The organism is Sphingomonas aurantiaca, from assembly GCF_003050705.1.
Taxonomy (GTDB): Bacteria; Pseudomonadota; Alphaproteobacteria; order Sphingomonadales; family Sphingomonadaceae; genus Sphingomonas; species Sphingomonas aurantiaca.
Window position 1 is genome coordinate 111,630 of record NZ_QAOG01000001.1, and the last position, 57,671, is coordinate 169,300.

Annotated in this window: 49 protein-coding genes and 1 tRNA gene (2 of these 50 cut by a window edge); 25 read left to right on the forward strand and 25 right to left on the reverse strand. The window is 66.6% G+C overall.

Annotated features, from left to right (window positions below):
- Positions 1 to 238: the 3' end of a helix-turn-helix domain-containing protein gene (locus C8J26_RS00530; RefSeq protein WP_056419433.1), read on the forward strand. Its footprint begins 1,157 nt before the window's first position; 238 of the gene's 1,395 nt are visible here — the last part of the coding sequence; the start codon falls outside the window, past its left edge; its stop codon occupies positions 236 to 238.
- 129 nt (positions 239 to 367) lie between these two features.
- Here the strand turns inward: C8J26_RS00530 and C8J26_RS00535 are convergent, their stop codons facing one another.
- The 5 genes from C8J26_RS00535 to C8J26_RS00555 form a co-directional block, all read right to left on the reverse strand.
- Complete coding sequence (locus C8J26_RS00535; RefSeq protein ID WP_107956985.1) at positions 368 to 769, reverse strand: acyl-CoA thioesterase; 402 nt, start codon at positions 767 to 769, stop codon at positions 368 to 370.
- Positions 770 to 895: 126 nt separating this feature from the next.
- Complete coding sequence (locus C8J26_RS00540) at positions 896 to 2,947, reverse strand: L-dopachrome tautomerase-related protein (protein WP_107956318.1); 2,052 nt, start codon at positions 2,945 to 2,947, stop codon at positions 896 to 898.
- A gap of 87 nt (positions 2,948 to 3,034) precedes the next feature.
- Positions 3,035 to 3,496, reverse strand: a complete 462-nt coding sequence (locus tag C8J26_RS00545; protein WP_107956319.1) for a hypothetical protein — start codon at positions 3,494 to 3,496, stop codon at positions 3,035 to 3,037.
- Positions 3,493 to 4,092, reverse strand: coding sequence for a carboxymuconolactone decarboxylase family protein (locus C8J26_RS00550; RefSeq protein WP_107956320.1), 600 nt, complete (start codon positions 4,090 to 4,092; stop codon positions 3,493 to 3,495). Before C8J26_RS00550 ends, C8J26_RS00545 begins: the two co-directional genes overlap by 4 nt.
- Positions 4,092 to 5,192: a catalase family protein gene (locus C8J26_RS00555; RefSeq protein ID WP_107956321.1), complete on the reverse strand. Its 1,101-nt coding sequence runs from the start codon at positions 5,190 to 5,192 to the stop codon at positions 4,092 to 4,094. The genes C8J26_RS00550 and C8J26_RS00555 overlap by 1 nt, the downstream gene beginning before the upstream one ends.
- Positions 5,193 to 5,457: 265 nt before the next feature.
- Between C8J26_RS00555 and C8J26_RS00560 the strand changes: the two genes are divergently transcribed.
- Complete coding sequence (locus C8J26_RS00560; protein WP_107956322.1) at positions 5,458 to 6,279, forward strand: Crp/Fnr family transcriptional regulator; 822 nt, start codon at positions 5,458 to 5,460, stop codon at positions 6,277 to 6,279.
- Between the two features lie 11 nt (positions 6,280 to 6,290).
- Here the strand turns inward: C8J26_RS00560 and C8J26_RS20310 are convergent, their stop codons facing one another.
- The gene (locus tag C8J26_RS20310; RefSeq protein ID WP_156359738.1) at positions 6,291 to 6,434 is read right to left on the reverse strand and encodes a hypothetical protein; all 144 of its coding nucleotides are present in this window, start codon (positions 6,432 to 6,434) and stop codon (positions 6,291 to 6,293) included.
- 179 nt (positions 6,435 to 6,613) lie between these two features.
- Between C8J26_RS20310 and C8J26_RS00565 the strand changes: the two genes are divergently transcribed.
- Together C8J26_RS00565 and C8J26_RS00570 are read left to right on the forward strand one after the other, a co-directional pair.
- A complete protein-coding gene (locus C8J26_RS00565) occupies positions 6,614 to 6,916 on the forward strand; it encodes a hypothetical protein (protein WP_107956323.1) in 303 nt (100 codons plus the stop codon).
- Positions 6,913 to 7,161 carry a hypothetical protein gene (locus tag C8J26_RS00570; RefSeq protein ID WP_056419414.1) on the forward strand — a complete coding sequence of 83 codons (249 nt, stop codon included), beginning with the start codon at positions 6,913 to 6,915 and terminating at the stop codon, positions 7,159 to 7,161. The genes C8J26_RS00565 and C8J26_RS00570 overlap by 4 nt, the downstream gene beginning before the upstream one ends.
- A gap of 142 nt (positions 7,162 to 7,303) precedes the next feature.
- Here C8J26_RS00570 and C8J26_RS00575 read toward each other — a convergent pair whose 3' ends face one another.
- The 3 genes from C8J26_RS00575 to C8J26_RS00585 all read right to left on the reverse strand — a co-directional run bounded on the left by C8J26_RS00575 (position 7,304) and on the right by C8J26_RS00585 (position 12,029).
- Positions 7,304 to 8,239 (reverse strand): glycerophosphodiester phosphodiesterase family protein, encoded by a 936-nt coding sequence (locus C8J26_RS00575; RefSeq protein ID WP_107956986.1) that lies wholly within the window; start codon positions 8,237 to 8,239, stop codon positions 7,304 to 7,306.
- Between the two features lie 17 nt (positions 8,240 to 8,256).
- Positions 8,257 to 10,773 carry a TonB-dependent receptor gene (locus C8J26_RS00580; RefSeq protein ID WP_107956324.1) on the reverse strand — a complete coding sequence of 839 codons (2,517 nt, stop codon included), beginning with the start codon at positions 10,771 to 10,773 and terminating at the stop codon, positions 8,257 to 8,259.
- 113 nt (positions 10,774 to 10,886) lie between these two features.
- Positions 10,887 to 12,029, reverse strand: a complete 1,143-nt coding sequence (locus tag C8J26_RS00585) for an ROK family protein (RefSeq protein ID WP_244185095.1) — start codon at positions 12,027 to 12,029, stop codon at positions 10,887 to 10,889.
- Between the two features lie 109 nt (positions 12,030 to 12,138).
- Here C8J26_RS00585 and C8J26_RS00590 point away from each other — a divergent pair, with 109 nt between their 5' ends.
- Complete coding sequence (locus tag C8J26_RS00590; protein WP_208631304.1) at positions 12,139 to 13,392, forward strand: MFS transporter; 1,254 nt, start codon at positions 12,139 to 12,141, stop codon at positions 13,390 to 13,392.
- A gap of 152 nt (positions 13,393 to 13,544) precedes the next feature.
- Here C8J26_RS00590 and C8J26_RS00595 read toward each other — a convergent pair whose 3' ends face one another.
- The 4 genes from C8J26_RS00595 to C8J26_RS00610 are packed head-to-tail and all read right to left on the reverse strand — an operon-like array spanning position 13,545 to position 22,001.
- On the reverse strand, positions 13,545 to 15,749 hold the full coding sequence (locus C8J26_RS00595) for a WD40/YVTN/BNR-like repeat-containing protein (RefSeq protein ID WP_244185096.1): 2,205 nt from the start codon (positions 15,747 to 15,749) through the stop codon (positions 13,545 to 13,547).
- Between the two features lie 28 nt (positions 15,750 to 15,777).
- Positions 15,778 to 17,310 (reverse strand): tryptophan halogenase family protein, encoded by a 1,533-nt coding sequence (locus tag C8J26_RS00600; RefSeq protein WP_107956327.1) that lies wholly within the window; start codon positions 17,308 to 17,310, stop codon positions 15,778 to 15,780.
- A complete protein-coding gene (locus C8J26_RS00605) occupies positions 17,307 to 18,857 on the reverse strand; it encodes a tryptophan halogenase family protein (RefSeq protein WP_107956328.1) in 1,551 nt (516 codons plus the stop codon). The genes C8J26_RS00600 and C8J26_RS00605 overlap by 4 nt, the downstream gene beginning before the upstream one ends.
- A gap of 54 nt (positions 18,858 to 18,911) precedes the next feature.
- A complete protein-coding gene (locus tag C8J26_RS00610) occupies positions 18,912 to 22,001 on the reverse strand; it encodes a TonB-dependent receptor (protein WP_167398753.1) in 3,090 nt (1,029 codons plus the stop codon).
- A 368-nt stretch (positions 22,002 to 22,369) separates the two neighbouring features.
- Between C8J26_RS00610 and C8J26_RS20315 the strand changes: the two genes are divergently transcribed.
- Both C8J26_RS20315 and C8J26_RS20755 read left to right on the forward strand, forming a co-directional pair.
- Entirely contained in the window at positions 22,370 to 22,843 is a 474-nt protein-coding gene (locus C8J26_RS20315) for a hypothetical protein (RefSeq protein WP_167398749.1), read from the forward strand.
- A gap of 430 nt (positions 22,844 to 23,273) precedes the next feature.
- Entirely contained in the window at positions 23,274 to 23,990 is a 717-nt protein-coding gene (locus C8J26_RS20755) for a site-specific integrase (RefSeq protein WP_244185097.1), read from the forward strand.
- An 80-nt stretch (positions 23,991 to 24,070) separates the two neighbouring features.
- Here C8J26_RS20755 and C8J26_RS00625 read toward each other — a convergent pair whose 3' ends face one another.
- From C8J26_RS00625 to C8J26_RS00635, 3 genes are all read right to left on the reverse strand, one after another.
- Positions 24,071 to 24,382 carry a hypothetical protein gene (locus C8J26_RS00625; RefSeq protein ID WP_107956331.1) on the reverse strand — a complete coding sequence of 104 codons (312 nt, stop codon included), beginning with the start codon at positions 24,380 to 24,382 and terminating at the stop codon, positions 24,071 to 24,073.
- A 163-nt stretch (positions 24,383 to 24,545) separates the two neighbouring features.
- Positions 24,546 to 24,956 (reverse strand): hypothetical protein, encoded by a 411-nt coding sequence (locus tag C8J26_RS00630; RefSeq protein WP_107956332.1) that lies wholly within the window; start codon positions 24,954 to 24,956, stop codon positions 24,546 to 24,548.
- A 644-nt stretch (positions 24,957 to 25,600) separates the two neighbouring features.
- Positions 25,601 to 25,676 (reverse strand) — tRNA-Thr (locus tag C8J26_RS00635).
- Between the two features lie 134 nt (positions 25,677 to 25,810).
- On the opposite strand from C8J26_RS00635, the gene C8J26_RS00640 reads away from it, so the two are divergent.
- Entirely contained in the window at positions 25,811 to 26,977 is a 1,167-nt protein-coding gene (locus tag C8J26_RS00640; RefSeq protein WP_107956333.1) for a PAS domain-containing protein, read from the forward strand.
- A gap of 76 nt (positions 26,978 to 27,053) precedes the next feature.
- Entirely contained in the window at positions 27,054 to 31,670 is a 4,617-nt protein-coding gene (locus tag C8J26_RS00645; protein WP_107956334.1) for an NAD-glutamate dehydrogenase, read from the forward strand.
- A 162-nt stretch (positions 31,671 to 31,832) separates the two neighbouring features.
- Here C8J26_RS00645 and C8J26_RS00650 read toward each other — a convergent pair whose 3' ends face one another.
- The 8 genes from C8J26_RS00650 to C8J26_RS00685 all read right to left on the reverse strand — a co-directional run bounded on the left by C8J26_RS00650 (position 31,833) and on the right by C8J26_RS00685 (position 40,843).
- Positions 31,833 to 32,948 carry a PepSY-associated TM helix domain-containing protein gene (locus tag C8J26_RS00650; RefSeq protein WP_107956335.1) on the reverse strand — a complete coding sequence of 372 codons (1,116 nt, stop codon included), beginning with the start codon at positions 32,946 to 32,948 and terminating at the stop codon, positions 31,833 to 31,835.
- Positions 32,949 to 33,021: 73 nt separating this feature from the next.
- Positions 33,022 to 33,705, reverse strand: a complete 684-nt coding sequence (locus C8J26_RS00655; protein ID WP_107956336.1) for a Fe2+-dependent dioxygenase — start codon at positions 33,703 to 33,705, stop codon at positions 33,022 to 33,024.
- Complete coding sequence (locus C8J26_RS00660) at positions 33,699 to 34,445, reverse strand: tetratricopeptide repeat protein (protein ID WP_107956988.1); 747 nt, start codon at positions 34,443 to 34,445, stop codon at positions 33,699 to 33,701. The genes C8J26_RS00655 and C8J26_RS00660 overlap by 7 nt, the downstream gene beginning before the upstream one ends.
- A gap of 5 nt (positions 34,446 to 34,450) precedes the next feature.
- A complete protein-coding gene (locus C8J26_RS00665; RefSeq protein ID WP_107956337.1) occupies positions 34,451 to 36,901 on the reverse strand; it encodes a TonB-dependent receptor in 2,451 nt (816 codons plus the stop codon).
- Positions 36,902 to 36,975: 74 nt separating this feature from the next.
- On the reverse strand, positions 36,976 to 37,218 hold the full coding sequence (locus C8J26_RS00670; RefSeq protein ID WP_244185098.1) for a ribbon-helix-helix domain-containing protein: 243 nt from the start codon (positions 37,216 to 37,218) through the stop codon (positions 36,976 to 36,978).
- A gap of 7 nt (positions 37,219 to 37,225) precedes the next feature.
- The gene (cobT, locus tag C8J26_RS00675; RefSeq protein WP_107956339.1) at positions 37,226 to 39,049 is read right to left on the reverse strand and encodes a cobaltochelatase subunit CobT; all 1,824 of its coding nucleotides are present in this window, start codon (positions 39,047 to 39,049) and stop codon (positions 37,226 to 37,228) included.
- Positions 39,050 to 39,053: 4 nt separating this feature from the next.
- On the reverse strand, positions 39,054 to 40,058 hold the full coding sequence (cobS, locus tag C8J26_RS00680) for a cobaltochelatase subunit CobS (protein ID WP_055874633.1): 1,005 nt from the start codon (positions 40,056 to 40,058) through the stop codon (positions 39,054 to 39,056).
- Between the two features lie 260 nt (positions 40,059 to 40,318).
- A complete protein-coding gene (locus tag C8J26_RS00685; RefSeq protein ID WP_107956340.1) occupies positions 40,319 to 40,843 on the reverse strand; it encodes a J domain-containing protein in 525 nt (174 codons plus the stop codon).
- Between the two features lie 122 nt (positions 40,844 to 40,965).
- Between C8J26_RS00685 and C8J26_RS00690 the strand changes: the two genes are divergently transcribed.
- The 6 genes from C8J26_RS00690 (at position 40,966) to C8J26_RS00715 (ending at position 45,075) form a co-directional block, all read left to right on the forward strand.
- A complete protein-coding gene (locus C8J26_RS00690; RefSeq protein ID WP_107956341.1) occupies positions 40,966 to 41,253 on the forward strand; it encodes a BolA family protein in 288 nt (95 codons plus the stop codon).
- Positions 41,253 to 41,960 (forward strand): glutathione S-transferase, encoded by a 708-nt coding sequence (locus tag C8J26_RS00695; protein WP_107956342.1) that lies wholly within the window; start codon positions 41,253 to 41,255, stop codon positions 41,958 to 41,960. The genes C8J26_RS00690 and C8J26_RS00695 overlap by 1 nt, the downstream gene beginning before the upstream one ends.
- A 202-nt stretch (positions 41,961 to 42,162) precedes the next feature.
- Positions 42,163 to 42,546: an NUDIX hydrolase gene (locus tag C8J26_RS00700; RefSeq protein WP_416366555.1), complete on the forward strand. Its 384-nt coding sequence runs from the start codon at positions 42,163 to 42,165 to the stop codon at positions 42,544 to 42,546.
- Between the two features lie 5 nt (positions 42,547 to 42,551).
- Complete coding sequence (locus C8J26_RS00705; RefSeq protein WP_107956344.1) at positions 42,552 to 43,451, forward strand: pirin family protein; 900 nt, start codon at positions 42,552 to 42,554, stop codon at positions 43,449 to 43,451.
- Positions 43,452 to 43,593: 142 nt separating this feature from the next.
- The gene (locus tag C8J26_RS00710) at positions 43,594 to 44,469 is read left to right on the forward strand and encodes an alpha/beta fold hydrolase (RefSeq protein ID WP_107956989.1); all 876 of its coding nucleotides are present in this window, start codon (positions 43,594 to 43,596) and stop codon (positions 44,467 to 44,469) included.
- A 126-nt stretch (positions 44,470 to 44,595) separates the two neighbouring features.
- Entirely contained in the window at positions 44,596 to 45,075 is a 480-nt protein-coding gene (locus C8J26_RS00715; RefSeq protein ID WP_107956345.1) for an RcnB family protein, read from the forward strand.
- A gap of 36 nt (positions 45,076 to 45,111) precedes the next feature.
- Here the strand turns inward: C8J26_RS00715 and C8J26_RS00720 are convergent, their stop codons facing one another.
- Complete coding sequence (locus C8J26_RS00720) at positions 45,112 to 46,212, reverse strand: DUF2332 domain-containing protein (RefSeq protein ID WP_107956990.1); 1,101 nt, start codon at positions 46,210 to 46,212, stop codon at positions 45,112 to 45,114.
- A 46-nt stretch (positions 46,213 to 46,258) separates the two neighbouring features.
- Here C8J26_RS00720 and hisG point away from each other — a divergent pair, with 46 nt between their 5' ends.
- From hisG to C8J26_RS00770, 10 genes are all read left to right on the forward strand, one after another.
- Positions 46,259 to 46,927 carry an ATP phosphoribosyltransferase gene (gene hisG / locus C8J26_RS00725; protein WP_207223200.1) on the forward strand — a complete coding sequence of 223 codons (669 nt, stop codon included), beginning with the start codon at positions 46,259 to 46,261 and terminating at the stop codon, positions 46,925 to 46,927.
- A 130-nt stretch (positions 46,928 to 47,057) separates the two neighbouring features.
- On the forward strand, positions 47,058 to 48,353 hold the full coding sequence (hisD, locus tag C8J26_RS00730; protein WP_107956346.1) for a histidinol dehydrogenase: 1,296 nt from the start codon (positions 47,058 to 47,060) through the stop codon (positions 48,351 to 48,353).
- A 221-nt stretch (positions 48,354 to 48,574) separates the two neighbouring features.
- Positions 48,575 to 49,030 carry a transcription antitermination factor NusB gene (gene nusB, locus C8J26_RS00735; protein WP_107956347.1) on the forward strand — a complete coding sequence of 152 codons (456 nt, stop codon included), beginning with the start codon at positions 48,575 to 48,577 and terminating at the stop codon, positions 49,028 to 49,030.
- Positions 49,031 to 49,144: 114 nt separating this feature from the next.
- The gene (thiL, locus tag C8J26_RS00740; protein WP_107956348.1) at positions 49,145 to 50,038 is read left to right on the forward strand and encodes a thiamine-phosphate kinase; all 894 of its coding nucleotides are present in this window, start codon (positions 49,145 to 49,147) and stop codon (positions 50,036 to 50,038) included.
- 91 nt (positions 50,039 to 50,129) lie between these two features.
- Positions 50,130 to 52,286: a sodium-translocating pyrophosphatase gene (locus tag C8J26_RS00745; protein ID WP_107956349.1), complete on the forward strand. Its 2,157-nt coding sequence runs from the start codon at positions 50,130 to 50,132 to the stop codon at positions 52,284 to 52,286.
- 206 nt (positions 52,287 to 52,492) lie between these two features.
- Positions 52,493 to 54,457 carry an alpha/beta hydrolase family protein gene (locus tag C8J26_RS00750; protein WP_107956350.1) on the forward strand — a complete coding sequence of 655 codons (1,965 nt, stop codon included), beginning with the start codon at positions 52,493 to 52,495 and terminating at the stop codon, positions 54,455 to 54,457.
- 116 nt (positions 54,458 to 54,573) lie between these two features.
- Positions 54,574 to 56,049, forward strand: a complete 1,476-nt coding sequence (locus tag C8J26_RS00755) for a DNA-methyltransferase (RefSeq protein WP_107956351.1) — start codon at positions 54,574 to 54,576, stop codon at positions 56,047 to 56,049.
- Between the two features lie 214 nt (positions 56,050 to 56,263).
- Complete coding sequence (gene infA / locus C8J26_RS00760) at positions 56,264 to 56,482, forward strand: translation initiation factor IF-1 (RefSeq protein ID WP_031441079.1); 219 nt, start codon at positions 56,264 to 56,266, stop codon at positions 56,480 to 56,482.
- Positions 56,483 to 56,560: 78 nt separating this feature from the next.
- Positions 56,561 to 57,127 carry a Maf family protein gene (locus C8J26_RS00765; RefSeq protein WP_107956352.1) on the forward strand — a complete coding sequence of 189 codons (567 nt, stop codon included), beginning with the start codon at positions 56,561 to 56,563 and terminating at the stop codon, positions 57,125 to 57,127.
- Positions 57,120 to 57,671, forward strand: the 5' portion of a protein-coding gene (locus C8J26_RS00770; protein ID WP_107956353.1) for a ribonuclease. The gene runs 408 nt beyond the window's last position; 552 of the gene's 960 nt are visible here — the first part of the coding sequence; the start codon lies at positions 57,120 to 57,122; its stop codon lies off the right edge, out of view. The genes C8J26_RS00765 and C8J26_RS00770 overlap by 8 nt, the downstream gene beginning before the upstream one ends.

Consider the following 57,671-nt stretch of genomic DNA (forward strand, 5'->3'; position numbering starts at 1 on the left):
CGAGACCTACACGCGGCCGGCGCGGCGCTATGCGGTGGCGCTGGGCTGCGAGGAGGCGAATGCGTCGGAGTTCATCTATGCGGATGCGCTGGGGACCGGGGGAATCGCGACGCCGATCGGGTCTTCGTGCCGCATCTGCCTGCGCACCGACTGCGACCAGCGCGCGTTTCCGCCAGCCGCGAGCGAAATCCGCGTCGATCCGGATCGGCGCGGCGCGGTGCCCTATGAGGTGGTGTGACGCGCTACACCAACGCACCACCCCGGCGGAGGCCGGGGCCCAATTGGGGGACGGCAATAACAAGGGACTGCGCGCCCTTACTGCCACCTCACCAATTGGACCCCGGCCTTCGCCGGGGGGGTGGCAGCCTCAGTCCTTCGGGAAGAACCGCTCGACCACGTTGCTCGCGAGTCGCGAGGGCCGCAGCGTTTCCGCATCGAGGCAACACCAGCTCGACTTCACCTCGGCCAGCACGTCCTCGCCGCGCTTGATGATCGTCTCGTAGAACGCGCGCGCGCCCTGTACCTTTTCAAGCAGCACCGTCGCGATGACGTCGTCGTTCAGGAAGGCCGGCTTGCGGTATGTGATCTCGTGCTTGAGCGCGACCCACAGGTGTCCGGCGACCGCATCGGCGGGCGCGAGCCGCTGCCAATGGTCGATCACCGCCGCCTGCACCCACTTCAGATAGTTCGCGTTGTTGACGTGACCCATGAAGTCGATGTCAGCCGGCTCGATGCCGATGGCGTAGTTATGGGGAATGGCTGTTGTCACGCGCGATATATAACATGCGAACATGAACATAGCGATGACGGGCGAGGCAGGCTGCCAATATTAAATATGCGTGTTGGCAGCCGCCCCGCCGGGCATCGACCGGGCGGAAACATCCCGGTCAGCCGATCAACGCTTGGCCGGTGCGAACGAGAACAGCTCGGTGCGCAGCGAGGCGGGTGCGCCCGGCTTGAACCAGCTGGTGTCCTGGATGTGGCTGGCGGTCACGTAGATGCGACCGTCGGGGCCTTCGGCGAAGGTGTCGGGCCAGCGCAGGCGAGGATCGGTGAGCACCGGCTCGACATGATCGCCGACGAGCCGCGTGATACCGTTGTCGGTCGGTGACGTGATGTAGAGCACGCCCGCCTTGCTCATCCACAGGCCGTCGGCGACGTGAGTCTGCGCCACCGTCTTCACGCCCGCGGCGCGATCCTGCTCGCTGACGCCGTCGCGGAGCAGCGCGGTGTCGATCGAGTAGAGCGTCTTGCCGGTCAGCGCCTGGTAATACAGCGTCTTGCCGTCGTTGGAGATCGCGATGCCGTCGGCGGCGAAGGCGGGCTGGCGGTTGTCGGGGCGAACGAGCGGCTTGCCGTCGGTCATCACCTTCACGGCCTTGTCGATCTGCGTCGATCCATGCCCGTCGAGCGCGCGGAAGCCCTTGCCGGTTTCCAGGTCGATCACGATGATCGCGCCGCGCGTACCGGAATCGGTGATGTACCCGGTCTTGCCATCGGGCGAGAAGCGGATGTCGTTGAGGTAGGTGCCCTGCAACGCGACGTCGAGCGGCACCTTGATGACCTTCGTCACGCGGTTCGTCGCGAGGTCGACTTTCACAAGCTTGGGTGCGCCTTCGAGGATCTTTTCGTTACCCGGTGCGCCAGGATCGAGGATCCAGAGATTGCCGTGGCCGTCGGGCACGATCGACTGGACGCAGACGAAATAGTCGTCGACCGGCAATTCGCTCGCCCGCGCGTTGCGCCAGCTGTTCCACTTGGCATCCGGATAGGCCTTGAGCGACCCGTCCTTCATCACTTCGGCGACCGAGATCGGCGCGTCGTCGGTCCAGCGCGGGAAATTGACGAAGCGGCGGCCGTCGGCGGTGACTGCGACGCCCGTCGCCTGGTGATCGAACTGCGCGACCTGAGTCAGCGGCGTGGCGCCACGCGGCTGGGCACCACGAGGCTGGGCCTGCGCGACGCCGATCGCGGCGGCGGCGATGACGGCGATGGCGGCGGCGCCCGCGAGGAAGGGCTTGGTCTTTGACATTAACAGGCTCCGGTCGATGGTGTCGGACAGGTCGGCAGGATTGCCGGTGAAAAGCTGGATGAGATGGCGCGCGACCGCGTTCGGGTTCTCGCGCTGCGGGAAATGACCCACGCCGGCGAGTTCGATGAACGCAAAAGGTCCCGCGAACTTGCCGGGCACGGCCTTGCTCGCGGACGGCGGGTTCACGCCGTCGACCGAGCCCTGGATGTAGATCGCGGGCAACGACAGCGTGGCGGTCGCCTTGACCTTGTCCTCCAACCACTGGCTGCGCGGATCGGGCTCCGCCTCGTCCCAGCGCGCACGGTAGCTGTGCAGCGTGACGTCGACCCAGTCGGGGTTGTCGAACGCGCGCGCGACGCGCTGGAACGTCGCTTCGTCGAACCAGCCCGGCGGCGCCCAATTCTCCCAATGGATATGCGCAAACCCGGTGCGATCGTCGCGGACCGCCTGCGCACCGCGCGCAGTCGCCATGAACCAGTGATACCATTGCCGCTGCGCCTGCGCGAACGGCGGAGTCGGCATGCCCCCCAGGCGCGGCGGGGTGGCGAGCATCGCCAGCCGCTCGACCCGGTCGGGCCATCCGACCGCGAGCGCCTCGGCAGTGTTCGAGCCCCAGTCATGCCCCGCGATCATGAAGCGATCGATGTGGAGCGCATCCATCAGCGCGATCATGTCCATCGCCAGCACCGCGCTGTTGCCGGTGCGTGGGGTATCTGCGTCAATGAATCGGGTCTCGCCGAAGCCACGGAGCGTCGGCACGAGGGTCCGCAGTCCCGCGGCATGGAGCGCCGGCAGGACCGAGTCCCAGGTCGAGGCATCGTCGGGCCAGCCATGGATCAGCAGCACGGGCTGCCCATCGCGCGGCCCCGTGTCGGTATAGGCGACGGCCAGCGTATCGGTGGTGATGATCGGCATGTCAGCGCTCCCAAACAGGCGTAGGTGCATAGGGTTCCGGCATGACGGGCACTGCACCGTCCGGCTGCGCGACGCGCCGCATCGCGCTCATGCGCGCGCCGCCAGCCTGGCGCCCGCAGCGGTCGCCAGACCGAAGCCGACATGGTTGAGCGTATGCATGCCGATCGTCCCGGCATCCGCCTTCCATTCGGGCGGCTTCACGCCGAGCAACGGCCCCGTCAGCCAGTGCATCGCCGTGTAAAAGGCCAGGCCGAACCCGATACCCGAGACCAGCACGTCGCTGTCCTCGTCAGTCGCGGCGGCATAGACGAGCGCCGCGCCTGCCGAGAGCAGCAAATGGCCGCCCTGGACGATCGCCTGTTCGCCGGGTGCCGCGAGCCGGTCGGCGGGCGGTGTCGCCATGCCGAGCTTGCGCGCGCTCGTGCGTTCCAGATCGACCAGCTCCGACGGCGTGCCGCTGGTCTTCTCCCCCCGCATCAGCAGCACGGTGATCGCCAGCCCGGCGACGATCCCGCCCGCCACCGCGCCGGTGGTGCGCCGGGCGCTCATGCCGCCTCTCCCCGATCGTCAGGAAGACTTTCCTCCCGACCGGGTACCGACATGTCATAGGCATTGAGCAGCACCGACACGAGGCAATAGCCGCCGACGAGGTAGATCAGCTCGGCGGTACGGTCTTCGCCGAACGCGTCGACCGCGCGTCGATAGGTCGTCGCGGGCAGTTGCCGACCGCCCGCCAGCGTGACCGCGACGTCATAGGCTGCGGCCTCCTCCTCGGTCAGGTCGGCGGGACGCTGCCCCGCCGCGATCGTCGCGACCTTCGCGTCGCTGAGGCCAACGGCCGCCCCTACCCGCTCATGCGCGTAAAGTTCGTAGCGCGAGTTGAACGCCGCCCCCGTGGCGAGGATCGCGACCTCGTGCGCCGGCTTGGGCAAGCTGGCATTGTCGATCAGCGCCTTGGTATAGATCCAGGCGGCGCGGCCAAAGGCCGGGAAGCGCAACATCGGCGCGAACGGACCGATCAGCGCGCCATCGTCGCGCCGCGAGACGAAACCCTTGAGATGCTCGGCGATATACGCGCCCATCTCGTCGTGCAGCGGACGAAGCTCGGCGGGCATCTCTCCGGGTGGAAATGGTGCGACGCGCATCAGATGCGCTCCGATCCGGCGTCCTGCGCGGACGGCTCGTGATAGGGGCAGCCGTTGGTGCGTGCGCGGAAGTCCGCCGAATGGCGATACGTGTCCTTGCGGGCGCGGTTGATGTTGCCGAGCGGGCGATGCGCGGCGATCCCGGTCCACACGCTGAAGCGGCTTTCCTCATTGATGCGACGGACATGATCGTCGCTCCAGCTGTCCTGCGCCGGGGCGCGAACGGTGCCGACGCGGATGAACGGCGCCGCCTGCTCGTCCCATTGCACGGTCGAATCCTCGACCGGCTGCGCCTCCAGATCACGGCACAGCTGGACGCGGAATTCCCATTCGAGATTCATGCCTCGGACCTCGTCGCGGACGTCCTCGCGGATCGCGTTCTCGCGACCGTCGACGTCGATCTCCTTGCCGGTGAGCACTGTCATGCCCGGCGCGACCGGTGCCAGGCTGAACTTGGCGATATGATCGCCGTACCGGAACGCGGTCGCACTGTAATAGGTATCGCCGAGCGGCTCCGAATTGGGCGCGCCGCCGAGCGAATTGAGCGCCGTCGGCGGTTCGGCACCGACCGCCTCGAACGCGTGGCGGACACCGCGCAACACGGCCGACGCGACGGTCTTGGTGCCCTCGATCCGGTCGGTCGTCCTGGCGAGAAGCTTCAGGTTGCCGAGGAACTTTGCCGAGGTCTTGGCCTGGAATACCGGGCCGTTGACCATGATGAAATCCTGCGCATTGCCCTCAGAGCCCGGCAGACGCTCGCCTTCGACATCGAACACCTTCATCGCCAGGCCGCGCGGCAGGCTGATGACGTCGGGCAGGATGTCGCCCGCGTTGGTGGACAGGCGGATCAGCACCTTGTGCGCGCCGGGCGTCGCAAACAGCCCCTGTGCCAGCTCGGCGGGCAGGCCCGCATCGATCGTCAACTCGCCTTCGAGCAGCCCGTGCGACTTGGCATGGACCGAGCGAACCGCATGACCGTAATCCTCGGCCGTGCGCTCGAGAATGACATCGAACGCCTCGTTTAGTTCGACGACGGTATCCTGCTCGTCGGGCTGCACCTGCTCGACGTCGGGGCTGTAGCGGATCGGTTCGTTGGCCATGTGTTTGCCTTTCCAGTGATCGTCATGAGGTCGGCGGGTGCGCGAGGTGCAGGCGAACGCGGCCCTAACCCGCGCAACCGCCAGCGCCCTGGAGTCCCGCGCGCGATATGACCGCGTGCCCGTCGAGCGCCTGTTCGAGGGAAACGGTCATGGGGACTCCTCTAGTCTCACAGGCAGCAACCCCGATCTTGATACAATGGTTGCGGTACGGAACCGGACAGAGCCCTGATCCCTTTGAGGTCCAGACCTTTTTCAGGAAACGACGATGACGTGGAAGATGTTCGGAACAGCCGAGCCCGATGTCCTGACCGAGCAGTTTCGACAGTGCGATACGAAGAACCTGTTGCTGCGGAGCCTGAGCGCGCAGGACTTCGCGCTGCTGGCCCCGCATTTGACCCGCGTGCCGTTTTCGATCGGCGATCCGCTGTCGCATGCGGGCGATGCGATCGACAGCCTGTGCTTTCCCGAAGAGGGCATCGCCGGCGTGCTCGATGCGCTCGACGGCGATCATCGCTACGCCGTCGGACTGATCGGGGCGGAAGGCTTTGTCGGCTGGCCGCTCCTCCTCGGCAATAGCCGCTCGCCCTACGACGTGGTGATGCGTGCCGAGCGCGGCGAGGCGCTGCGCATCGCGGCGGAGCATTTCGTCGCCGCCGTCGAACAGAGCGTGACGCTGCGCCTGTCGCTGTTGCGGTTCGTCAACGTCTTCATGATCCAGATGGGACGGACGATCGTCTCGTCGCTCGCGCATTCGATCGAGCGGCGCATGGCGCGCTGGATCCTGCTCTACCATGACCGGGTCCGCGACGACGATATCTGCATGACGCACGAGGAATTCAGCCTGATGCTCGGCGTCCGTCGCAGCAGCGTCACCGATGCGCTCCACCGGCTCGAGGAGGAACGGGCGATCCGCGCGGGTCGCGGCCGCATTACCGTGCGTGACCGTGCCAAGCTGATGCGGCTCGCCGCGGACACCTATGGCCATGCCGAGGCGGAATATCGCCGCCTGCTGGGGGATGATCGCGGCCTGTCGCTACGGCCAGCGAGTCACGGTCAGGACGTGGCCGTGGCGACGTCTTTGGGCTAAGCGTCGCCCGGTCAGACCTCTGGCCGGGCCATTGCCTCGAGCGCTTCGGAGATCAGCGCGGCGACCACGATCCAGCCGAGCGCCTCGGCTTCGGCCAGCGCATCTTCGAGATGTTCGCACAGCCGTTGTTCGGGTTTCAGCGCGCGTTGCGGCATACACCATTCCCATCCGGAGGACCTCGGCCTCGAAAGCCTTTGCTCTGGCACGAATGTTTATGGTCCGCCCCCGAATGCGTCAATTGCGGCGGACCGGTCCTGCGTGACGCCGCGCGCATGGCACCGCGGACGGTCTCGCGTGTTGATGCTCCACGCCACCCCGGCTGGGAGAAACCAAGATGAAATTGATCGGAAAATTCGATACGCGGCGCGAAGCCGAGATGACCGTCGAGCGGCTGGTCCAGCAATTCGACATCGACCGGTCCAAGGTCGTCGTCGCACCCGATGGCGCCGCAAACTCGGCGGGTATGGAGGAAGCGGGCTCCGACAACGCTGCAGGCGCGCCGAGCCCCGAGCCGCGCGACGATGCCGAGCTGAACGGCAAGGTCGTGGTGACCGTCGACGTCGCCGACGATGCCACCGCCGATGAGGTTCGTGCCGCGTTCGCCGAGTTCGACGCGTCGGAGCAGGCAGCAAAGTGACGACGCCGGATACCCCGACGCCGGATACCGCGACACTGGCCCGCCAGCGCGAAATCGCGACCGAGCATCTGCTGTTCAAGCTGATGGAATATGTCGAGGACCGTCACAGCGGCCTGCTCGATTTCATGGAGAACAGCCTCGATCACCTCGGCGATCCGGCAACCGACGCGACCAAGGATGACGACGCGGTTCGCCTGGTCGCCCGGAAGATGATCGCGGGGGCGCGCAAGCAGGGCGTGCGCTGACCAACCGCACCGCCGCCACGCTTGAGATCCGGCGAAGGCCAGGAGATCAAGCGGGCGGCGATTTGAAGAGTCCGAACCGAGCGACTGGTCCAGAAGACGCCGCCGGCTGCCTGCGCAACATAGGCGGAAGCCTTGCGTGACGTTATTTCCTTGCCGTATCCCGCATCGTCACCATCGCCTCGGGCTCGTCCGTCAGCAGCATCGATGCGCCTTCCCTGACCAGTTTGCCCCATACCGCATCGGGGAGTCGCAACGCATCCTTGTCGCTGCCCGCGCCGAGTACGAAACTGCCGTCGAGCATGTTCACCCACAGCCGCACACCCAGAGCGCGCGCGCGCGCCGCAATCGCCGGGAGCGCCGCCTCGGGCAGATGGTACGGCAGTTCGATCCCGACCGGCTTGGTGCGCCCCCCCATCTGCGCCCCGATGATGTCGGGGATGGTCGCGCCGCTGTCGTCGCCCTCCATCGGGATGACGAGGAACGGCACCTCGTCATACGGCGCCATCGCTGCGATCGGCGGCGAGCCGATGCCGACCCGCGTCTTGAGCGTGACGCGGTCCTGCGCCCCCGCCGCGCGCACCGCCGCGATCACCTGCGGGTAGATCGCATCCTTGACGTCGAGGTTGAGCGTGATGCGTCCCTTGGCGAGCGCGAGGATTTCGTCGAGCGTCAGCACCTGCTCCGCCGTCACCGGGGCGTCGCGACCGCCCTCATTCTGGCGGAGCCGCAGCGCCTTGATCTGCGCGAGCGTCAGATCGGCGACCTTGCCGGTGCCGGTGGTGGTGCGGTCGACGGTTTCGTCATGCACCATGACGAGATAGCCGTCCTTGGTCTCGCGGACATCGGTCTCCATCATGTCGACCCCGATCGCAACGCAATGCTCCAGCGCCGACACCCCGTTTTCGGGCGCGGCACCGAACCCATGGCGTGGCGCAGGCTCGTGGCAGCCGCGATGCGCGATGACGACGAGTCGGCCTTGCGGGTTGCGGATGTTCGCCATGATGCCGTCGGTCGTGGTGGCGCTCGCGGTGCCGGTGGCGAGCAACAGCCCGCCGACCGCGCAGGGCAGGACTTTCATGAGCATGTCCATCACGCTCACCACTTGAGCCCGAGCGAGAAGCGGACGTTGCGGCCCCATAGCGGGCGCCCGAAGATCGCGTCGGGCACCCCCTGCCCGGTCAGCGTATCGCCAGCGGTATTGCCTTCGGTCAGCCCATGCGCGTTGGTGATGTTGTCGCCCGCGACCTGGAAGCTCCACGGACCGCGATCGACCATCAGCCCTGCGCTGAAATAGCCGTAGCCGGGCAGCGCGGTCGTGTTGGTCACGTCGACGAAACGCTTTCCGACATAATCGTAGCGACCATAGACGCTCACCCGATTACCGCCCGCGTTGAAATCGAGGCTCGGGCGGATGTTGCCGTACACCTTGGGCTGGCGAACGATCTGCTTGCCAGCGACCGCCCCGGCGTTCGCCCCGGTGCTGCTGGTGAAGTTGATGTATTTGGGGTCCTGCACCGTCAGCGCCCCCGACAGCGACAAGGGGCCGCGGATCCGGAGCTGGCCGTCCGCCTCCATGCCCTTGTCCTCCGCCGAGCCGACGAAGTTGACGACCTGGTCGCTTCGCCCGGTGGTCGGGTTGAAGGTGGTGAAGCTCGCGTTGAGCGGATCGAACTTGGTGTAGAAGCCGGTGACGTACAGATAGGACCGCCCCGACACCGCCTTGACCCCGGCTTCGTACAGCTTGGCCTTCGACGCGGTGAACGACGATCCCGCGATCGCCACCGACGACGCATAGGCCGGAACTTCGAGCTGCGACGCGCGCGCGTAGACGCCGAAGCTGCGGCTCAGATCGTAATTCGCGCCGACGGTCCAGTTCGTCGCCTTGGGCTTGAGCTTGGTGTTGACGATCGCGCCAGTGAAGCCGCGCGTGCTGTTGTCCGCGAGCGTCGTCGCGCTGCCGAGGTTATAGGCCGCGGTGGTCTGCGAGAAGCCAGTATAGCTGTAATATTCCTGGCGCAAACCGAGGTCGATCCGCAGCTTGTCGGTCACGTCCCAGGTGTCGGTGCCGTAGACCGCGACCATCTGCGCATCATATTTGCCGCCGACCAGCGAGGACGCGTCGTTGAGCGCGCCATTGTCGGTGACATAGCCCCGCACCGCGCCCTGCGCGTCATAGGCGATGAGATCGAGCGTCTTGGGCTGCGACGCGACTTGGACCAGATAGTTCTGATAGACGCCAAAGACGGTGCTGCCCCAGTCCGCGCCATAGACGCCGACGCGGATGTCGTGCGTGCCGATCGGCGTCTCGAACTTGCGCGTGACGCTCAGATCGCCTTGGCCCGAATAGAATTTCGCCTCGGTCGAGCGATATTGGGCGCTCAGCACCAGGCCGGACTGGCTCGCCGGGTCATAGACGGTCGCGCCGTTCGTCCCCGCGATCGCGTAGCCGAGCCGTGCGACATTGCCGAACGCCGACTGCGCCGCCGACCGGAAGCCATTGGCGAAGGTCGTCGCATCCTGCGGGTTGGACGTCGTGTAGAGCGCGTCGAGGGTGGAGCGGCCCGAGGTATAGCCTGCCTTGGCGGAGACGTGCCACGGCCCGTAATCGCCCTCGTAATCGAGCTGCGCATTGCCCATCCGCATGTGACGGCCGTCGGCGAGATCACCGCTCCGGTTCTGGATGACGCCTGCGCCATTGCGGTACGCGATGTTGACCGAGCGCAGCGCGGGCGTGCTCAACGTGCCCGTCAGCGAATTGAGGAACGGGTTGAGGCTGACCGACGGGTTGCGCGGGTCCGCGGTCGGCAGCGACAGATAGAAGCCGTTGCGGTCGTTCACATATTCGCCCGACAGCTTGATCGAGCCGTTGGAGAAATCGTGCTTCAGATTGCCGCGGATCTGCCCGCCACGATCGAACGGAAAGCCCGCGTCGCGGTAGCCGTCGTTTTGGCGGATGAACCCGCCGATCGCATAATAGGTGTCATGCTTGAGCGGCCCGGACTGGTACGCGTCGAGGCGGTACAGCCCGGACGTGCCGAGCGTGAGCTTGGCCTCGCCGTGCGGCGTGTCGGTGCCGGTGCGCGTGATGACGTTGGCGATCGCCGCCGCCCCGCTCGCATAGATCGGCGCGGGGCCGCCGCGGACGACCTCGACGCGCTGCGTCATCAGGTCGTTGCGGTTCATCCCGTCGCCCGCGTTGAAGAAATAGCCGTCGAGATCGTGGAACAGCGGCAGGCCGTCCTGCTGGAAATACAGATAGCCGCGATCGGTCGGGATGCCGCGGACGCGCGTTATGTTCTGCACCTCCCCGCCGGTCGATTCGACCTGGACGCCGGGGATCGCGCTGAGCAGCTGCGCCATGCTCTGCGGCGCGAGCTTCTTGATGTCGTCGCTCGACAGCGTGTTGACGGCGTAGGAAACGTCGAAGCGGCGTTGCGCGCGCGCCGAGCCCGTCACGACGATGTCGCTCGGGACGGCCTCGGGCTCGGCGGCGGGGGCAGCGGCCTGCGGTACAGCGCTCGCCACCGGCGCGGGCTGCTGCGCGACGGCCGGGGTGGCAAGCGCGGCGAAGGCCCACAGGCCGGTGCTGCTCAGGAAACGATTCTTATGCATGTTGATACCCCCCAAAGGTCACGATGGGGCGCGCTATGATCAGCGGTCATGACAGTTTTAATTACTTTCACGTAATTAAATAATCGCTACCAGAATTGTATGGATGACGCCGTTCAGCCCCCGTTACTGGGTGCGGTCACCGCATGGATCGGTGCGAGCGCGGCACCGATCACCACCGCGGAACTGCCGATCGGCGACGCGTGAACCTTGGGAATTTCCCCGCGATAGTCCGCGTCGCGCGCCGCTACGAGATGATCGATCCGTACTGCCAGCCGCTCCAGTATCGCCAGCGGCAGCGCACCCGAAATGACGACCGCGCCGGGGTCGAGCCAGACCGTGCCGGTGATGACCGCATATTCGAGCTGGCGGGCGACGCGTTCGATCCAGTCGGCGATCAGCGGGGCTTGCCGCACCTGCAACGCGTCGATCTCCGACAGCGACTCGATCGCTTCGCCGGCAGCCTGCAACAGATGCAGCAGGTCGATTCCCGACGGTCGCGGCTGGCCGGTCGGGAACAGCCGCCCGACTTCGCCCGCATTGCCATGCTCGCCCGCGAACAGATCGCGCTCGGCGATCAGCCCCGCGCCAATGCCATGCCCGAGGAACAGCACCAGCACCGAGCGATACCGCCCGATGATATCCTTCTGGTAGAATTCGGCGAGCGCGGCGGCGGTCGCGTCATTCTCGATCCACACCGCCATGCCGAGCACGTCGCCGAGCATTTCGGCAAGCGGGACGTCGCTCCAGCCGGACAGCCGGTCGACGACCTGACGATGGTTGCGATCGCCACGGATCCTGTAACCCGGAACCGCCACGCCCACCCCGAGGAACCGCCCGCGCATGAAGCCATGGTCGGCGGCCAGCGCACGCAGCCGCGCATCGAGCGTCCGCGCGAAAACCAGCGGATCGGGGCTGTCGAACCGAAGCGAATCGCGGATCAACGGCTTGCCCGAGAAATCGACCAGCACCAGTTCGAGCCAGCCCGGATGGACCGTCGCGCCGACCGCCCATCCGCCATGCCCCGAAATCGCGAGCGGCACCATCGGCCGCCCCCGTGTCGCCGCACCCTGCGAATCCTGCTCCTCGACCACCCCGAGCGCGATCATCTGCTGCGTCATCCGCGTCATCGAGGCGCCGTTCATGCCGAGCGTCTCGGCGAGCTGGATCCGAGGGCTCGGTCGACCGATGCGGAGCTGCCAGAGGATGCGCTTCTGCTGCTCGGTCAATAGGATCTGCGGGCGATGTCGGTTCATCATCGCGACCGTATATATTTGCAGCATGTCAAGAAAATGAAAGGCGACACCGCTACCCGCTCGCACGATGGCCGCTCCCCTGCCCACCCCTGCGCCTATTCGCGATGAGTCCGTGCCGCGGCGCGGGATCAACCTCGGCTATGCGGCGGGCAACCTTGGCAAGAGCGTCGTCTGGACGACGTTCGAGAGCTTCCTGCTGTTCTATCTCGTCACCGCCGCGCATCTCCCGCCGTTATGGGCGGGGGCGCTGCTGTCGGGGATGATGTTCTGGGACGCGTGCGCCGATGTCGTGGTCGGGCATCTCGTCGACCGCTATGCCCGGCCCGATCTGCTCGGCCGGCTGATCCAGATCGGCGCGCCGCTGTGCGGGCTCGCCTTCTGGGCGATCTTCGCGATCCCGGCGCGATCGCATCCGCTGCTCGTCGTTGCGGCGGTCGCGGCCTGCCGGATCGGCTACACCTTGTGCGACATCGGGCACAACACGCTGCTCGTCCGGGTCGCGACCAACGCGCGGAATGCATCGATGGTGTCGGGGCTCCGCCTCGTCTTCAGCGCGATCGGGGCCGGGCTGGTGGGCCTTGCCTCCTCCTACCTGCTGGCGGTGCCACGCGCCGCAGAGCGGCCTGCGGCGTTCGGGCTGTGTGCGCTTGGCGGCGGCCTCCTGTATCTCGCGACCTTGACCCTCGCCCGGCACGTGACCAGCACGCTGCCAGTTGCGGCAGTCGCTCCCGTGCGTGCGAGTTCCGCTGCTCTGCTCACCCGACTGTGGCGCAACCACGCCTATCGCCGCGTGCTGATGCTCGTTGCGATCCAGTCGAGCCTGATCCCGATCTTCAGTCGCGCGCTGCCATTCTTCGGCACGGTGGTGCATGGCGATGCGGCCTGGGCGGGACCCGCCTTGTCGACGATGACGCTGGCGCAGGCGCTGTCGCTGCCCGGCTGGATCCTGCTGTCGCAGCGCTGCTCGTCACAGACCGTCCTGCGGCTGGCCTATGGGTTCATGGTTGCGGGTGTCGCGTTGCTGGGCTGGCAGCTCGACAAGGGCGCGGGTTTGGCGCCGCTCATCGTCATCGGCATCGCGAACGCCGGTGCCAACATGGCGATCTGGGCACTTCTCGCGCGCAGCATCCGTGCCGGCAAGGATGAAGGCGGCGGGTCCGAAGCGCTGCCGATCGGCCTGTTTCTCGCGACGCTCAAGGGCGCGGCCGGCGTCGGCGGCGCGATCCTCTCGATCGCGGTCGCGTTGCAGGATGGTGCATGCACCGCGTGCCTCGGCGGTATTTCCCCCATCGTGGTCGCCGCGCTGGCGTTACCGGTGCTGGGCTGCGTGTCGTGCCTGCTCCTGCTGCGCCGCACACCGGCCTGAATTCGGCCTCTCCAGCCGCCCCCAATTTCGGACGCGCAGAGCGAGGTTCCCTGTTCCCGACTTCCACCGTTCGTTCATCGAAACATATCGCCAACGAACGTGGCAAGGCCAGCAGCGGGGCACGGCTCGGAATGGATGGCGAAGTAACAAACTCACCGCGCCTTTGCGGGATCGCCATAGAACGCGCCGCGTCCATCCGTGCCGAGATAGACGCGACCTTCGCGCCGGGGATCGCCTGAGACGACGCGGTAGCGCCCGCCCCACCGATGCGAGTCGTCGTCGATACGCACCCAAGACCGCCCCGCGTCCATCGAGCGCCACACCCCCCTGACGCCGCCGAGCGTCCCGACCGCAAACACGCCGTTTCGGCCCAGACCGAAGAGTTCGACTTTGAGCCGGTCCGTGGCCGATACGAAGCTAATGCCGCCGTCGGAACTGCGAAACAGCTGCGTGCCTGCCTGCAGCCACAGGGTTCCCGTACGGTCGGGGGCCGAAAGGAGTGAACTTTGCGCCTCGCGGCCCTGCCTGCCTAGCGGGGCGAGATCCGCAGGTAGGCCATGGCTAGCCAGCGGTGCGAAGCTGACCCCGGCGTCTCGGGATACCAACAGCTTCCCGCGGCCAACATCCACGGCATAGAAGATCCGCGGATCGCGCTTGTCGGCCACAGCGCGGGTCTTGCCCGGCAAGCCGCGAACCGCCGACCAGAGACGTCCGCCATCACGCGAAACTTGTGCGACCGGGGTCGCCACGATCATCGTCGCGCCGTCCGCCGATACACTGATCGGCCAATCCCCATTCAGGTCTTCACGCCTGGCCGGGTTGCCCATCGGTGGCAAAACAATCTCTGTCCATGTGCGACCGCCATCGTCGGACCGGCCCATGGACGCTTGCCGGGGCCGGTCGAGATACAAGCTGCCGCTGCGCACGATCACGTTCGGCGCCAGGCCTGCGTAATCGATGCTGTTCGTATTCGACATATAGGGATTGACGAAGGTTGGCCGTGGCGAGCGGTCGAGATCGTCATGGACGAAGCCGGCGAGATCGCCAAAACCGGAGAGCAACGGCGCGCCACCGGTCGGCGATGCGAGCGTGATCACCGCGGTCTGCTCGATACCCTCGGTCCAGGGGACCCAATCCACCCCTCCCGTGGCGCGCAAGGCCCGGGATGCATAGACCGTGGCGCCCGTCGTGTAGGCAACATGCGTCGGATCGAAGGGGTCGATGGCCAGCCCGGAGATCCAGTGCCCGAAATCGGCACCCTTGCCTTCATGCAGTAGAAACGGCGTCTTCGACACGTCGCGGCGGCTGCGCGTACCGACATCGTTCCATGTGCGGCCATCATCGCGACTCAGCCAGAGCGAGTCGCCATGGCGATAGCGATCGACCGTCGAGACCGCCACGGTACCAGGAGCCATCGGCGATACCGCGACGCCGAGAAACGCACCCTCCGCGCCGGTTTGGCGCCACGTTCGCGGCGTAACGTCGCGGCCACGTCCACCGGGATCGTAGCGCCACACTGCCCCCGTCGCGATGCCGCTCGGGCCGAGCCCGCTGGCATAGCCGACCCACAATACGCCGCGTGAATCGATCACGCCCTTGGCGGCCAGCAGCGCCGGGCCCGCAACCGCGCCCCATGTCTCGCCCTCGTCGTCCGAGCGGTAGAGATGCACCGCGCCCGGATCCGCGATGCCCGCCCATATCCGCCGGGACGGCTTACCCGCGCCTCCGCTCATGGGGTCGATCGCGACGAACGCCACGCCGCCATGCGTCCGGCGCCACGCCGGTCGGCCGAGTCCGGCAACGGGGAAGGCGGTCACCTTGCTCCACGTCGCGCCGGCATCGTCGCTGCGCCACAGCCCGTCGTGGCGCGAGCCGAAGAACAGCCGACGCGTCTGGTTGGGGTCGATCGCCAGCCGCTCGCCGAACCCGCGACCATCCTCGTTCCCGCCCATCGCGAACGGGACCGGCGTGACCCGCCAGACCCGTCCGCGATCCGCCGATCGCAGGATCGCCGCGGGCTGGCCGGCGTTCATCCCCGCGGCCATGTAGACGATATCGGGATCGCGTGGATCGGGCGCGATGCTTTCGATCCCCATATAGCTCGGCGTTGCATTGCCGTCCTGCAGCGGCAGCCAGCGGCGCGCCGTGTCGTCCCAGCGATACGCACCGCCCATGTCGGTCCGCAGATAGGCGAGCCCGCGTTCCGCCGGACTGAACACGATGTTGGGAGCATATCCGCCTGCCCCCACCTTCACGTTGGTCCAGTGGTACGGAACCACCTCGGGCGGCCGCGCCGAACCATGGGTGGTGAGCGCCATCAGCAGCGTCGCGATGATTGGCCGCCAGAATCGCGTCATGCGCGTCATTGGTTGCGCGTCATCGGGATTACGCGGACCGCCGCGACGGTGCCGCGCAGTGCTGGGCGATAAAATCCTCGTGCATTGGCATCGCCGCCGCAGTCTTGTCGATCATGTCACGGATATGCGCCATGAACCGCGCGGTTTCGGACGGCGGCAGGCCCGCCGTGAGCGGATCGAACGAGTCCGGGCGAACGCCCTGGCCGAGCAGCACCGCAACCCAGCTGTCGGGCGTGAACAGCTCGCCCTGTTCGCGGAACACCCTCGCCCGCCCCGACCACAAGCCGAGTTTGGCGAGCAGTGACTCCGGCACCGTCATCGTCCGGCAATGGTCCCAGAACGGCGAATCCGAGCGCTCGGTGGCATGGTAGTGCAGGATGATGAAATCGCGCACCTGCTCGTATTCGCGGAGCATGACGCGGTTATACTCGTCGCGTTCGGCACTGCCGAACCCGCGATCGGGGAATAGGCTCATCAGGCGCGTGATCCCCGACTGGATCAGGTGGATGCTGGTGGATTCGAGCGGTTCGAGGAAACCGCCGGAAAGCCCGATCGCCACGCAGTTCCGGTCCCACAGGCGTTCACGCCGCCCCGCCTCGAAGCGCAACTGGCGGGGCTCGCCCTGCGCCGCGCCATCGAGCCCCGCCAGAAGCGCCTGCTTCGCATCGTCGTCGTCGATGTGCGCGCTGGAATAGACATAGCCGTTACCGACGCGGTGCTGGAGCGGAATGCGCCAGCGCCACCCCGCCGTATCCGCGGTCGCCCGCGTATAGGGCGTCAGCGGCCCCTGTCGCGCACTCGGCACCGCCCAGGCGCGGTCGCAGGGGAGCCATTGCTTCCAGCTCGTGAACGAAACATCCAGCGTTTCACCCAGCAGCAGCGACCGGAAACCACTGCAGTCGACGAACAATTCGCCCTCGATCCGGCGATCGCCTTCGAGCCGCACCGCCTCGATAAAACCGGTTTCGGCGTCCCGGTCCACCGCGACCACGCGTCCCTCGACGCGGACCACGCCATCCTGCTCCGCCATGTCGCGCAAGAACCGCGCGTACAGCGCTGCGTCGAAATGGAAAGCATAGGACAAGGTCGACAGGACCGACTGGGGGTTGGCGCTTGGCCGGGTGAACCGCCCGCGCCGCGCCGCCACGGAGGATAGGCAATAGTCGCCGATCGGGCCAGGATCGGGGGTGCCCGAGGCGGCCTGCCGAAGCCAGAGCTGGTGAAAGGAAACGCCGTCGATATCGCGGCCATGCGTGCCGAACGGGTGCAGATAGGCCTCGCCCAGCCGCCGCCAGTCGCGAAACTCGATCCCAAGCTTGAACGTCGCGCCGGTCGCGCGGACGAACGCATCCTCGTCGATCCCGAGCATGCGGTTATAGTCGAGCAGCGACGGGATCGTCGCCTCGCCGACGCCGACGGTGCCGATCTCCTCGGACTCGACCAGCGTGACCGAAACGCCACCGGCGACAAGCCGGGACAGCGCCGCCGCGGCCATCCAGCCGGCGGTGCCGCCACCGACGATAACGACCTTGGTGATTTGCCCGGGCCGCGTGTCCGTCACGCCGCCGCCCGTCCACCGAAGCTGTGAGACTGGGCGTAGGCGACCAGATCGCGGTTCGACGGGAGATTGGCGATCGCATAGCGCGCCTGGCGTTGTACCTCCGCGAACGCCCGGCGTGCGTCGTCGCCATAGCGAAGCACCCCGGCTTTGGCGCTCAGGTCGGTCTTCCAGCCCATGCCGTACAGGACGTACTGCCAGCTCGCTTCGGTGAAGATGTCGATCTGCCCGTCGATATCGAGCTCGTTAGGCGGCCGGAACCGCCATCGATCGAGCATTTCCAACAGGCTGTCCGGCACGGACGCGTCGGCGACGTTGTCACGCCAGAACGCCGTGTCGCGCCGTTCCGAGATGCAATAATGCAGCTTGATGAAATCGAGCGCGCGTTCGTAGCGGCGCAGCATGTTTGCGTTGAACTGACGCGCGGACGTCTCGTAATCGCCGCCCCACGGAAAGAGGTTGGCGATCATGCCCGCCGACACCTCGGCAAACGCGATGCCGGTCGCTTCGAGAGGCTCGAAGAAGCCGCTCGACAGCCCGACTGCGACGCAGTTCTTGTACCAGTTCACCTCGCGGTAGCCGGCTTCGAACTTGAAGTGGCGTACGTCGGCCTTCTCGCCCGCCGCGCCCAGATAGCCACGCAACACGCGCTCGGCGGCTTCATCGTCGCTATGGTCGGACGAATAGACATGGCCGATGCCACGTCGGCGATCGAGACCAATGTCCCAGATCCACCCCGCCTCCTGCGCGGTCGAAATCGTATAGGACGCGATCGGTTCGTCGGGCCGTGCATAAGGCAATTGCGCGGCGATCGCGCGGTTGCAGAACAGCACGTCGCGGCAGGAGCGGAACGGGATCCGCATGGCCTTGCCGATGAGTTCGGCGCGAAAGCCCGTGCAGTCGATGTAGAGATCCGCGTCGAGCATCCCGTTGCGCTCGGTACGCACGCCGCCGATCGCACCGTCGGCGTCGAGCAGCACCTCGTTCACGGTATCGGTCAGATGCCGGACGCCATTCTTCACCGCCTGCTCGCGCAGCAATCCGGCAAGCGCCACCGCATCGAAATGGAACGCGTAATTCAGCGGCCCGACATAATCGGGGTTCGATGCCAATTTCGGCGCACGATGCCGGTCGGCCGCCTTTTTCTGCGGGTTGGAAACTTCGTCCCAATTCTCCGTGCCGCCGTGCCCCAGCAGCCAATAGGGCAGCAGGTCGAGGCCGTCGCTCGAGTCCGCGACCTGGAACGGATGCGAATAATGATCGGTTGGGCCCTGCCCTGGCGCGTGCCGCCAATGCACGAACTTGGCGCCCTGCTTGAATGTCGCGCCACACCGGCGGATCAGATCGGCCTCGTCGATCCCGATCGTCGCCAGCGTCCGCCGTATCGTCGGGAATGTCCCCTCGCCGACACCGAGAATCCCGATGTCACGCGACTCGACGAGCGTGATAGCCACGCCCGCCGGGAGGTCGGCGCCCAGCCGCTTGGCGAGATAGCCCGCGGTCAGCCACCCGGCGGTGCCGCCGCCCACGATCAGGATCCGCTTGGTCATCGCTGCCTCGCTCTGCCGCTCGCCGGCATGGTGTCGGCGAGCGGTGCATCATCGTCAGAAGGCCAGGTTGATGCCAGTGCTGATCCGACGATCGGCCTGGAACCAGCTGCGCCCGACCAGCTTGCCGCCGGGATAGCCGCCCATCAGCGTACGCTGCGTCGACGCGGTCAGGTTGGTCCCCTGCACGCCGAACGAAAGATAATCGGTCACCTTGAAGCGGACGCCCGCATCGATCGACCCGTAGTTGCCGCCATAGATAGGCAGCGCGATCTGGGTCGACGTGTCGAGCCCGCCATCCTGATTGCTGACGACGCCCGGCGCGCTGTAATAGGTATACGTGCCGTTCGTGCCGTTGCTGTTCGTCGACAGCAGATATTGCGAGCGCCACGAATAGGCGATCCGCAACGAGATCGGATTGCGCTCATAGAGCAGCGTTGCGTTCAGATTGTGCTTCGACAGCCCCACGAGTGGCGCGTCGTTCCTGGCGGCACCGGTGATGTCGCGGTAGACGTCGCCCGGATTGCTGCTCTTGATGAAGGTGTAATTGCCCTCGAAGCCGATCCCGGCCAGCGCGCCGGGCAGCATGTCGAGGAAGAAGCGGCCGCCGACCTCGACGCCCTTGACGGTCGCCGCCTTGGTGGAGTTGCTGTAGTCGGTCGCCGATGCAGACACGTTCTCGGTCGTCCCGTCGGTATACTGTACCGTCACCTGCCGCGTCGTCAGCGCGTAGATCGGCAGGTTGGTCAGCCGCTTGTAGAACGGGGCAATGTGGAACGACGTGCCCGCGCGCCCGTAATATTCGAGCGAAATGTCGACGTTGTTCGACAGCGTCGGCTTGAGCAACGGATTGCCCGTGTCGGCGGTGAAGTTGTTGAACGTCCCGATCCCGCCCGGAGTCTGGCTGGGTGTCGTCGCCACGCCGATCGAACCCGACGCGCGCAGCGCGTTGAAGGACGGCAAGTCCATCGTGATGTTATAGCCGCCGCGCACCTTGATCCTGTCGGTCGGCGAATATTCGAGGTTGATCGACGGCAGGACACGCGTGAAGTCCGCCTTGCCACCGCGCGCGAGGAAGGTGTTCGCAAGAGTCTGCTGAACGCCATTGCTGCGGATGAAGACGGTCCCGCCATTCTGCTGGATGAAGCCGCTGCCCTCGTTCTCGATGTGCACGACGCGAACGCCGATGTTACCCGAGATGCCGCGCGCGTTCTCTTGGGGACCGAAGCGTACCAGCGCATAGCCCGCGATATTCTTGGTGCTGTTCTCGACCTGGTCGCCCGGCAGGACGAACCCGACAGGCCGGATCCCGGACAGACCACCATAGCCGGTGACCGGCAGTGGGCCGGCGGCCGAGCAGTTGGATTCGATACCAGTACAGAAGCCGGCAGGCGGCGACTGCACCAGGCCGGTGCGGTTGGCGTTGAACCGGTCCGCCAGACTTTCCGACGCGAACATCAGGTTGCCAGGCAGCGTCGTGTCGCCGCGGAAGAAGTCCTTGAACGCGTGGCTGGCGACGTCGCCCGGCGCCGCATTGGCGTAGGTCAGCTGCGGGTCGCCGTTCCAGCCACGGCCGAGCGCGGTCCAGTTATACCCGTTCGCCAGATCGCGCTCGGTCCGCTTGGCGTAGCGGCCGCCAACCTTGACCGACCGGAAGAAGCTGTCGTCGAACGTGTACTCGGCATCGAGCTGCCCTGCGTCCAGCCGCCCCTTGTTCCGCTCGTTGTGCGGCATCGACGCGGTCCAGAAATAATTCGCCGGGTCCGCAAAGGATGCCTGCGTCGCCGGGCTGACGCTGATCTGCGGCAGGTCGCCGGTCAGATCCATGCCGAAGCTCTGGCCGAAACCGACATCGCGGAAGATATCGAGGCGATCATAGATTTGCCGCGAATCGACGCGCTGCAGCGAGCCCTTCAGCGACAGGTGGCTGTCCTGGGGTGCCCAGGCGAACGACAGCGAGTAATCGCGCGTCCGCGTGTTGCTCTCGACGAACCCCTTGTTACCGCTGCTGTTGACCGACCCGCCCGTCGGGGCGAACGTGCCGGTGTCGCGGTTGAAGAGCGCGTTCGTCTTCGTCAGCAAACCATTGCTGTCGAAACTGCTGCTTGCCGGATCGACCGCCAGAGTCTGCGAATCGAGCTGCGTACCGTAATCGCTCGACTGGCTCTTGTAGCGCGACTGGAAGAAGCTGCCGGTGAAGGTCAGGCTGTCCGACGGGGCCCATTGCGCCGCGCCGTAGATGCCGTAGCGTTTGTACTGGAACGCCTCGTCGCCATACGCGAAACCGCTGGGCACGTAGCGCTCGTTGCCGTCGCTGAGCTTGGTCTTGAAATAGGGGCTGACGCGGATGAACTGCGACAGCGAGCTGAACTGGCTGAACGCGACGTCGCCAAGCAGGCCGATCCGGCCGATCGGGGTGTCGAACGAGTCGGTGACCAGCACCGATCCCGACGGATCGGCCTTGTTCGCCATGTCGCCCAGCGCGAGTTCGCCGGTACCCGCGACGTGGAACTTGCCGTTGAAGTCGAATGGCAGCTTGGTGCGCAGATCGATCTGGCCGCCGGTGCCGCCCTCGATCAGGTCCGCCGTCGACGCCTTGTAGACGTCGACCGCCGACATCAGTTCGGGCGTCACGTCGCTCCACAGGATCGCGCGACCATTGTTAGCGCTAAAGATCTCGCGGCCATTGAGACGCGAGGCCACACCGGTCAGGCCGCGTACCTGCACGCCGGACCCCTGGACCGAATAATGATCGGGATCGCCGAGTGCGGCAAAGCGGACGATCGACACGCCCGAGACGCGCTGCAGAACTTCGGTGATCGAGTTGTCCGGCAGCTTGCCAGCGTCGTCGGCAACGACGGAGTCGACGATGGTCTCGCTGCGACGCTTGCGCTCGTCCGCGGCTTCGAGCGCGGCGCGACGACCCGTGACGACGATATCACCGTCCGCCTGGTCTGCTGCCGAGTCCCCGACACCCTGCCCCGGTGCCGCGGCCTGGGTCGTGTCAGGCGATATGGCCTGCGTCTCGGCTTGCGCCCAGGCAGTTCCGCTAATGCCGGCTGCGAGCAGCGCCGCCACGGACACACCGGCGCGCATTGCAGCAAAGCTATTCCGGCGCCGATCCGAATCGGTAACAAACGCGCTCATTAGATCCTCCCCCATTTCCGCGACCTCATTTTGGAGGTTGCACCCCTGACGACGCACCTTATCAAGACGGCGCTTGCTGCCTTGTTAGCGATATCAGTTTTATCGGACAATTGAATTTTTCGTCATTTCGTTGATGCGGGTTGATTGGCCCTACCGACATGCATCTGACCGTTGCCAAGTTGTTCATCGACCTGCCGCCCCTGCCCTCCTGTTCAATGAAACCCGGAGGAACTCTGCCTGCCATTGCGGACATCCCGCTTCTGGCGCTGTTCCACTTCGCGGACCGGATCACAGTGGCCGTGGACGGAACGCCCGGCTGCTGCCGGCCGAGTTGGGTGGCCTAGTCTGGGTTCCCCACCCGTTCTGCCGTGTCGCAAGCCGGCGGCGATCCCGAGCCCTGCTCCGAACCGCAGGAACGCTTCGGCCTGATCGGCAACGATGCGAAGGTAGTCGCGATGCTCGCCCGGTCGAGCGCGCTGCGCAGGTGCGAGAGATCGTCGGCGAACGAGGGAGGACGACACGCTCGGCCAACTCGTCCCACCGCCACGATCAGCGACCTGTTCCCGATCGCGGCGGTCCGGATGACGAGGTTCGATACCGCGGCCGGATTGTTCGGCAAGGGCAGGCTGGCCGACGAACTCTGCATCACGGTCCCCACGCTGAACTTCAACATCAACAGGGACCGCGGCGAGTCCGACCCGAACATTCCAGACGTTGCTGCCGCACGCAGGTCCCGCGGCGAGCAGCTTCCCGCCCACGCCCGCAAGCTGCGCGAGGCGAAGTTGCTGCAGTTTGCCAAGCGTGAGGCCAATCGCTCGCCCAAGCCAACGCGTCCCTGCTGACCGACGCGATCGCCGACTATCAGATCGCAGGGGGGGGGCAACACGCGCGCCTCCGCCAACACGATTGCGAGCCGCCTTGCCCACGTCGTTGAATTTCTCGATGCAGAGGGGGCCTTCGGTGTCGAAGGGCGGTTTGGCCATGCCAGGACGTGCGCGATGGCATGCGCGCCGGTGTTCGTTCACGCGTTCCGAACCCGATCACAGCAGCACCCTATCGAATGGCGAAACGGTAAAAGCCAGGGCACCGTTTCACGCGCCCGCTCGCCAGCAGCGACCGAGGCCTTGATCGCACAACTCATCGCGCCACTGAATCACGCGGCCAATGCCAAGCCGCCTCGCTCGGACAAACGACCAATCTACAAACCCCTCCCCGCCCGCCAGGTGCAGCGCAAGCGACGCACCCGGATCCGGGATCGCAGAACTGGCACAGATGCTTGCCTATGCAGCCGAGCCGGGTCGCCAGCGCGGATCGCTGCACGCATTCTTGATCGCGTCGATCTGCACGCTCGCGCGCCCTGGCGCTGTTGTAGACATCAACGTCGCGCCCGATCGGGAGCAGTGGTGGCCGGGCGCCCCGACGATCGACCTGAACCCCCAGGGAAGAACGCAGAACAAGAAGCACCGTGCACTCGTGCCCGTTCTGCCAACGCTCGATCGCTGGCTGCGCGCTGAATACGCGACGTTCATGAATCTGGAACCGGCCGCCCGCCCGGGCCGCGGCTGGCTCGTCAATTATCACGGGCGCCCGGTGCAAGATGTCGACCGGGCTTGGGACACCATGCTCACGACGCTCGAAATGCCGAAGGGCCGCGAGTGGCGGTCCTATCTCCTGCAACACAGCCTCGCGACGCTCGCTCGGAACCGCGGCGCCACGAAATGGGATCTCGAAGGCTTCATGGGCCACAGCGACGGCAGCCAGACCGAAGTCTACGCGATCGGCGAATTTCCCAGCATCGTCACTGCACTAACCGGCATTCTGGCCGACCTTGAGAAGCTCGCCCCCGGTGCAATGCACCGAAGTCGCACCAAACAGGAAAACGCAGCAGCGCAGATCGGAGTGACAAAATGTAAGTTAAACCAAGAATTTGTCGCTTATAAAAATGGTGCCCTACAATGGACAAAGCTGAGCAATCAGATCATTGGATGATTTCGGTCAGTCGTCAGTGTTATAAGGGTAGACGCTATGTTATGGGTCCTCGAGATTCCTGCGAATCCAACTACCGCCGTTCAGCCCGTCGCGTCGCGCAACGCTTCCAATGTAGCCAGCTTGACCGGGTCGTCAGCCGCAAGAGCATCTTCAAGATAGTAGCCATAAGATATGTTGCGCACCACTTCTTGCGCCTCGCCACTATATTCCTCGGCTATGATGGGAAACGCGTTCACGAGCTCACGGAGAAATCCTTTGTCCATTTCTTGAAGATGGCTAGCCAAGGCTTCCATCATCTTCACGGCGGTGTCAGGGTTAAGTTCCTCGTCGCCGGTCAGTTCGAGGAACACGGCATACTCCGCGATAATTTCTGCAACCTGCATAGCGATCATGGCTTCAGAACCTTTACGTGGATGTTCGTGATGCTCATCTGCTTGAGCAGTTTCAGTGCCTTGGTTTTCTCGACAGGCGTAGGGACCTCCCACGTCCCGATCAGACGGTGTTGTGCTAATACCTCAGACTGCCGCAAAATCTGGGCCCGCGAACGAGGCCTGTTTACGACAGCCCATTTCGGTCGACCATATAATCGCCCTGAATGCCGTCAAACTTCACCGGCCGCTTAGAACCGTTGGGCATCGTCCGCATCAACGTTGGCGCCTGACCGGCGCGCGCGCCGGGCGCCGAATCGTTATAGGGTTTCCAAGGCTTTTTTAACTTGGTCGTCTCCTTGACCCAGCCAATTTGCGGCGGGTCAAAGGTTATACGCGGCCTCGCGATAGCAAGTCGGCGCAATGCGGCAGCCTTGGAGAGCGCCGCCCCCGGCGCTACCGCCAGTGCGACGTTCCCAGCAACCTTTCCTGTAGCGCGACCGATGTCCCGCGCCGAGGCGTTGGCAACGGCGCTTACCGCGCGGGAGGCCTGGATATGGGCCGGGGTATCCTCAGCAGTGATTGCGGTGTCGATCATGGCCGCGATGCCACGGCCGGCGCTGCGAACAGTCGTTACCGGGTTTGTTGTTAGCGCAACATGGACTCCCGTCACGGTTCCTTCCCCAACATCATACAGTCCCTGACCGACGCCACCAACAAATTCGGCGACGGGGTTCGGCTGACCACCGGGCCGCGCTCCCGGGATCCGCGTGGACTGCACCTTGGCCGACCTGCGTTCTACCGATTTCGGGTCGTCGCCCGTGAGCGGTCGGGCGCGGGGCGCTTCAGCCTTTGGCGGTTTTGCGGTCCGCGACGTATGATTATCCCCGAGGCTTGGAGCGCGACCGCTCCCAGAACGCACACGATCGTTTCTGGCGCTCGTCGTATCGGTTTGGGTCGATCCATCATGGCGCCCCGCGCCTGCAAATGTAAACCGGCCGTCCGCCGGATCATGCCATGGGTTGAATTTGAGTTCGAGACGGTCAGGACCTAGCGCCGATGGCACCATGCCCGTCCGTAGCCACCGTGAAAATGCGGTTCGCTTACTGGTGCCTGATGCCTGGACCATGCCACCCCCCGCCTATTGCTGCGGTGAGAACATCTGAGCAACATTATCCTGCAGGTCCAGCGCAACGCGAGCAAATCTTAAAATCCGCCCCGCTCGTCCGCGCTTCTGTAGTATGGTGCCGCTTACAGGACTCGAACCTGTGACCCCCGCATTACGAATGCGATGCTCTACCAGCTGAGCTAAAGCGGCCCGACGACGGAAACATCCTGTCGAGGGGGCGGCAATTAACAGCGGTTTTGCGGGCTGACAAGCGGTTTGCGAATTTACCCGGTGTTTACCAAGCGTCGTGCACAACCGGCGCGACGGTACGGGGATCCTTGGGCATGACGATGGCACGCAGCGGAGATGGCGGACACGCCGCGGGGGCAGACAGTCTCGCGCTCGCCGGCGCCCGGCACGCGCTCCACGCGGACGGTGTGCCGCATGAGACGCTCGGCGCGGATTCGACCGATGCGGGCGTCAACGACGTGATGTTCGATCTCGGCGGCGACGAGCGCCGGATGCATGTGCGCGCCTATAATCACTGGGTGTCGCTGCTGGACGGGCGCCCCTATCCCTCGATCGCGAACCTCGAACCCGAGACGATCACCGATTTCGGGCCGCACAGCGTGCTGCTCGATTTCAGCCACGGCATGGGCGATCCGAAGATCGCCTATCTGGGCCGTGCGCTGCGCGAGGAATGCGGGCTGGAGGGGCCGATCGCGACGATCGCCGACGTACCGAGCCGCTCGCTGCTGTCGCGACTGACCGACCATTATCTGCAGATCATCGCCAACCGCGCGCCGATCGGCTTCGAGGCGGAATTCGTCAGCAGCCGGGGGCGCACGACGCTGTACCGCGGGATCCTGATGCCGTTCGCATCGGGCGGCACCACGATCGACTTCATCTATGGCGTGATCAACTGGAAGGAGCTGGCGGACGCCGACATGCAGGCGACGCTGGTGGCCGAGCTCGACGCCGCCGTCCGCGCGACGCCGCAGCCTTCGGGCGCGATCGCGCAGGTCTGGGCCGATGGTCCGAGCAGCGGTTTCGAAAGCGCCGCGCCGCCGGTGCAGGAGCTGGTGCTCGACTCCCCCCTGCCCTCCCAAATGCTGCCGTCGGACGCGCTGCCGACCGGGCCGCTCGGCGAGCAGCTGGCGATGGCCCGCGAAAGCGCGGCGCACCTGCGTGCCGCCGAAGCGCGCAGCCGCGCCGCGCTCGATCGGGCATTGAGCCGGGCGCATGACCTCTGCGTCGCGGCCATGTGCGAGCGCGATGACTATGCCGCGATGCTCGCCGCCGCGTGCCTGCCGCAGGAGACGGTCACGCCGTTGCAGATCGTCACGCTGGTCTTCGGTCACACGATCGACGCCGCGCGGCTCGCGACGTTCGCCGAGGTGTTGTCGCATGCGCAGCGTCACCAGGTGCCCGTCGGTGGCTTGCCGAGCTTTCTGCAGAGCTATGACGGCGACCTGAGCGCGATTGCAGTGGCCGAACGCGCCGCGGCTTAGGTGCGCTGCAGCATATCCCTTCGCACCTGCCACAAGCCTTGAGATAGGCGAACGGCGAGCGCATAGGCCCCAATCTATGGCGAACCAATCGTTGAAGACGCTCACCGAAACCCTTGCGGGCCGGTTGACCGAACGGGCCCTTCCGGGCGAACTGAAAGACTTCGGTCCGAGCGAGGTCGCGCAAGCTGCGGCGTTCGTTGCGGCGACCGCGGCGCACCGCAGCGACGGTGCGCCTGCGATCGCGATCGAGCCGATCAGCGCGGACGATACGCGGCGGCGTATGCGCCTCGCGATCATCAACGACGACATGCCGTTCCTGGTCGATTCGATCGCTGCGGCGATCGGCGTGCAGGACATTGCGGTCGATCGGATCATCCATCCCGTCGTCCGGACGACACGCGCGCCCGACGGCACGCTGCACGCGATCGACGCCGACGGCCATGGTGCCGGCCGCCCCGAATCGATGATCTATCTGGAGATGGAGCGCGCCGATGCGCGTGACCGTCGCGGACTGATCGAGGATCTGACCGCGGTACTCGCCGATGTCCGCGCGGCGGTAACCGACTGGCGCGCGATGCAGGCCGCGCTCGACGACGACATCGCGATGCTCCCCGAGGGCGAGGGTGCGGCGCTGTTGCAGTGGTTCCTGAACGGGCACCTGACGCTGCTCGGGCACCAGATCTGGCATCGTGACGGCAGTGGTCGCGCGGCGCTGGGCATTGCGCGCAACGAACACCGCGTTCCGATCCTCGCGGCCGCGTCGCGCGCGCTGGCGATCGAGTGGTTCGAGGCGGGTAATGATTCGCCGCTGTTGCTCAAGTCGAACCTGATCTCGACCGTGCACCGCGCGGTGCCGCTCGACCTCGTGGTCGTGCCGGTCATGGAGGGCACGACGGTCGCAGGTCTGTCGATCTACAGCGGATTGTGGACCAGCGCCGCGCTGGCCGCGATGCCGCGCGACGTGCCGGTGCTGCGCACGCGGCTGGCGGCGATGAAGGCGAAGTTCGGCTTCGACCCGCGCGGTCATGCCGGCAAGGCGCTGACGCATGCGTTCACGGCGCTGCCGCACGATCTGGTGATCGCATTCGCCCCTGCCGCGCTCGAGGATCTGGCGCTGACCGCGATGAGTCTGGCGGATCGGCCGCGGCCGGCGCTCGTGCTGGTCGAATCCCCGCTGGGTCGTCACCTGTTCGGGTTCGTCTGGCTGCCGCGCGACGACGTCACCACCAGCCGGCGCGTCGCAATCGGCGACATGCTCGCGGAGGCGGCGAATGCCAGCATCCTGAACTGGTCGATCGCGCTGGAGGACGGCGAGGTCGCGATGATTCGCTACACGCTCGATCTGCGCGGCGACGGGCGGATGCCCGAGGTCGCACCGCTGGCGCTGCGGTTGCAGCGGATGGTGCGCGGCTGGGTGTCGGACGTCGAGGCCGCGCTGGTCGAGACGTTGCCGCCGCCGCGTGCGGCGCGCCTGGCGCTCAAATGGGCCGCCGCATTCCCGCAAAACTATCGCAACCTCAGCACGCCCGCCGAGGCCGCCGAGGATATCCAGCGTATCGCCGCACTGACCGATACCGATGGACGCGGCGTGCGCCTCGTCCCGGGTGAGGCCGGCGCCGATCCGCAGCTCAAGATCTACAAGCTGGGCGGCGCGCTGCCGCTGTCCGACGCCGTGCCGGTGCTGGAGAATTTCGGTTTCCGCGTGATCGGCGAGCTGCCGACACGGTTGCGCGACGACAGCATTCCGTTCGTGCATGATTTCGTGCTCGAGGCGAATGCCGCTGCGCAGCAAAGCGATGCCAGCATCCTCGAGGGCGCGATCGCTGCGGTACTGGAGGGCGCGGCCGAGAACGACGCGTTCAACCGGCTGATCGTCGAACTCGGCATGCGCCCCGACGCCATCGTGCTGTTCCGCGCGTGGTTCCGCTATCTGCGCCAGGCAGGGCTTCCCTACGGGCTGACCACCGTCGTCGATGCACTCCGCCGTGCACCCAAGGTCGCGGCGGCGCTGATCGCGCGCTTCACGGCGGTCCATCATCCGGATCATCCGGGCAACGCGATCGAGGCGGACCAGGCGATCGAGACCGGGCTCGACGCGGTGTCGGCGATCGACGACGACCGCATCCTGCGCGCCTATCGCAACCTGATCGCAGCGACGCTACGCACGAACGCGTTTGCACCCGCCGCGGCGGAAGCGCTCGCGTTCAAGCTCGACAGCCATCTGATCCCGGGCCTTCCCGCGCCCGTGCCTTGGCGTGAGGTGTGGGTCTATTCGCCGCGGGTCGAGGGAATCCATCTGCGTGCCGGCCCGGTCGCGCGCGGCGGCCTGCGCTGGTCCGATCGTCGCGACGATTTCCGTACCGAGATCCTCGGGCTGATGAAGGCGCAGCGCGTCAAGAACGCGGTCATCGTGCCGACCGGCGCGAAGGGCGGCTTCTATCCGAAACAGCTCCCCGCCCCGTCGAACCGCGACGCGTGGCTGGCCGAGGGGACCGAGAGCTACCGGATCTTCATCCGCACCTTGCTGTCGATCACCGACAACATCGTCGAGGGCAAGGTCGTGCACCCGGACGGCGTGACGATCCTCGACGGCGAGGACCCGTATTTCGTCGTCGCGGCGGACAAGGGCACCGCGACGTTCAGCGACGTGGCCAACGCGCTCGCACTTGAACGCGGCTATTGGCTGGGCGACGCGTTCGCGAGCGGCGGCTCGGTCGGCTACGACCACAAGGCGATGGGCATCACCGCCAAGGGCGCGTGGCTCAGCGTCCAGCGCCACTTCGCCGAGCGTGGTCTCGACGTGCAGAGCGAGAGCATCACCGTCGTCGGCTGCGGCGACATGTCGGGCGACGTGTTCGGCAACGGCATGCTGCTGTCGAAGACGCTGAAGGTCATCGCGGCGTTCGATCACCGCCACATCTTCCTCGATCCCGATCCCGATCCGGCCGCAAGCTGGACCGAGCGCAACCGCATGTTCGCGCTGCCGCGGTCGAGCTGGGCGGATTACGACGCCACGCTGATCTCGAAGGGCGGCGGCGTCTTGGCGCGCACCGACAAGAGCGTGAAGCTGTCGAAGCAGGTGCAGGCCGCGCTCGGCATAACGGCGAGCGAGATGGAGCCGGGCGCGCTGATCTCCGCGATCCTGAAGGCGCCCGCCGACCTGCTCTGGTTCGGCGGCATCGGCACCTATGTGAAGGCCTCGTCGGAAGCCAATGTCGCGGTCGGCGATCCGGCCAATGACCGGTTGCGCGTCAATGCCGAGGATCTGCGCGTCATCGCGATCGGCGAGGGCGCGAACCTGGGCGTCACGCAGGCCGCGCGTATCGCGTTTTCGGCGCGCGGTGGGCGGATCAACACCGACTTCATCGACAATTCGGCGGGCGTCGACTGCTCGGATAACGAGGTCAACATCAAGATCGCGCTCAACCGCGAGATGATCGAGGGCCGCCTTGCTTATGAGGATCGCAACACGCTGCTCGCCAGCATGACCGACGACGTCGCGCACCTCGTGCTGGAGGACAATCGCCTCCAGACGCTGGCGCTGTCGATCGCCGAGGCGGACGGCGCGGTGGCGATGCCGAGCTATGTCCGCGTGATCGAGATCTTCGAAGGCGCCGGGCGGCTCGACCGGGCGGTCGAGGGGCTCGCATCGAACGACATCCTGCTGCGGCGCGGCCAGGACGGACTGGGGCTCACGCGGCCCGAGCTCGCCGTGCTGCTGGCGACCGCCAAGCTCACCTTGCAGGATGCGATCGAGCATAGCGGTATCGCGGTGGACGACGCGCTGAAGCCCGATCTTCACGCCGCCTTCCCCGCCGCGATGCGCGAGCGGTTCGAAACGGCAATCGACGAGCACCGGCTGCGGCCCGAGATCGTCGCGACCAAGCTCGCCAACCGGATCGTCAACCGATTGGGCATACTCTACCCGTTCGAACTGGCGGAAGAGGAAGGCGCGGCGATGGGCGATATCGCGGCGATGTTCGTCGTTGCCGAGCGCCTGTTCGACCTGCCGACGCTATGGGCGGAGATCGAGACCGCGGTGATGCCCGAGGCGGCGCGCATCGCGCTGTTCGACGAGGTGGCCGTCGCAACGCGCTCGCAGATCGCCGATCTGTTGCGCGTGTCGGCGCCGGGCACCGCGCCGGGCGAGGTGATGGCGCGGCTCGCCAAGGGGATCACGCAGCTCGATCGCCAGACCGCGGCGTTGCTGCTCGAAGAGGCCAATGCGCAGAGCAGCCGGATCGCCGGACAGCTCGAGGCCGTCGGCGCACCGGGCGACCTGGTGCGCAAGGTCGTGCGGCTGTTCGAGATGGATGGCGCCATCGGGCTCGCCGATCTCGGCGAGCAGATGACGCTCGACGAGGCGGTTCTCACCCGCGCGTTCACGCATCTCGGGCAGGCGCTGGGGCTCGACTGGGCGCAGGCGAATGCCGCGCGGATCAGCCCGACCGATCCGTGGGAGCGGCTCCTGATCGCGGGCCTCGCGCGCGATTTCCAGCAGCTGCGGCTGGAGTTCCTCGCACGACGCGGCGCGCAGGATCCTCAGGGGGCCGTCGACGCATGGCTGACGGCCAACGCAACGCGCGTGGCACAGTTCAAGGCGGTCATCGACCGCGCGCGTCATGCCGCCGTGCCGAATGCGGCGATGCTGGCGCAGATCGCCGGCCAGGCCCGGGTCCTGCTGGGCCGGTAACCCCTGAACCCCTCTCCCCTGCGGGGAGAGGGAGGGGCCCGCACGCGCTTGCGTGTGGGAGGGTGAGGGGCATGAGGCGCGGGACGCGAATCCCACACCCCCTCACCCTCCCGTCGCCTACGGCTCCTCCTTCCCTCTCCCCGGCGGGGAGAGGGACATGCGTTACGCCCGCACCGCGCGCTTCGCCGCCAGCTCCGCCTTCCACCCCCGCGCACGCCACCACATGATCACACCGGTCACCGCCAGCACCGCGGGCAGGATCCCCCCGAGGAAGATGATCACCTGCCACAGCGCACCCATGTCGGTGCCGTCGTGGATCCGTCGCATCCACCGCGCCACGCCCGTCTGCGGCCGTGCGGGGGCGGCCGTCGCGCCGCCGGTGTCGTCGGCGATCTTCACCCCGACCGGCGTGTCGCCCCGCACGAACGTGACGGTCCAGTCGGCGCTGAGATCGGTCGGCCACGTCACGCTGCGAAGCGGCGCACCGCCGGCGAGCGAGCGCGCCTTGCCGATCGCCACGGCAAGCGGCTGCCCGGGCTTTGCGAGCGGCTTCGCGCGCATCATCGCGCCGCGATCGGGACCCCCGCGCGGCCGCGACGCCTCGCCGGTGATCTTGCCGAAGAATTGTGGGAACGAGATCCACGCGCCGGTCAGCGACAGCACGAACAACGGCAGCGCGATCCAGAAGCCGAACAGATGATGCAGGTTCGTATCGGCGTTGCGATGGCGCCTATACCGCAGCCCGCGCGTCCATTTGCCGATCGTCGGCCACCACAGCCACAGCCCGGTGAAGCACGATATCATCATCGCCACGCCGATCCAGCCGACGATCGACCGCCCGACGCCGGGCAGCTGGAGGCTGCCGTGCAGCACGTGGAGGAACCGCACGAGCCCGCCGCTCGACGCCGACACCTCCAGCACGCGCGCGGTCGGCGGGTCGAGATACACCATCGTCCGCTGCGGCGGCCCCGGCCGCTTGGGCGCGCTCCCCGCAGCGGCAGCGGCGACCACGACCGGCCCGCCATCCTCGGGCATGGTCAGCTGTGCGATCCGCTCGCCATGCTTCAACCGGGTCATTGCTGCTGCGACATAGACATCGGGCTCCAGCACGGTCGTGCCCGACACCGCATAGCGGGTCGGATCGACGATCCGGTCGAGCGCATCATGCCACACCAAAGCCGCGCCGCTGAGCGACAGCGGAATGATCAGGATCGCCAAGATCAGCCCGATCCACTTATGGACCTGGAACCACGCCCTGCGCATCGCCAGCTTATTCATCGATTATTCCCCCGTTCGTGGAGCGTGGCATGGCGGGCCTACGCAAGTCCATCCATCCCCTATCCCTGCGCGCTCAGACATCGGCCCAGCGGCGCAGCAGATTATGATACACGCCGGTCAGCCGCACGGTCGCCGGATCGCCCTGCCCCTGTGCCGCCGCGACCGCCTGTACGCCTTGGTCGAGATCGAACAGAATGCCGCGCACACCATCGTCGCGCACCATCGACTGCAGCCAGAAAAACGACGCGACGCGCACGCCGCTCGTCACCGGCGCGACGCGGTGCAGGCTGGACGCGGGATAGAGCACCATGTGCCCCGCGGGCAGCTTGACCGATTGCGGCCCGAACCGATCCTCGACCACCAGCTCGCCGCCGTCATAGCTGTCGGGATCGGCGAGGAAGAGCGTCGCGGACAGATCGCTGCGGATGCGGAAATCGGAGCCGCGCTTGATCCGGACCGCATTGTCGACGTGCAACCCGAAATCCTGCCCGCCGGCATAGCGGTTGAACAGCGGCGGAAAGACCTTCAGCGGCAGCGCGGCGGCGACGAACAGCGCCGACTGGCCGAGCGCATCGAGGATCATGCCGCCCGCCTCCCGTGCGGCCGCGCTGTCCTCCGGCAATTGTTCGTTGCGCTTGGCCAGCGCGCTTTGCGGGCCCGAGGTCGCGTTGCCGTCTATCCAGTCGGCCGCGTCGATCAGCGCGCGGATCCGGGCGACGCCGGCGGGATCGAGCACGTCGGGGATCGCGATCAGCACGACGCCCCCTCCCGTAACGCCGCGACGCCGCGCGTGCGCAATGCCGGGATCGCGCTGGACGTGAGCCACGCCTCGGCCTTGGCGAGAAACGCCGCATTCCCGCGCTGCCCCGCCTGTTGCAGCCACCCCAATGCCATCTCGATCTCCCCCGCAGCACCAAGCATCCGCGCGTGATTGAAACAGCCGCGGAAATCGCCGCCCTCCGCCGCCCGGGCGTAACAGTCCGCCGCGCGGTCCAGATCGCGATCGCACGCCCACCCGTCTTCGGCAAAGCTCCCGACGAAGTTGAGCGCCTTCGCACTCGCGAGCCCCGAGTCCATCGCCACTACCTTCTCCAGCCATGCCCGCGCCGACTGCTTGTCCTCGGCGACGCCCTCACCCAGCGCGAGCAAGGTCGCGTAATTGTACATTGCCCAATCCAGCCCGCGCTCCGCCGCGATCCGGTAGCATTGGGCCGCTCGCGTCTTGTCGACCCGCGTACCCCAGCCAAGATCGTAGCAGCGCCCGACCATGTTGAGCGCCATCACGTGATGTTGGGCAGCCGCCTTCGTAAACCAGCCGAGTGCGCCGACCGGATCGGCGGCGACGCCGATGCCGTCGAGCAGCATCTGCCCATAGACCGCCTGCGCCTCCGCGATGCCCGCGTCCGCTGCCTCGCGCACGAACGCCGCGCGCTCCGCCGGAGTCCCGGAGAGGCGCGCGGCGATGGCGTCGGGCGTGAGCGTATCGATCGCCGTCATCCCCATCAGAAGCGCAAGTTCACCGTACCGAAGACCGTCCGGCCCGCCGCAATCGACGCATAGTGGTTGGTGAAGGTCTGCGTGAAATAGGTCTTGTTCGTCAGATTCTGTGCGTTGACGCTGAGGTCGATAGTGTCGGTCAGCTTGTAGCTCGCGCGTGCATCGAACCGCCAGTAATCGGGGATGCTGCGCGTCAGAGTTTTGGTCGCCGCATTGACCGAGACGACGCCCGCCGCGGTCTGCGTCGCGGTCCGGTTGTCGGCATAGCCGCCGATCTGCTCGTCCATGTACAGCGCCGTACCGCCGATTTGGAGCCGCTTGGTCACGTCGATATTGGTCGTCGCGGTGAAGCTGTTCCTTGCGGTTTGCGGCACCTGCTTGCCGGTGTTGACCGACACGACGCCGATGGTCCGGGCGGGCTGGATGACGGTCGTCACGCCGTTCGCGGTCGTGGAGATCGCGGGCGCGGTCAGCGTCGTGAAGCCGCCGTCGATGATCTTCGGATCGAGATGCGTGAACCCGCCGAACACGGTCCAGCCGGGCAGGATCGTCCCGCTGACGTTGAACTCGACACCGCGGATCCGCGTCTCGCCGATGAACGACGCGGTGTTGGTGTCGTCGAGCACGCGCGCGTTGGAAATGTCGGTCTGGAACACCGCCGCGCCGAGCTGGAGCTTTTCGCCGAACAGGCTCGCCTTGGCCCCCACCTCGTACGACTTGGTCTTTTGCGGCTTCAGCAGGCTGAGCGTCGCGACCGTGATCGAATTATCCTCGCGGCCTTCGCCGAGCAGGCTGTTGGGCGGCGTCGCGGCGGTCGCATAGCTCGCATACAGGCTGGTCTCCGACGTCGGCTTGAAGACGAGGCCGGCCTGCCAGTTGAACAGATTGTCGACGCGATTGACCTTGGTCTGCGTCGCACCCGGCAGCGTAATGGTGGATTCGAACCGGTCGTACCGCGCGCCGAGGTTCAGGATCAGCGCGGGCATCAGCGTGATCGAATCGAACGCGTAGACCGCCTTGGTGTTCGCGTCGTTCTGCGTCTCGGTCGCGGGCGTGCCCTTCACGATCGGGGTCGCCGTCGTCGACGTGTCGCTCGTATAGTTGACCCACGGCGCATACGGGTTCGGATCGAACAGGCTGACGCAATAGGAGCGCGCGATCGTCGCGGTGTTGCAGCGTGGCGAGATCGTCGATCCATTGGCCGACACGAACGTGCCGCGCCGGGTCTTCTCCCACGAAATCTCGGTACCCAGCGAGAAGCTGTGCTCGATCCCGCCCGTCGCGAACTTGCCGTAGAGATCGGTCTGGTCGACGATGCTCTCGCTATAGCCGTAGCGCGTGTTCCCGCGCGTCCAGACATAGCCGCTGCCATAGACGTTGCCCTGGCTGTCGTCGGGCAGCGTGAAGATATAGCTTTGGTCGCTGTGCGTGTAGCGCGCGGTGTTGCGCAGCGTGATGCCGCCGAAATCATGCTCGACGCGGATCGTCGCCTGGTTGGTGGTCGCATCGCGGAAATCGCGCGCCGCCAGCCCGTAGAAGTTTTTCCGCGAGACGTAGCCGGTCTGGCCGCCCGCCGTCGTGACGGTGCCGAGCGCGGGCTGCGTCGTGACGTTGCCCGTGCCGGGATGGTTGGCGATCGTGTAGAGATACGGGATGCCGCTGTCGGGCAATTCCGAGCTCTCCATGTGATAGAAGCTCGCGGTCAGCCGCGTCGGCGTGCCGAGCCCGACCGCGAACGACGGCGCGATCCCCCAGCGCTTCTGCCAGATCGCATCGCGGCCTGCGACGTCCTGATCGTGCCACATGCCCTCGATACGAAGGGCGGCGGTGTCCGAAACCTTCAGGTTCACGTCGCCGGTGACGCGCTTATAGTCCGCCTCGCCGTAGCTGGCGCTGAGCGATCCGAAGGTATCGAGCTGCGGCAGGCGCGGCAGGACGTTGATCGTGCCGCCTGCGGAGCCGCGCCCGCCGAGCGTCGAATCCGAGCCTCGAACGATCTGGACCGAGTCGACCGCGAACACTTCGCGCGTCTGCGCGGCGAGGTCGCGGACGCCGTCGACATAGATGCTACCCTGGCTGTCGAACCCGCGGATGAACGGGCGATCGCCGATCGGATTGCCGCCCTCCGCCGCGCCGAATGTGATGCCGGGCACCGTGCGCAGCGCGTCGGCGAGGCTGTTCGAGCCGGTCTGCTCGATCACTTCCTTGGGCAGTACGATCACTGACCGCGGCGTGTTGACCAGCGGCGCGACCTGCTTCGGGCCTTCGTCGTGAATGCGCTGGCCGTTGACGAGGATTTCCTCGCGCTGCTGTGCATCGGTCACCGGCGCCGCCGCCTTGTCGGCATCCGCCGCATAGGCCGGCGCGGTCGCGAAGGCCCCGACGCAGGACAGAGCAAGGAACGCGGGCACGGAGGACGAACGCGGCAACGATGCGCGCGGCGACAATAGCGACATGGACAAACCCCTTTGTTCGTGAGGGGCTCGCTATTGAGAGTCGTTCGCACTGTCAACGCTAATGCGAGTAGTTCTCAACGGAAATTAATGAAGAGCCATGTTCTCAATGCGCTAGCAAGATTGGGCGGATCGTCCGCAACAATGCGGATCGCGTCGATCTCAGCGACAAGCGCCGACAGCGGCAGCGCGAGACGCGCGGCCGCCGCTTCGAGCGCCTGCCAGAAGACGGGTTCGAGGCTGATTGACGTCTGGTGGCCGGCGATGGTGATCGAGCGTTTGACGGGGCCGTGGAAGCCGCCGACTGGCGCTTCGATCACCGGTCGATCACTCGGTGTCGAACAGCGACGCGAGCTGTTCGATGATCGTGCCGCCAAGCTGCTCGACATCCATGATCGTCACCGCGCGCGCGTAATAGCGGGTGACGTCGTGGCCGATGCCGATCGCGACGAGCTCGACCGGCGACTTGCTCTCGATCCAGCCGATCACCTGGCGCAGATGCCGTTCGAGATACGAACCCGAGTTCACCGACAACGTAGAATCGTCAACCGGCGCGCCGTCGCTAATCACCATCAGGATGCGACGTTCCTCGGGCCGCGCGACGAGCCGCGCGTGTGCCCACATCAAAGCTTCGCCGTCGATATTCTCCTTCAGCAACCCCTCGCGCATCATCAGCCCGAGCGAGTTGCGCGCACGCCGCCACGGCTCGTCGGCGCGCTTGTAGACGATGTGGCGAATGTCGTTGAGCCGACCCGGCTGCGGCGGACGCCCGGCGGCGAGCCACGTCTCGCGGCTCTGCCCGCCCTTCCACGCACGCGTCGTAAAGCCGAGGATCTCGGTCTTCACGCCGCAGCGCTCGAGCGTGCGCGCGAGGATATCCGCGCTGATCGCCGCGATCGAGATGGGTCGGCCACGCATCGATCCCGAATTGTCGATCAGCAGCGTGACCACGGTGTCGCGAAAATCGGTTTCGCGCTCCGCCTTGTAGCTGAGCGACAGCGTCGGGTTGACGATCACGCGCGCGAGGCGCGCCGCGTCGAGGATGCCCTCCTCCTGATCGAAATCCCATGATCGCGACTGCTGCGCCATCAGGCGGCGCTGCAAGCGGTTGGCGAGCTTCGACACGGTCGATTGCAGATGCACGAGCTGCTGGTCGAGATAGCCGCGAAGCCGCGCGAGTTCGTCCGCATCGCACAACTCGGTCGCGGCAATCACCTCGTCGAACTGCGTCGTCCACGGCTTATAGTCGAACGCGCCGCCCATGTCCGCGAACGGACGGTTCGGGCGGACGGGCTGCATCCCCTCCTCGCCGTCATCGCCAGGCTCGCCGTCGATGTCGTCCATCGACTCGTCGCTCTGCTCCTGCCCGTCGCTTTCCTCGTTCTGCTGCTCGGCCTGTTCGCCGCGCGCCTCGATTTCGCCCTGACCGTCCTCGCCCTGGTCGTCGCCTTCGTCGCCCTCGTCCTGCTGCTGCTCGTCAGTGCCCTCGTCCTCGGAGCCGCCTTCGTCGCTTTCCTCGGGGACCTGATCGCCTTCGACAAGTTCCAGCTCCTGCAGCATCTTCCGCGCAAGCCCCTGAAACGCCTTCTGGTCGTCGAGCGCGTACGCGAGCGCGTCGAGATCGGTCTTGCTCTCGATCCACTCACGCACCAGCGCGAGCCCGGGCGCGGCGATCGCGGGCGATTCCTGCCCGGTCAGCCGCTCGCGCACCATCAGGCCGAGCGCGGTCGACAGCGGCACCTCGTCGCGATTGCGCGCGCGCGTGATCGGGTCGGCGCGCAGCCGAACGTCGAGCGCGCGATCAAGATTGTCCGCGATCCCCGCATAGCCGCGCGACCCGAGCGCCTCGATCCGCGCGGTCTCGACCGAATCGAAAACCGCGCGTGCGACCGCCTCCGCCGGCGCGGCACGGTTGTGCAGCGCGATGTCGTGCAGCTTCAGCCGCAGCGCGAAGCCGTCGGCGAACCCACGCGCCTCCGCCACCTGCTCGGCCGGCAAGGCACGTGCCGGCATCGGCACCTTGATGTGCTTGCCGCTCTGCGTCGGCGCGTCCGCGGTGAAGGCGAGTTCGACCTCGGGCTCCTCCGCGATCGCGCGTGCCGTACCGGCCAGAACCGCCTTGAAGCGATCGAGAGGCGTTTCGTTGGCCAAAAGCTTACGCCTTACCCACCACGCTTTCGGGAAGGTCCTTGCCGAACACGCGCTGGTAATATTCCGCCACCAGCGGCCGCTCGGCCTCGTCGCACTTGTTGAGGAACGACAGACGGAACGCAAAGCCGACATCGCCGAAGATCAGCGCGTTCTGCGCCCAGGTGATGACAGTACGCGGGCTCATCACGGTCGAGATGTCGCCATTGACGAAGCCCTTGCGGGTCATGTCGGCGACGCGGACCATGTTCTCGACGACCTTTTTGCCGTCGGGCTTGTCATATTCGCCCGACTTGGCGAGCACGATCTGTGCCTCGACCTTGGCGGGCAGGTAGTTGAGCGTGACGACGATGTTCCAGCGGTCCATCTGGCCCTGGTTGATCTGCTGCGTGCCATGATACAGCCCGCTGGTGTCGCCGAGGCCGACCGTGTTGGCGGTCGCGAACAGGCGGAACCACGGGTTCGGGCGAATCACGCGGTTCTGGTCGAGGAGCGTCAGCTTGCCCTCGGTCTCCAGCACGCGCTGGATCACGAACATCACGTCGGGGCGCCCTGCGTCATATTCGTCGAACACCAACGCGGTCGGAGTCTGGAGCGCCCAGGGCAGCAGGCCTTCGCGGAACTCGGTGATCTGCTGGCCGTCCTTCAGGACGATCGCGTCGCGGCCGATCAGATCGATACGGCTAATATGCGCGTCGAGGTTGATGCGGATGCACGGCCATTTCAGGCGCGCCGCGACCTGCTCGATGTGCGTCGACTTGCCGGTGCCGTGATAGCCCTGGACCATCACGCGACGGTTGTGCGCGAAGCCGGCCAGAACGGCGAGCGTGGTGTCCGCATCGAAGACGTACGCCGGATCAAGATCGGGGACGCGCTCGTCTGCTTCGGAGAAGGCGGGCACTTCCATGTCGGAATCGATCCCGAACATCTCGCGCACCTTCACCATGCGGTCGGGGGCGTCGAGGATCGTGGTCTCGCGGCTGTCGGGCTGGGTATTCGGGATATCGGTCATGTTGGCCTCGTGTTCCCGGTAGCTCTAGGCCAAGCGCGGGCTGTTACTCAACCGCCGCTGTACGATTGGTCGGGCGATTGACCGGATGAGTTAGACGAACCGCTCGCCAGCGAAGCGGTTCCGGCAAGCGGATCGTGAAATATCGATCAGAGTAAGTATGGATCACATTCTCGATCCGTCACTTCAGCGAAGGCTGGGATCCAGAGCCGCGATCGTAGCGCGTCTTGGCTCTGGATCCCGGGTCGAGCCCAGGATGACGGTCAGGCGAACGCCGCGGCGCCCTTCAGGTGCTGGTATGCGGCGATCACTTTCTGCAACTCCGATTCGTGCGCACGGTCGCCGCCGTTGCGATCGGGATGATAGCGGCGAACGAGTTCGCTATAGCGTTTGCGCAGCGCGGTCCGGTCCGTATCCGTGCCGAGACCCAGGACGCGCAGCGAGCGCCGCTCGCCATCGGACAGCACGCGGCCGTCCTTGCGCGCCGCCGCCATCCGCTCGCCGAAACGTGCGCCGATCGCGTCGATCGGGTCGGCGAAGTCCGCCCATTTCGGCGGGGTGTCGCCGCCGCCATGCGCGAACGCCCGCGTCTCGCGCTCCCAGCCCGCCATCGGCCGCTGCGCATGATGGATCTCGTCCGCGGTCATCCCGTCGAAGAAATTATAGCCCGCGTTGAACGCGCGGACATGCTCGAGGCAGAACCAGCGGAACTGCGGTGGCCCGCTGTCGCTCGGCCCTTCCAAAGGCGGCGCGCGAAATTCGCCCGGCTCTTCGCAATCGCGCCACATGCAGACGCGCCCCGTCCCTTCCACACGGCCGTGAAACCGCGGGCTTGGTCGCTCTTTCCGCTCTTTTCGATCGTCGTCCGCCACCGGCTCCCCGCGCTTCCAAAACGGGCTATATAGGGCGCATGACAGACCTCGCCACCGGCTCCGTACAGGACCAGATCACCGCGCGCCTCACCACCGCGCTCAGCCCCACGCACCTGACGGTCGTCAACGAGAGCGGACTCCATGCCGGCCACATGGGCGACGACGGCACCGGCGAGACGCATTTCCGCGTCGAGGTGGAAACGCCGACATTCGAAGGCCTTAACCGCGTCGCGCGTCAGCGGCTCGTGAACCAGGCGCTTGCCGAGTTGTTGAGCACAAAGATCCACGCGCTTGCCATCAAGGCCCGCGCGCCTGGGGAGATTTGATGGCGTACAAGCTCTGGTACTGGCCGTCGATCCAGGGGCGCGGCGAGTTCGTCCGGCTCGCGCTCGAAGCCGCGGAGATCGCGTATGAGGATTGCGCGCGGACGGTCGGCGAAGAGGGTTTGCTCGCCGATCTGAACGACCGCACCGGTCGCACGCCGTTCGCGCCGCCCTATCTCGAACTGGACGGCCTGGTCATCGCGCAGGTGGCCAACATCCTGATGTATCTCGGCGAACGGCATTCGATCGCGCCGTCGACCATGGCCGACCGGCTGTGGCTCAACCAGCTGCAGCTGACGATCGCGGACCTCGTCGCGGAGGTCCACAACGTCCACCATCCGGTTGCGATGATGGACTATTACGACGACCAGAAGCCCGAGGCCGCGCGCGCTGCGAAGCAGTTCCGCGAGGAGCGCCTCCCGAAGTTCCTCGGCCATTTCGAGGATGCGGCGCAGGCAAATCCGGGCGATTGGCTCATCGACCACCGATGGAGCTATGCCGACACCTCGCTGTTCCAGATCGTCGAGGGGCTGCGCTACATGTTTCCGCGGCGGATGAAGACGCTTGAGCCGGAGTATCCCAATCTTAACCGCATACACGATCAGGTCGCCGAGCTGCCGGGGATCAAGGCGTATCTGAAAAGCGACCGCCGGATCGCCTTCAACACCGACGGCATCTTCCGCCACTATCCCGAACTGGACGCCGCATGAGTCTTGGCAGCCTCCTCATAACCAACACCTCCCCGGCGAAGGCCGGGGTCCAGTTGGGGGACAGGCATAACGATGGGCAGCCCGTCGCCACATCGACCTTTCCAACTGGACCCCGGCCTTCGCCGGGGAGGTGCATCGGGCTGTGAGAACCCCGCGCCCCGCCGCGCGCATCCTGCTGGTCGACGGCGAAGACCGCGTGTTGATGTTCCGCTTCACCCCCGACGATCGCCCGCCCTTGTGGTGCACGCCCGGGGGCGCGGTCGATCCGGGCGAGAGCTACGCCGCCGCCGCCCGCCGCGAACTCTGGGAGGAGGTTGGCCTCGACATCGACTGCGGCCCCGAGGTCGCGCAGCGGACGATCGACTTCCTGACCTTCGACGGCGTCGCGGTGACCGCCGACGAACGCTATTTCCGGATCGACGTCGACCGCTGCGAGGTGAAGGCGGGCAATCTCACCGAACAGGAGAAGCAACTGCTCGTCGGTCACCGCTGGTTTTCCCGAAACGACATCGCCGCGCATGACGAAACCATCTATCCAGCAGACCTGGTCGACCTTCTCGACGCCTCGGAACCTGCCAAGGGATAGCGCACATGCTCGATGATTTCGTCCTTCAGACCATCCTGCCCTCGACGCACGATCTCGGCGGGTTCAAGGTCCACCGCACGCTGCCGAACAAGGCACGGACGATGGTCGGCCCGTTCCTGTTCTTCGACCAGATGGGCCCCGCGCATCTCGAGGTCGGTTCGGGCATCGACGTCCGCCCGCATCCGCACATCAACCTGTCGACCGTCACCTATCTGTTCGACGGCGCGATCGACCACCGCGATTCGCTCGGCACGCAGGCGCGGATCGAGCCCGGCGCGGTCAATCTGATGACCGCGGGCCACGGCATCGTCCATTCCGAACGATCGCCCGGCGACGAGCGCGCCGGGGGGCCGACCTTGTCGGGGATCCAGACCTGGCTGGCGATGCCCGAAGCGGTCGAGGAGATCGATCCCGCGTTCGAGCATGTCACCAAGGCGCAGCTGCCGGTGATCGAGGCACACGGCGCGCGATCGCGGATCATCATGGGGAGCCTCTGGGGCCAGACCGCGCCGACCACCACCTATTCGGGGACGATCTACGCCGACATCGCGCTCGATCCGGGTGCGAGCGTGCCGATCGACGCGGCGGCGGAGGAACGCGCGATCTATCTCGCGATGGGCGAGGCGACGCTGGAGGGCGTGAAGCTGGAACCGCAGGTACTCTACGTCCTGCGGCCCGGCATATCGGCAACGCTCCGCTCGGCGACCGGCGGGCGCGCGATGCTGTGCGGCGGCGATGCGTTCACGACGCCGCGCCACGTCTGGTGGAACTTCGTCAGCTCGAACCGCGACCGGATCGAACAGGCCAAGCGCGACTGGAATGCGGGTAATTTCCCGAAGGTGCCCGGTGACGAAAAGGAATGGATCGAAATCCCCGCGGTCCCGAAGACGGTCAGCTACCCCTGACCCATCCTCCCCGCCAGGGGGAGGTGGATCGCGCCTTCTTCCCCCCTCCCGCTTGCGGGAGGGGTCGGGGGAGGGCATGATCAAAGGGCGGCGCGAGCGGGTAGGCCCTCCCCTAACCCCTCCCGCCAGCGGGAGGGGAATGATGACGGATCTGCAACGCATCGCACTGTCCACCGGCGTCTCGCTCGATGTCGCGATCACCGGGGATCCGGCGAACCCGCCCGTCATCCTCCTCCACGGCTTCCCCGAATCGCACCGCACCTGGCGCGCCATCGCGCCCGACCTGTCGCGCGATCATTATGTCGTCGCGCCCGATCAACGCGGGTTCGCGCGATCGTCGAAACCCGACGGCGTCGAGAGCTACACCCCCGACAATATCGTCGCCGACCTGATCGCGCTCGCCGATCACCTCAAGATCGACCGCTTCACGCTGGTCGGTCACGACTGGGGCGGCGCGGTCGCATGGATGGCGGCGTTGCGGCACCCTGAGCGTATCGCCAGGCTCATCATCATCAACGCGCCGCACCCGCTCGTCTTCCAGCGGACGATGTTCGACGACCTGGAACAGCGCGCTGCCAGCCAGTATATCCGCGCCTTCCGCAACCCCGATCTCGAACGGCATATCGAGTCGATCGGCCTCGAAACCTTCTTCGACACCAGTTTTTCCAAGCATGCGGACCTTGCCGCGATGGCCGAGGACAAGGCCGCCTATCTCGACGAATGGGGCCAGCCGGGCGCGATCACCGGCATGCTCAACTGGTACCGCGCGAGCGCGATCGTTGTACCCGCGATGGACGAGACCCCGCCCCGCCCCGCCTTTCTCGACGCACCCTTCCCGCCGATGCGGATGCCGGTGCTGGTCATCTGGGGCATGCGCGACACCGCGCTGCTGCCGAGCCAGCTCGATCTGGCCGACTATGTGCCCGAGCTTACGATCGAAAAGGTCGATGCGGGGCATTTCGTACCTTGGGAGAAGCCCGAGGCGGTGATCGCCGCGATGCGCCGCTGGGGGATCTGAATGCCGCCAGCGCCCCTGCCATCACCTGTCTGCTTCCTGACAGCCGCATTCTGAAAGCATTCAGCGGCGAGGGAGCAAAACCCCTGTCATGCCGTTTGATACGGCGTCGAAGACAGGAGAGCAGTCATGCGTAAGATGATCCTCGCGGCCGTTGCCGCCGCCACCTTGGTTCCCACGTTCGCCACCGCGCAGAGCTACGGCGAAGTCCGCCGCGATCAGCGCGAAGTCCGCCAGAGCCAGCGCGAACTCCAGCAGGCACGCCGCTATGGCGACCGCGGCGACATCCGCGAAGCCCGCCGCGAGCTGCGCGAAGACCGTCAGGAGCGCCGCGAGGACTGGCGCGACTATCGTCGTAGCCACGCCAACGTCTATCGCCGCCCCGCCTATGTCGGCCCGCGCGGCTATCGCTATCGCCCGGTCAACGTCGGCTACCAGTTCGCGCCGAACTATTACGGCCGTCAGTACTGGATCAACGACTATCAGACGTACCGCCTCGCGCGTCCGGCTTACGGCTATCAGCGCTGGGTCCGCTACGGCCGCGACGTCGTCCTGGTCGACACGCGCAACGGCCGCGTCGCACAGGTCAACAACGGCTTCTTCTACTGAGCCGATCGATGCCGGCCGGGAGCGATCCCGGCCGGCTCAACCCTTCTCGTACGCGCCGCGCCGCATGAGGTAATCGCGCGTCTCATAGGGAGCGGAGAGCCCTTCGACCCACGCGCCATGCGCATGCGTCAGCGCCACCAGGTCCATCGCTCGTTCGCCCGGCCAACCGCGTACGCGCACCTCGTGCCGGTGCAGATCGCGATTGGGCTCCATCATCACCCAGCCCAGCGGTCGCTCGACCGTCGCGCGCGCGCCCGCCGCGTCCATCGCGATCCGGATCCGCTCGCGGGACGTCGCGGGCAGATATTGCCACACCACCGAATGCATCAGGACGCGCGTGACGCCCTCGCGCTGCGGCTGGGCCAACCGCGCCTCGACCCAGTCCGCCGCCTCGCCTTGCGCCAGATCGACGCCCCCCTCACGCACCATCGCGATCGCCGCCGCGAGCCGCGCCTGTCGCTCGACCGCATCGACCCAGACATACGCTTCGAGCCGCGCCGCGGCGGCGGGATCGTCGACATCCACCGGATGGATGTCGACGCCGCGCGTCGACTCGATCGCGACCGGCGCGGTTGGCGGTGGCGCACCCCGCCATTCGGGGTGGATCGTCACCGGCGATGCCGACGGCCCGACCGCCACGCCGCCAAGGTCGAACCGATAGCGGTCGATCAGCAGGTTGAGCCCCGCGCTCGATCCGATCTCGAGCAGCTCGAACCGTGGCCCGTATCGCTCGGCCAGGTGCAAGATCCCGGTCATCATGCCGGCGGACCGCGCCGCCTCGTTGGTCTGTGGCGGCCCGTCGAGCCACGGCAGCAAGGCCGCATCCTGCGCGACGAGCGTCGCCTTCACCGTGGCCGCAACGCGCGTCGGGTCGGTCTCCGCGCCAGAGAACACCGCCGACAGCGCCGGGTCCACACCCGCGCGGTGCAGCGCGTGCAGGCCGCCGACCAGACGCAATGCCAGCGCATCGGCGACCGGCTCGCCCGCCCAGTCGAGCGCCCGCCGTCCCGTCGCGCTGTCGCGATCGAGCGCGTGCGCCAGCGCCGTGCAGACCCGCGCCGTCACCGGCGCGTCCATCGCGGTGCAATAGCCCGCCTGGATGTCGAAGCACGCGCGGTTTGCCGGTTCATTTGCCATGTGCAGGTTGTTGCACCCGCCAAGCCCCACCCGTAAAGCCCGGCGCGTGCCTGACTCCCAGATCATTATCGCCGTCCCCAAGGGACGTATCCTCGCCGAGGCCCTGCCGCTGCTCGCGCGCGCAGGCATCCATCCCGAAGCGTCGTTCTCCGACGAGAACAGCCGCGCGCTGCGTTTCGCGACCAACGATCCGGACATCTCGCTGATCCGGGTGCGCGCGTTCGACGTGGCGACCTTCGTCGCGCACGGCGCGGCGCAGCTCGGCATCGTCGGTTCGGACGTGATCGCGGAGTTCGGCTACTCGGAACTCTACGCGCCGGTCGACCTCGGCATCGGCCACTGCCGCCTGTCAGTCGCCGAGCCCACCGCGATGGCGGCCAAGGACGATCCGCGCGGCTGGAGCCACGTCCGCGTCGCGACCAAATACCCGCACGTGACCGCGGCGCATTTCGCAGGCCGCGGCGTCCAGGCGGAGTGCGTGAAGCTCAACGGCGCGATGGAGCTGGCACCGACGCTTGGCCTCGCGCCGCGCATCGTCGACCTCGTCTCGTCGGGCCGCACGCTGCTCGAGAACGGCCTGGTCGAGGTCGAGACGATCATGGAAGTCACCAGCCGCCTCGTGGTCAACCGCGCCGCGATGAAGACGCGCGCACGGGTCGTGCCCTTGGTCGAGGCGTTCCGCCGCGCGGTCGAGTCGCAGGAGATTGCAGCATGACAGCGCTATTCTGCTCCCCTTCCCGCAAGCGGGAAGGGGCTGGGGGTTGGGCTCGCGCTATCCTCCAGCGTAACGCCCGCGGTGAGCGCGTGCCCACCCCCAACCCCTCCCGCATGCGGGAGGGGGGCAAGTGATCCGCCTTTCCACGACCGACGCGGACTTCGCGACCCGCTTCACCGCGCTCGTCGAGGACCGCCGCGAATCCGACGCCGGCGTCACGCAGGATGTCGCCGCGATCATCGCCGCCGTCCGTCGCGATGGCGAGACCGCGATCCGCGACCTCACGCACAAGCACGATCGCCACGACCTCGAGAGCACCGGCTGGCAGATCGACGCCGCCGACTGCAAGGCCGCGTTCGACGCGCTCGACCCCGAGTTGCGCACCGCGCTCGAGCTCGCCGCGACTCGCATCCGCGCCTATCACGAGAAACAGCGGCCGCTCGACAGCGACTCGGTCGACTCCGCGGGCGTCCGGCTCGGCGCGCGCTGGTTGCCGGTCGACGCCGCGGGCATCTACGTCCCCGGTGGCCGCGCCGCCTACCCCTCGTCGCTGCTGATGAACGCGATCCCCGCCAAGGTCGCGGGCGTCGGCCGTCTCGCGATGGTCACGCCGACCCCGGACGGGCAGATCAACCCGCTCGTCCTCGCCGCCGCACATCTCGCCGGGGTCGACGAAGTCTGGCGCGTCGGTGGCGCACAGGCCGTCGCCGCGCTGGCCTATGGCGCGGGCCGGATCGAACCGGTCGACGTCATCACCGGCCCCGGCAACGCCTGGGTCGCCGAAGCCAAGCGCCAGGTCTACGGCGTGGTCGGCATCGACATGGTGGCCGGGCCCTCCGAGATCGTCGTCGTTGCGGACGCGCTCAACGATCCCGAATGGACCGCCGCCGACCTGCTCAGCCAGGCCGAGCATGACGTGACGACGCAGTCGATCCTGTTCACCGACGATGCCGCCTTCGCCGACAAGGTGGCGGACGCGGTCGACCGCCAGTTGCGCGATCTTGCCACCGAAGCCGTCGCGCGCGTCGCATGGGACACCAACGGCGCGATCGTAGTCGTCGATACGCTGGCGGACGCAATCCCGCTCGTCGACCGTCTTGCCGCCGAGCATCTCCAGCTCGCCATCCCCGATCCGCAGGGCTTTTTCGACCGCATCCGCCACGCCGGCTCGGTGTTCCTCGGCCGCTACACCCCAGAAGCGATCGGCGATTACGTCGCGGGGCCGAACCATGTCCTGCCGACCGGCCGCCGTGCGCGCTTCGCCAGCGGGTTGTCGGTGCTCGACTTCATGAAGCGCACCAGCTTCCTGGCGCTCGACGAAGCCGCGTTGCGTGAACTCGGCCCCGCGACCGTCGCGCTCGCCAACGCCGAGGGCCTGCCCGCGCATGCCAAATCAGTGGCGCTGCGGCTTCGCCTCAACCACTGATTTTGTTCGCGCGGAGGCGCGGAGACGCGGAGGTGTCTACCTCGCCGCGCAGCGGCCCTCCGATCAAAGGCCAACAAGGAGATCGGAGCGGCTGCGCCGCACGCAACACCTCCGCGTCTCCGCATCTCCGCGTCTCCGCGTGAACCAATCTTCTTCGCCTAGACACAGGCGAGACGCTAAGGGCTGACACGCAAGCCCCCCGCGCGTACAGGCAACCGCTTATGTCCAGAACCGCCCCCCGCACAAAGGCGCGTGCCGCCGCGCGTCTCGCCGCCGTCCAGGCGACCTACCAGCATGAGATGGAGGGCACCGCGATGCCCGTCCTGCTCAACGAATTCCACCAGCACCGGCTCGGCGCGACGATCGAAGACGTCGAATATGCCGAGGCCGACGTCGATTTCTTCGACGACCTCGTGACCGGCGCCAACGCGCGCGCGGGCGAGATCGACGTGCTGATCGAGGGTAAGCTCGCCAAGGGCTGGACGCTCGCCCGTCTCGACAAGCCGATGAAGGCGATCATCCGCGTCGGCACGTACGAACTGCTCGCACGCAAGGACGTGCCGGTCGCCGCGGTCATCAGCGAATATGTCGACGTCGCGCATGCCTTCTACGACAAGCGCGAATCGGGCTTCGTGAACGGCCTGCTCGACGGCATCGCGAAAGAGGTTCGCGCCTGAGGAACTCCCTCTCCCCGCCGGGGAGAGGGTCGGGGTGAGGGGCTGCCAAGCAGTGCGGCGCCTGGAACGGCCCCTCACCCCAGCCCTCTCCCCGGAGGGGAGAGGGAGCAGACCATGACCGAAGCCGAGTTCATTGCCGCGCTCCGCCGCCTCCCGCTCCACCCGGCGGCGCGTAGTCTCAACGACGACACCGCGCTGCTCGACGCAGGCCCGCTCGTCGTGACCACCGACACGCTGGTCGAAGGCGTGCATTTCCTGCCCAGCGATCCGCCGCAGGACGTCGCGTGGAAGCTGGTCGCGACCAATCTCTCCGACCTTGCCGCCAAGGGGGCGATCCCCGAAGGGATCCTCCTCAACTACCCCTTGCGCGACGACGCGTGGGACCGCGCCTTTCTCGACGGGATCGCCGAGATCCTCGCGGCCTTCGACACGCGGATCATCGGTGGCGATACCGTCACGCTGCCGCCGGGCGCGCCGCGCATCCTGACCGTCACCGCATTCGGCAGCGACGCCGCCGCGCCGGCGCGGGGCGGTGCGCGCGCCGGCGATGCGCTCTACGTCACCGGCACGATCGGCGACGCCGGCGCAGGGCTCGCCATCGCGTTCGGCGAGGAAGGCCCGCCCGAACTGCTGGCTGCGTACCGGCGCCCGCAGCCCCGCCTCGCCGACGGCCGCATCCTCGCGCCGCATGTCCACGCGATGATGGACGTCTCCGACGGCCTGCTGATCGACGCCGCGCGGATGGCGCGCGCGAGCGGGCTCGCGGTGGCGATCGACTTGGCCGCCGTGCCGTTGTCGGCCGCCTATCGTGCAGTCTCGGGCGACCGGATCGCGGCGGCGACTGCGGGCGACGATTATCAGCTCCTCTTCGCCGCGCCCGAAGAGTTCGTCACGGACGCGACGCGGATCGGCGCGTTCTCGTCCGGCGCGGGCCTTACCCTCCACGACTCGGGCACGCCCGTCCCGCTCCCGGCAAGTCTAGGCTATGAGCACGCCCCGCGGGGATAACTTGCGCAATAGCCCTGCACTGATAGGCTCGTGACATCGGGACTCGGCAAAGCCGAGACCGGAGGAGGAACTGGAAAAGGGATAGCGCCGTATGACGACCGTCTATTTGGCCATGATCTGCGGCGTCATCGCCGTCCTATATGGGTTCGTCACGAGTCGACAGGTGCTCGCCGCCTCCCCCGGCAACGCCAAGATGCAGGACATCGCCGCCGCCATCCAGGAGGGCGCAAAGGCCTATCTCGGGCGCCAATATACCACGATCGCGATCGTCGGCGTCATCGTCGCGGCGATCCTGCTGTTCACGCTCGGTCGGATCTCGACGATCGGCTTCGTCATCGGCGCGGTGCTGTCGGGCGTCGCGGGCTATGTCGGGATGAACATATCCGTCCGCGCCAACGTCCGCACCGCGGAGGCCGCGCGCACGTCGCTGCAGGCCGGGCTGACGATGGCGTTCCGATCGGGCGCGGTCACCGGCATGCTCGTGGCGGGGCTCGGGCTGCTCGCGATCAGCGCGTTCTTCTGGTATCTCACCGGCCCCGCGGGCCACGCGCCCAACGACCGGATCATCGTCGAGGCACTGACCGCGCTCGCGTTCGGCGCATCGCTGATCTCGATCTTCGCGCGGTTGGGCGGCGGCATCTTCACCAAGGCGGCAGACGTCGGTGCGGATCTCGTCGGCAAGGTCGAGGCGGGCATCCCCGAGGACGACCCCCGCAACCCCGCAGTCATCGCGGATAATGTCGGCGACAATGTCGGCGACTGCGCGGGCATGGCCGCCGATCTGTTCGAGACCTATGTCGTCACGCTTGGCGTCACGATGATCTCGATCGCGCTGCTGATCCAGGCGAGCGGCGCCGAACTGATGCGGCTGATGACTCTCCCGCTGCTCGTCGGCGGCGTGTGCATCGTCACCTCGATCATCGGCACGTACATGGTCCGCCTTGGCGGCGGCAGCATCATGGGGGCGCTGTACAAGGGCTTCTTCACCTCGACGGTCCTGTCGATCCCTGCGATCTATCTCGCCACGCAATATGTGCTGGGCGACCTCCACCGCGTGATCGGCGGCGCAGGCTTCCTCGATCCCGCCACCGACGACCTGACGACGCAGGCAGCACCGTCGCTCACGCAGAGCTTCACCGGCATGGACCTGTTCTGGTCGATGATGATCGGGCTCGTCGTGACCGGGCTGATCGTGTGGATCACCGAATATTACACCGGCACCAACCATCGTCCGGTCCAGTCGATCGCCAAGGCGTCGGAGACCGGCCACGGCACCAACGTCATCCAGGGCCTCGCGATCAGCCTCGAATCGACCGCCCTACCGACGCTCGTCATCGTCGTCGCGGTGATCGTCGCCTATCAGCTCGCCGGGATCATCGGCATCGCGTTTGCCGCCACCGCGATGCTCGCGCAGGCGGGGATGGTCGTCGCGCTCGACGCGTACGGCCCCGTCACCGACAATGCCGGTGGCATTGCCGAGATGGCCGGCCTGCCCGACGACGTCCGCCAGCGGACCGACGCGCTCGACGCGGTCGGCAATACCACCAAGGCGGTGACCAAGGGCTATGCGATCGGCTCGGCGGGGCTCGCCGCGCTCGTGCTGTTCGGCGCGTACACGACCGATCTCGCGACCTATTTCCCCGACGTCACCGTCGATTTCAGCCTCAGCAATCCGTATGTCATCGTTGGGCTGCTGCTCGGCGCCTTGCTCCCGTATCTGTTCGGCGCGTTCGGGATGACCGCGGTCGGTCGTGCCGCCGGCGCGGTCGTCGAGGAAGTCCGCGAGCAGTTCCGCACCAATCCCGGCATCATGCTCGGCACCAGTCGCCCCGATTACGCGCGGACGGTGGACCTCGTGACGAAGGCGGCGATCCGCGAGATGATCGTGCCCTCGCTGCTGCCGGTGCTGTCGCCGCTCGCGGTGTATTTCATCATCACCGCAGTCGCGGGCCAGGCAGCCGGCTTCGCCTCGCTCGGCGCGATGCTGCTCGGCGTGATCGTCTCCGGTCTGTTCGTCGCGATCTCGATGACCAGCGGCGGCGGCGCGTGGGACAATGCCAAGAAATATATCGAGGACGGCCATCACGGCGGCAAGGGCAGCGAAGCGCACAAGGCCGCGATCACCGGCGACACGGTCGGCGATCCCTACAAGGACACTGCCGGCCCCGCGGTGAACCCGATGATCAAGATCACCAACATCGTGGCTTTGCTGCTGCTCGCGGCGCTGGCCGGCGGCGCAGTCGGCTGACCCGCGTGACACGGGCCGGGCGCGGCCGGGGGGATCCAGCCCTCGTGCCGCGCCCCGCCCGTCGCGAAAGAGAGGCGTAACCTCGACCGAATTCGACAGGATCCTTGCAGCACTACGGGGCCATTCCGCCTGCGCCTCTTGCCCCGGTGATCGAACGCGATAGTCTGTGCGATCGGTCGTCGGGGGATGGCCGGGGGGAGAGATGTATGACGTGGCGCATGTTTACGCTGGCTGGCGTGCTGGTTCCGGCGATGATCGCCGCACAGACCGCAGTCCCCGCACCGACACGGGACATCGCCCCCTCCACCGCACAGCCAACGCCTGCCGCAACGAACGCCCGCGTCCCAGTCGAAACCTTCGCCAAGCTCCCCGGCATCGAGAACCCGAAGATGTCGCCCGATGGTACGCGAATCGCCGCCAAGATGGCGATCGGCGGCCAGCAGGTGCTCGTCGTCGCGCCGCTGTTCCCCGGCGGCAAGATGGCCGCGGTGAAGGTCGGGGCGACCGTCGACATCAACTGGTGGCGCTGGGTCGGCGACGACTGGCTGGCGGTCGGCGTCGGTTCGCAGGACGTGCTGTACGGCGAGGACATCTATGTCACGCGCACGCTGGGCGTCAAAGCCGACATGACCAAGGTCAACCGGATCGACTGGACGCATTCCGGTGTCCGCGCGGACGACGTCTTGTGGACGGCAAGCGACGGCACGCCGCGCATCCTGCTGTCCCGACAGACCGGCATCGAAAGCGAAAGCCAATGGTATCCGCAGGTCGCCGAGGTCGATCTGTCAACCGGCCGGACGAAGACCATTGCCAGCGGCCAGAGCAACGTCTTCGACTGGTATGCCGATGGCGCGGGCGTCGTCCGGATGGGCTATCGCTATGACGACGATTCGCGAAAAAAGGCCCTGCTCTACCGCAGTACGAACCGCGATCCGTTCAAGGTGATCGCCTCCGCACGCGGCAGCCAGACCATCGTCATCCCCATGACCTTTCGCGCCGACGGCAGCGCGATCGCGAGTGATGATTCGGGGGGGCGTGATGAAATCTATGAGGTTTCGCTGCCCGATCTGAAGCTCGGGAAGAAGTTGTATGGCGCGGAGGGCTATGATGTCGACGGGATCGTCGAGAACGCGACCGGCGACGATATCGACGGCATCACGGTCACCGATCGCTTCGGCCATACGATCTGGCTGAACCCGAAGCTGAAGGAGATCCAGGACGCCGTCGACAAAGCGGTCGGCACGCGGCGCGCGCGGATCGTCTCCTGGGATCGCACCCGGTCAAAATTCCTGGTCCAGGTCGGATCGCCGTCACAGGCCGGCGCGCTGTATTTCTACGATCCCGCCAACGGATCGATGCAGCGTTATTCGTGGCAGAACACCGATCTGAAGGGGCGCATGCTGTCGCCGGTGACGACGATCCGGTACATGGCGCGCGACGGCGTCGAGATCGAGGCGCTGCTGACATTGCCGCGTGGCCGCAGCCCCAAGGCCCTGCCGCTGATCGTGTTGCCGCATGGCGGCCCGTTCGCGCGCGATTCCGAGGACTGGGACTGGTGGGCGCAATATCTGGCGGAGACCGGCTATGCGGTCGTCCAGCCCAATTATCGCGGATCCTCCGGCTATGGCACCGTCTTCGCCAGACGCGGCGAAGGGCAATGGGGCCTCAAGATGCAGGACGATCTGAACGACGCGATCATCGACCTTGCAAAGAAGGGCATCGCCGACCCGAAGCGCGTCTGCATGGCTGGCGCTTCCTATGGCGGCTATGCGGCGATGCGCGCCGCGCAGCGCGACGGCGCGCTGTATCGCTGCGCCATCTCCTATGCCGGCGTGTCCGACCTGCAGGCGATGCAGCGCTACGACGGCAAGTTCCTGTACGGCAAGACGCGCGGCGACTGGCTGAAGAAGCAGGCGCCCGATTACCGCAGCGTCTCGCCGCGGTTCGGTGCCGCCGATTTCTCGATCCCGATCCTGATCCTGCACGGCCGCGAGGACAAGCGCGTCCCGGTGAAGCAGTCGCGGATGATGGCCGCGGCGCTGAAGGAGGCGGGCAAGCCCTATGACTATATCGAACAGCCGCTCGGCGACCATCATTTCACCCGCGCCGAGGACCGACTGGAGTTCCTGAAGGCGATGGGGGCGTTCCTGGCCAAGTATAATCCGGCGTAGCCACCGCCCGGATTCTACGCGGCCACCGCCGCGAAAGCGCCAGTACGGAGCAAACCCATCGACGACGGATGCATCTCGCTTGGACGAACGCCGGTTTGCCCCGGCATCCTCCAGCGATGCGAAACCGGCCCGAAAACCATCTCTTCTACGGCGACAACCTCGCCGTCCTTCGCAAGGAAGTCGCCGACGAGAGCGTCGACCTGATCTATCTCGACCCGCCGTTCAATTCGAACGCCAATTACGGCATCCTGTTCAAGGAACCCGACGGCAAATCCTCCAACGCGCAGATCGAGGCGTTCGAGGACACCTGGCACTGGAACGAACGCGCCGAGGACGCCTTCGACCAGGTCCAGCGGAGCGGCAACACCAAGGCGTTCGACCTGCTGAACGCGATGCGCGGGTTCCTCGGCGACAACGACATGATGGCGTATCTGGCGATGATGGCGGTCCGCCTGCTCGAGTTGCACCGCGTGCTCAAACCGACCGGCAGCCTGTATCTCCACTGCGATCCGACCGCGAGCCATTATCTGAAGCTGCTGCTCGATGCGACGTTCGGGAAGCGCCATTTCCAGAACGAGATCATCTGGAGCTATCGTCGCTGGCCGTCGGTATCGCACCGCTTCCAGCGAATGCACGATTGCCTGTTGTTCTACACCAAGCGCGAATCGGGCAATTTGTTCAACACGCTCACCGTACCGCCCTCACCGAGTTCGCAAAAGCGGTGGAAGGGCGCGCTGCAGAAGGTCACGTTCACCGCGGCCGGTGTCCGCAATCCGACGCTGGAATCGGGCGTTTCGCTGGGCGTCGCGATGAACGACGTCTGGGACATTCCGATCATCGCGCCGGTCTCCAAGGAGCGGCTGGGCTATCCCACGCAGAAACCGGTGGCGCTGCTCGAACGCATCATCGCGGCGTCGTCCAACGAGGGCGACGTGGTGCTCGATCCGTTCTGCGGGTGCGGCACCGCGGTCCACGCGGCGGAAAAACTTGGTCGGCAATGGATCGGAATCGACGTCACGCACCTCGCCATCTCGCTGATCGAAAAGCGGATGAAGGACGCGTTTCCCGCCGTCACCTTTACCGTCGAAGGCACGCCGAAGGATCTCGCCTCCGCCTACGACCTCGCGCTCAGGGACAAATACCAGTTCCAGTGGTGGGCGGTGTCGATGGTCGATGCGCTGCCGTTCGGCGGCCGGAAGAAGGGCGCGGACGGCGGGATCGACGGGCTGATCTATTTCAACGACCATGACGTCGCATCGGGCAAGATGGTCACGCACCGCGCGATCGTGTCGGTAAAGGGGGGGCTCAACCCCGACACCGCGATGGTCGAGACGCTCGCCGCGACGATCGCGCGCGAAAAGGCGCCGATCGGCATCCTGATCATGAACGCCAAGCCGACGCGCGAGATGGAGCGCCGCGCCGCCGCGGTGGGGATCTACCGCGCGGGTGTCGACGAGACGTTTCCCAAGCTCCAGATCCTGACTCTCGCCGATCTGTTCCAGGGCCTGCGTCCGCGCATTCCCAATGTCGACCGCGCCGCCTTCCGTCGCGCCGCGCGGGAAGCGACCGTGTATCAGGCGAGCCTGTTGTGAGTGCGCCGGACTGTCGTGATCGCAATCGCGCCGTCATCCTGACGAAGGGTTGCATAGCGCGCCCTTGTTTCCCGCGTACCGGACGACGATATTTACAGTTCGATCAGCGGCCATGGGCATCGGGCCCGTGACCGTCCTTCGGCCGTGCTTTCCTTTTTCGCGAACCTGCGGTAAGGGCGCTCGTCCCGAAATTCCCCCAATTCAGAGATTATATTTGGCCAAGGAAGAACTGCTCGAGATGCGCGGCCGCGTGGTGGAACTCCTCCCCAACGCGATGTTCCGGGTTCAGCTCGAAAACGACCACGAGATTCTCGGTCACACCGCCGGCAAGATGCGCAAGAACCGCATCCGCGTGCTGGTCGGCGACGAGGTGCTGTGCGAACTCACACCGTATGATCTGACCAAGGGTCGCATCACCTACCGCTTCAAATAAGCGCGTGTGTGCACCCGCACCCCTGCTTAGATCATAAGGCGCGTGCCCCGGCACGCACCGCTTCATAACGAGGCACCAATGCTGGTCCTGGCCTCTTCCTCGCCCCGCCGCCGCGACCTGCTCGCGCGGCTCGGCGTCGTGCCGTCGCGCGTGGCATCCCCCGACATCGACGAGGCCCCGCGCAAGGCCGAACCACCCCGCGCCTATGCGCTGCGCCTCGCGATCGAGAAGGCCAGCGCGGTCGCGCGCGCCGAGGGCGAGATCGTGCTCGCCGGCGATACGACGATCGCGCTCGGCAGCCGTATCCTGCCCCCCGCCGACACGGTGGAGATCCAGCGCGACCTGCTCGGCAAGCTGTCCGGCCGGCGCCACCATTGCCTGTCCACGGTCTGCGTGATCGACGCGGCGGGCAAGGTGCGGACCCGGATCGCCGACACGGTCGTCGCGTTCAAGCCGCTCTCGGCCGCGGAGATCGACGCGTACATCGCGTGCGGCGAAGGGCTCGGCAAGGCCGGCGGCTATGCGATCCAGGGCCGCGCCGAGGCGTTCGTGCGCTTCCTGTCGGGCAGCCATTCGGGCGTTATCGGCCTGCCGCTGTTCGAAACGCGCGCGCTGTTGAAGACCGCTGGCGTCGCGCTTGCCTGACGCAGGGCCCGTGTGGCTCTACGAAGCCGGCATCGGCGAAGCACGCGCTGCGCTGGTGCAGGACGACCGGATTATCGAAGCCGCGATCGAGCTCGAAGACGATAGCGCGCTGAAGGTCGGCCTCGTCGCCCGCGCGCGTCTCGTCGAACTGCTGCCGGGTCGGCGTGGCCGCGTGACGCTCGATGGCGGCGACGCGCTGATCAACCACCTTCCCCCCGGAATCACGCAAGGCGCCAGCCTGACCGTCGAGATCGTCCGCGAGGCACTGCCCGAATCCGGCCGTGCCAAGCTCGCCAAGACGGTCCCGAGCGATTCGACGCCCTGCCCTGCCCCCACGCTGTACGATCGCCTCGTGGCGACCGGCCTGCCCGTCCTCAGCCCGCGCGCGCACGAATCCGATGCGCTGGAGGCAGCGGGCTGGTCGGAATTGCTCGACGAGGCGATGAGCGGCGAGATCGTCTTTCCGCTCGGCGCGCTGCGCCTGTCGCCGACGCCGGCGATGACGCTGTTCGACGTCGACGGCGCGCCGCCGCTCGATGCGCTG

What these genes read in the sequence shown, in the direction of transcription:
- C8J26_RS00540 (WP_107956318.1), bottom strand. Translation starts at nt 2,947, where the DNA reads ATGCCGATCATCACCACCGATACGCTGGCCGTCGCCTATACCGACACG.
- C8J26_RS00545 (WP_107956319.1), bottom strand. Translation starts at nt 3,496, where the DNA reads ATGAGCGCCCGGCGCACCACCGGCGCGGTGGCGGGCGGGATCGTCGCC.
- C8J26_RS00550 (WP_107956320.1), bottom strand. Translation starts at nt 4,092, where the DNA reads ATGCGCGTCGCACCATTTCCACCCGGAGAGATGCCCGCCGAGCTTCGT.
- C8J26_RS00555 (WP_107956321.1), bottom strand. Translation starts at nt 5,192, where the DNA reads ATGGCCAACGAACCGATCCGCTACAGCCCCGACGTCGAGCAGGTGCAG.
- C8J26_RS00560 (WP_107956322.1), top strand. Translation starts at nt 5,458, where the DNA reads ATGACGTGGAAGATGTTCGGAACAGCCGAGCCCGATGTCCTGACCGAG.
- C8J26_RS20310 (WP_156359738.1), bottom strand. Translation starts at nt 6,434, where the DNA reads ATGCCGCAACGCGCGCTGAAACCCGAACAACGGCTGTGCGAACATCTC.
- C8J26_RS00565 (WP_107956323.1), top strand. Translation starts at nt 6,614, where the DNA reads ATGAAATTGATCGGAAAATTCGATACGCGGCGCGAAGCCGAGATGACC.
- C8J26_RS00575 (WP_107956986.1), bottom strand. Translation starts at nt 8,239, where the DNA reads ATGAAAGTCCTGCCCTGCGCGGTCGGCGGGCTGTTGCTCGCCACCGGC.
- C8J26_RS00580 (WP_107956324.1), bottom strand. Translation starts at nt 10,773, where the DNA reads ATGCATAAGAATCGTTTCCTGAGCAGCACCGGCCTGTGGGCCTTCGCC.
- C8J26_RS00585 (WP_244185095.1), bottom strand. Translation starts at nt 12,029, where the DNA reads ATGATGAACCGACATCGCCCGCAGATCCTATTGACCGAGCAGCAGAAG.
- C8J26_RS00595 (WP_244185096.1), bottom strand. Translation starts at nt 15,749, where the DNA reads ATGACGCGATTCTGGCGGCCAATCATCGCGACGCTGCTGATGGCGCTC.
- C8J26_RS00605 (WP_107956328.1), bottom strand. Translation starts at nt 18,857, where the DNA reads ATGACCAAGCGGATCCTGATCGTGGGCGGCGGCACCGCCGGGTGGCTG.
- C8J26_RS00610 (WP_167398753.1), bottom strand. Translation starts at nt 22,001, where the DNA reads ATGAGCGCGTTTGTTACCGATTCGGATCGGCGCCGGAATAGCTTTGCT.
- C8J26_RS20755 (WP_244185097.1), top strand. Translation starts at nt 23,274, where the DNA reads ATGCTTGCCTATGCAGCCGAGCCGGGTCGCCAGCGCGGATCGCTGCAC.
- C8J26_RS00625 (WP_107956331.1), bottom strand. Translation starts at nt 24,382, where the DNA reads ATGATCGCTATGCAGGTTGCAGAAATTATCGCGGAGTATGCCGTGTTC.
- C8J26_RS00630 (WP_107956332.1), bottom strand. Translation starts at nt 24,956, where the DNA reads ATGATCGACACCGCAATCACTGCTGAGGATACCCCGGCCCATATCCAG.
- C8J26_RS00640 (WP_107956333.1), top strand. Translation starts at nt 25,811, where the DNA reads ATGACGATGGCACGCAGCGGAGATGGCGGACACGCCGCGGGGGCAGAC.
- C8J26_RS00645 (WP_107956334.1), top strand. Translation starts at nt 27,054, where the DNA reads ATGGCGAACCAATCGTTGAAGACGCTCACCGAAACCCTTGCGGGCCGG.
- C8J26_RS00650 (WP_107956335.1), bottom strand. Translation starts at nt 32,948, where the DNA reads ATGAATAAGCTGGCGATGCGCAGGGCGTGGTTCCAGGTCCATAAGTGG.
- C8J26_RS00660 (WP_107956988.1), bottom strand. Translation starts at nt 34,445, where the DNA reads ATGACGGCGATCGATACGCTCACGCCCGACGCCATCGCCGCGCGCCTC.
- C8J26_RS00665 (WP_107956337.1), bottom strand. Translation starts at nt 36,901, where the DNA reads ATGTCGCTATTGTCGCCGCGCGCATCGTTGCCGCGTTCGTCCTCCGTG.
- cobS (WP_055874633.1), bottom strand. Translation starts at nt 40,058, where the DNA reads ATGACCGATATCCCGAATACCCAGCCCGACAGCCGCGAGACCACGATC.
- C8J26_RS00685 (WP_107956340.1), bottom strand. Translation starts at nt 40,843, where the DNA reads ATGTGGCGCGATTGCGAAGAGCCGGGCGAATTTCGCGCGCCGCCTTTG.
- C8J26_RS00690 (WP_107956341.1), top strand. Translation starts at nt 40,966, where the DNA reads ATGACAGACCTCGCCACCGGCTCCGTACAGGACCAGATCACCGCGCGC.
- C8J26_RS00695 (WP_107956342.1), top strand. Translation starts at nt 41,253, where the DNA reads ATGGCGTACAAGCTCTGGTACTGGCCGTCGATCCAGGGGCGCGGCGAG.
- C8J26_RS00700 (WP_416366555.1), top strand. Translation starts at nt 42,163, where the DNA reads ATGTTCCGCTTCACCCCCGACGATCGCCCGCCCTTGTGGTGCACGCCC.
- C8J26_RS00705 (WP_107956344.1), top strand. Translation starts at nt 42,552, where the DNA reads ATGCTCGATGATTTCGTCCTTCAGACCATCCTGCCCTCGACGCACGAT.
- C8J26_RS00710 (WP_107956989.1), top strand. Translation starts at nt 43,594, where the DNA reads ATGACGGATCTGCAACGCATCGCACTGTCCACCGGCGTCTCGCTCGAT.
- C8J26_RS00715 (WP_107956345.1), top strand. Translation starts at nt 44,596, where the DNA reads ATGCGTAAGATGATCCTCGCGGCCGTTGCCGCCGCCACCTTGGTTCCC.
- C8J26_RS00720 (WP_107956990.1), bottom strand. Translation starts at nt 46,212, where the DNA reads ATGGCAAATGAACCGGCAAACCGCGCGTGCTTCGACATCCAGGCGGGC.
- nusB (WP_107956347.1), top strand. Translation starts at nt 48,575, where the DNA reads ATGTCCAGAACCGCCCCCCGCACAAAGGCGCGTGCCGCCGCGCGTCTC.
- thiL (WP_107956348.1), top strand. Translation starts at nt 49,145, where the DNA reads ATGACCGAAGCCGAGTTCATTGCCGCGCTCCGCCGCCTCCCGCTCCAC.
- C8J26_RS00745 (WP_107956349.1), top strand. Translation starts at nt 50,130, where the DNA reads ATGACGACCGTCTATTTGGCCATGATCTGCGGCGTCATCGCCGTCCTA.
- C8J26_RS00750 (WP_107956350.1), top strand. Translation starts at nt 52,493, where the DNA reads ATGACGTGGCGCATGTTTACGCTGGCTGGCGTGCTGGTTCCGGCGATG.
- C8J26_RS00755 (WP_107956351.1), top strand. Translation starts at nt 54,574, where the DNA reads ATGCGAAACCGGCCCGAAAACCATCTCTTCTACGGCGACAACCTCGCC.
- C8J26_RS00765 (WP_107956352.1), top strand. Translation starts at nt 56,561, where the DNA reads ATGCTGGTCCTGGCCTCTTCCTCGCCCCGCCGCCGCGACCTGCTCGCG.